Genomic DNA, 55306 nt, shown 5'->3' on the forward strand with positions numbered 1-55306 from the left:
CTGACGACCATAGCAAGGTGGTACCACTCCTTCCCATCCCGAACAGGACAGTGAAACGCCTTTGCGCCGATGATAGTGGACGGACGTCTGTGAAAGTAGGTCATCGTCAGGCTTTTATTGCTCAAAACCCCGCAGGTATCCCCTGCGGGGTTTTGTCTTTGTGGCGTCGGGATAAGAAGTGCCCAGCTGCATCGGCGGCGCGTGGCGAGCGGTGCCTTTGCCTGACAACAGAAGCAGGTTGGGCGCGGAGCGCTAATACGTCGGCGCGGGGCGCGGCTATGCGCTGCTGGCCTCAAAACCTCCTTGGTATATCGCTTTAATTAAGAAACCCCTCGCGGCTGGCGCCGCGAGGGGTTTTTGTTTGGGTTCGATGTTTTCGAGGTTAGGGGAGCTGGCGGCGCAGGGCTTCGAAGAACAGCTCGGACTGCAGGCGTTCGCTTTGAATCTGTGCGGCGACCTTCGCTGCGATTTCCGCGTTGACGGGTTCGAGCGGACGCCCGGTGGATTGCGCAAGGACTTGCGCGGTACAGGCGCGTTCGAGGAAGAAGAGGTCGTCGTACGCGTAATCGAGTCGTTCCCCGCAGACGACGACGCCATGATTGCCCAAAAAGACGATGTCGGCGCCCTGCATGGCGTGGGCGATGCGTTCGCCTTCGGTCACGTCCAACGCGAGTTCGTTGTATTCCGCGTCGATGGCAAGCCGGCCATGGAAGCGCATGGCGTTTTGGGACAGGGTGGTGTCCAGGCCGCGATCGGAAGTAAGGGTGAGCGCGGTGGCGTAGGGCATGTGGGTGTGCAGCACACAGGCCTTGCCCGCGATGCGATGGATCGCAGCGTGGATGAACATGGCTGTCGGTTCAACCTCGTGCCGGCCGGCGAGTTTGTTGCCATACGCGTCGACGAGGACGATGTCTTCCGCCTGGACCTCGTTCCACATCAGGCCTCGAGGGTTGAGAAGGAAATGATCGGGGTCGCCGGGCAACGCGACGCTGAAGTGGTTGCAGACGCCTTCGCCCAAGCCGTGAGCTGCCGCTGCACGTAGTGCCAGCGCCAGGTCCGTGCGCAACGCGGTTACGGGATCGACATGGAAGAGAGCGTCGGCGAAACCGGGTTCCTGGTTCATGGCAACCTTCAATAAGAGATGGGATGGGGATCAGAGCCAGCCGGCGTCGCGGAACAGGTCAGGCACACGATCCAGAGTTGCTACGGTAGCTTCAGGGCGGTAGTCAGGCAAGGGCTTGCGGCCGGTGCCGCGGTCGATCCAGATGCATCGGAAGCCGATGTCCCGGGCCGCGACGAGGTCCAGGTGCGGGCTGGCGCAGATGTGCACGACGTCTGCTGGGGTGACGCCCAGCGCTTGATGGGCGTGAGCGAAGATGGCGCGTGATGGCTTGTAGGCGTGGGCCTGCTCGGCGGTGATGATGCGGTCGATATAGCCGCCCAGTTGGGCGACGTTGCCGGCGATGATGTCGTCGTCCGTGTTGGAAATGATGCAAAGGCGGAAACCGGCTTGCTTGAGCTTGGCGAGCGTATCGACGACTTCGGGAAACGGTGGCATGCGGGAGATGCTGCTCGTGAGCATCGTTGCGTCTTCGGGCCGGTACGGAAGGCCAAAATGCTCCATGGTGAGCCGCAACGATTCGCGGGTTACGTCAGCGAAGTTGCGGTAGGGCGGGGTGCGCTCGAGGCGGTGCTCGTGATCGTCGTATTTATGCAGGAACTGCGCAGCGGAGGGCCGTGGCGGGGACCCGGGGTGGGCCTCGAGAATTTTTTCCACTGCGGCCTGCAGGCCTTCGTCCCATTGAATGAGCGTGCCGTAGCAGTCAAAGGTGAGCCATTGGGGTCGAGTGTGATCGAGGGGCATGTCGGTTCCTTCAGCGATGGTGGAATCTACAGCGTAAGATTCTGGTGGCGCAGTTGTAAAATTAATAAAAATTGCGCACTCAGTTGATTGCTAAATAAGCCTATCCTGTGTGAAGGTCATGGCGGGCGCTGTCCAATACGAGTTGAACCAGATGCTGGATCTTGAACTATTGAAGACGCTGGTCTGCGTCGTGGACGAAGGCAGTTTCACCCGTGCCGCCAGCCGGGTGCATCGCACGCAATCGACCGTCAGTCAGCAGGTGCGCAAGCTTGAGCAGAGCGTGGGCAAGACGTTGCTGCTTCGGGACCGTGCCGGCGGCAATGTGTCGGCAACCGAGGACGGCGAGCTGATGTTGACCTATGCGCGACGCTTGCTGGCGATCGCAGGGGAGGCGGAGCACGTGTTGTCGGCGCCGCGGGCCGCGCGGGTGATACGGCTGGGTGTGCCGGAGGACTTCGATGTGTCGCGGTTGACAGTGCTGCTGGCGGAATTTGCCGCGCGCCACGCGCAGGTGCGGTTGGAAACGCTTAGCGGCATGAGCACGGATCTTCGCGCCGGGCTGGCGTCGGGCGAGCTGGAGCTGGCGCTGGTCAAGCGGGAGCCTGGCGATGGTCCTTGCATTGCGGCATGGCCGGAACGCCTGGTGTGGGTGGGCGGTCGACAGCGCAATGAGAAGGCAGCGGTGGTGCCGTTGGTCCTATTTCCGCAGGGATGTGTGTATCGCAAGCGGATGATCTATGCGCTGGAAAGCGCGGGGCAGCCGTGGCATATCGCGTACCACAGCCATAGTCTGGCCGGCGTGCAGGCAGCGGTCGCGGCGGGGTTGGGGATCAGTCTGTTGCCGACCTCGGCGCGGCTGGAGACGCACGTTGAACTGGCCGCTGCAGACGGATTTGCCGATGTGCCGCCGACCGAGCTGGCGATCGTGGGCGACGCGCGCGGGCTTGGCGCCGTCGGGATCGATCTGCTGGATGCGCTGAAGCGGGCCATTGACGGGGACTTGGCACCGTTCGCGCCTTAAGGCTGGCAATTAGCGGCGTGGGATCAGCGCACGTCGCCGTCAAGGTAGAACCATTGTCCGTTCTCGCGCACGAAGCGGCTGGTCTCGTGCATGCGGCTGGCGCGGCCGTCCAGGCGGCTTCTGGCTACGAATTCGACGGTGGCGTGTTCGGCGTCCTGGTCGGCTGCGGCCTTGATCTGCAGGCCAAGCCATTTCAAACCGGGCGGATTGGACTCGAGTGACGCGGGGCGCGTGGTGGGATGCCAAGTGGCCAGCAGGTAGGGCAGCTTGTCCAGCACGAAGGCGCTGTATCGCGAGCGCATGAGGGCTTCGGCAGTGGGGGCTTGAAGCGATTGCGGGCCGTCGTGCCAGCGGCCGCAGCAGTCGGCGTAGGAACGAGGACTGCCGCAGGGGCAAGGCGCTTTGGTGTGACTTGTTTGCTTCGGCACGGCGGGGGAGTTGAAGTGAGTTGTCTTGCGAGAGAGGATTACGCCAACAGGTCAGTGTATTCGGGATGTCGGCGGATGTAGGCGTCGGCGTAGGAGCAGTAGGGGCGGACCTTCCAGCCGTTTTCGCGCGCGGTGAGCAGGGCCTGGCGGGTCAGTTCGGCGGCGATGCCGCGGCCGCCGACCGCACTGGGCACGCCCGTGTGCGTGATGGCCATGGCGCCGTTTTCGAGCTGATAGTCCAGGACGCAGAGTACGCCGTCGACGGTGGCGGTGAAGCGGGAACGGTCGGTGTCGTGAATTACGGAAATCATTCGAGAAAACTCCTTCGGTGGTGACGAAGACGGTCGGATAGAGAATGCACTTCTTGCCGAGAGCAGATTCCCGTCTCACGACCAGGCACCCGTCTCACGATCAGGCACTTATAAGCGGAGCAAGTTTCGGACCTGCGCAAAGCGTCGCTGGTGGAGAGGCGTCGCCGGAGAAATAGCGTCGCCGGTGGAGAAGCATGCCGGTGGAAAAGCGTGCCGGTGGAAAAGCATGCCGCGGAAAAGCATGCCGGCGCAAAAGCGCGCCAGCCCCTTGCGCATGAAGTTTGAGCAAGATTTTCCAATATCGGCTTCGTACATAAATCGCGGCGCACCCTCGGTCGCCCCGCCGTGCGGCGCTTGGATTGGCTTTGGCTGCCGACGTTCGATGTCGAACTCCCCGATGATAGCGCCGCCGAACTGAACTCCCCGGCGTCCCTTTCCGAGGGTCTCACCGGTGCAACACTTTGATCAGTGCAGTGAGTTGCGCGTCGCGGGCTTCGACGAGGTCTGCGATGCTTTGGTGGCCGGCCTCGGCGTTAACGCCTTCTATCAGGCGTTGTTGCAGTGCTGGCGTGACCTCGGGGGTGCCCAGGTCATCCCACCAGGTCTGCACGGGTCCTAGCAAGTGGTGCATGAAGTGGGCGAGGCCGCCTTCGCCGCCGCCCAGGTTGAACGTCATGTGGGGGCCGAACAGGGCCCAGCGCAGGCCGGGGCCTTGGGAGACGGCGGCGTCGATGTCCGCGACGCTGGCGACGTTTTCGGCGGCCAGGTGGATGGCCTCTCGCCATAGGGCGGCTTGCAGGCGGTTGGCGATGTGGCCCGGGACTTCCTTGTTCAGCCGGATGGGGTGTTTGCCCATGCTGCGGTAGAAGTCGATAGCGCGGTCCATCGTGTCGGCGGAGGTCTGGTCGCCGCCGACGACTTCGACCAGCGGAATGAGGTGGGGCGGATTGAAGGGGTGGCCGATCACGAAACGCTGGGGATGGCGGCAGCGCGATTGCAGACGGCTCATGATGAGGCCGGACGAACTGGAAGCGACGATGACGTGCGGGGGCAGGATGGCGTCGATGCGGGCGAAGAGGTCGGTTTTGAAATCTTCGCGCTCGGGCGCGTTTTCCTGGACGAAGTCGACGCCAGCCAGGGCGGTTTGCAGGTCGGGGTCGAAGCGCAACGCGTCGGCGGTGGCGCCGGGGCGCACGTGGCCGAGCTCGGCCAGGACCGGCCATGCCACCTGCACGCGGGCAAGGGTCTGGGCCTGTGCATGCGGGCCGGGGTCGCTGACGACGACTTCCAGTCCGTGCGCGAGGAACAACGCGGCCCAACTGGCGCCGATGGTGCCGGCGCCGACGATGGCGACGCGGCGGATGGGGCCGGGGCTGGACGAAATAGAATTGGATGGAACGGAACTGGACGAAACAGGACCGGGCGAGACAGAGCTGGACGAAGCAAGACCGGACGAAGCAGGACCGGACGAAGCAGAACCGGACGAAGCAGAACTAGACGGCGCAATGCTGGACATGCAGGTCTCCTTTGTTGGGTTTGCTGCATTGTGAAGCAAAGCAAGGGCCGTTGCCACGCGGGCAGTGCGGCGGCAACATAAGGGCTTTCCGACCTCTCGGGAGCCTTGCATGAGTCCGACGCCCGCGCGCGAAACCGTTCCGTATTTCTGCCAATGGGAGTCCGCGCATCGGGCGGGCGAAATCATTCGCAAGGAGCTGGATCTGGCGCACGACCCCGCATGGCGCGATTCCGGCGCACGAGATTTGGACGAGTATGTGCGCTGGGCCGGCCATGTCTGCGGAATGGCGTGTCTGAAGATGGTGTTGGCGGCACGGACGGGGCGCGTCCATCCGACTTTGGCGCTCGCCCGCGGCAGCTTGCCGTATGGCGCCTACATCGAGGAAGCGGACGGAAACATCAAGGGCCTGATCTATGCGCCGTTCGTGCGATATGTCGCCGACGTTTTCGGTTTGCATGCGCAGGTGTGCGTCGATCTGCCCGCGTCGGACCTGCCGGGTCTGATGGCGCAGTCGGATTTCTTCATGGCGTCGGTCCACCCCTGGATTCGATGGCCCGACAGGGAACCACCGAAAAAAGGCGGACATCTGGTGCTGGTGACGCGCGCCACGCCCACGTCTGTGAGGTTTCACAACCCGTCGGGCGAGCCGGGATCGCAAGCGCATGTGGAGCTGCCGCTGGCTGATTTCGACAGGTTCTACGCTGGGCGCGGCGTCGCGATTCTGGCGGGCGGCTAAAGCAACATACCGCCGCGCGCTCAGGCGTTGCGGGCGCGGCGCAGGAAGCGCACGGTCAGCACGACGGTGATGACGTAGCTGACCGTGATCACGCTGTAGGCCGCGGGCAGGCTGGCATGCCAGTCCGGCAAAAGATGCAGGATGGTGCCCATGACTGCAACGCCGACCAACGCGCCGGATTGGCGATTGGCGTTCAAGGCTGCCGCCGCGCTGTTGGCGTGCTGGCTGCCGGAGACCTGCATGACGATGCTGGTCATCGCAGGCACGGCGATGCCGACGCCCAGGTTGGCCAGGGCGACGACAACGGCGAAGGGCCAGTAGGCGACGCCGGGTGTAAAGGTGGCGATGCCGATGGCGCTCATCACCGCCGCGAGCGAGACGCCGCCCAGCAGCGAGGCCGACACGCTCCACCGCGACGACACGCGGCCCGAGATGAGATTGCCGATGGAGAACACCGCCAGCATCGGCACGAGTTCGATGCCCGTCTGCAACGCATCGGCGCCGCGCGCGTGTTGCAGGAACAGGCTCAGCAGGAACAACTGGCCATATGAGGCGAGGTTGATGAGAAAGCCCACGCCGTTGGCGGCGGCGAATTGACGGGTGGCGAAGAGCGCACGCGGGATGATGGGCTGGGCGTGCCGGCGTTCGCGGTGCACGAGCAGCGCCGTGGCGGAGAGGCTCAGCAGCGCCGTGGCAGCGATCGACGGGGAAGCCCAGCCATACGCGTTGCCCTGGATCAGGACGAAGCACAAGGAAGACAGCGCGACGACGCCGAGCAGGTGGCTCAAGGGGTTGAGCGCGCGGGGACGCCGCGGCGCGGTTGCGATGCGGCGGCGGGCGAGCCATAGGCCGGCCAGACCCAGCGGGATGTTGATGAGGAAGATGCTGCGCCAGCCGAACTGGTGGATCAGCGCGCCGCCAAGCAACGGTCCGGATGCGCCAGCGACGGCCACAATGGCTGACCATGCGGCCAGCATGCGGTTGCGCACGTTTTCGTCGGCATAGGCGTGCGTGAGCAGGCTGAGCGAGCTGGGCATGAAGAGCGCCGCGCCAACGCCCTGCAGCATCCGCGCCGCGATCAGCATGTCGGCGTTCGGCGCCAGCCCGCAAAGCAGGGACGCGGCGGTGAACACGCCCAGCCCGGTCAGGTAGAGCGTCTTGGCGCCATAGCGGTCGGCCAGCGCGCCGGCAACCAGAAGCAACGCGGCGAAGGTCAGGGTGTAGCCGTCGACGATCCAGACGAGGTCCGTGAGCGGCACGGTGAACTGGAGCGCGATGCTGGGGATTGCGACATTGACCACCGTCACGTCGAGCATGGCCATGACGAAGCCGACGGCCAGGGTGACCAAAGGCACCCATCCCGTGGAGGAAGCGGGCGGCACGTCCATTGAAATGACGGGGCGGCAGGCGGAGGACATGGCAAGTTTCTTTCTGATGGCGCAACGCGCGGAGAGTGCAAAGCTTAGGCGGTTCCTTTGATGCAAAAAAGCCGAATTACTGCTTTATAGTCATGCAGAATTGCATCAAAGGCTTGAAATGGATTGGGATAACGCACGGATATTTCTGGCGATCCACCGCGTGGGGACGCTGCGCGGCGCTGCGGCGGTTCTGCAGATCGACCAGGCCACTGCCGGCCGGCGTTTGGCCGCATTGGAAGCGTCGTTGGACGCGCGACTTTTCCTGCGCACGCCCGGCGGGTACGTGCCGACGGCGGCGGGCGAGCTGGCCTTTGCCGCCGCCGAGCGCATGGAGCAGGCGGCTGACCAGCTTCAACGCCAGATGCAGGGGCTGGATCACCGACTGTCCGGCGTCGTCCGGGTTGCGACTTCGGAAACAGTGGCCCGCTACTTCATCATGGAAGCCATCAAGCGGGTCCATGCCGAGCACCCGGATATCCGCGTGGTGCTGTCCACTGGCATTCAGATCAGCAACCTGACGCGCCGCGAGGCGGATCTGGCCATCCGCAACATCAAGCCCGACAACCCCGATCTGATCCATCGCCATCTGGCGCGCAAGGAGGTGGGGCTGTACGCGTCGCGGGCGTACCTGGCCGCGCATGGTGAACCCAGGCCCGGCACCGCGTTCGCGGGGCACACCTTGATCGCGTATCAGCAGGCCGTGCTGCCCGGCTGGTCGGACTCGCTATGCGGCGAGCCCACCCGCAACGGCCGCATCGGCGTCGAGGTGAATTCCGGGCTGATGATCATCGACGCGGTGGTGGCGGGACTGGGCATCGGCGAGTTGCCGACCCACATGGCGCCGGACCATCCCGAACTGGTGCGGATCTGGCCAGCCCGCAGCGAGGCCTATGACCTGTGGCTGGTGATGCATGGCGACCTGAACCGCACCGCGCGCGTGAGGGCGGTGGCGGACGCGATTGTCGACGTCTTCGAAGAGAGCAATTAGCGGCAAGCCGAGGGTTGTGGAGCGGCGAGACTGGCGCTAAGGTTTGCTGGCCCGCAGAAAAATCCACATTTTCAGGAGTCGCGCGTGTCCGATCTTTGGCGTTTGTCCGCAGTTGAGCTTGCCACCCTTGTCCGCAAGCGTGAGGTGTCCGCCGTGCAGGCTGCGCAAAGCGCGCTGCAACGGCTCGATGCCGTCAATCCCGCGATCAACGCGGTGGTGGATCACCGGCCTGAGGACGTGCTGGCGCAGGCCGCAGAGGTGGACGCGGCGGTCGCGCGCGGGGAAGATCCCGGCCTGCTGGCGGGTGTGCCCGTCACCGTGAAGGTCAACGTGGATCAGGCGGGCTTTGCCACGACCAACGGCGTGCGCCTGCAGAAGGACCTGATCGCCGAACGGAACAGTCCCGTCGTCGACAACTTGCGGCGCGCCGGTGCGGTGATCGTGGGCAGGACCAATACGCCGGCGTTTTCGCTGCGCTGGTTTACCGGCAACGCGCTGCATGGCGATACGCGCAATCCCCGTAATCCGGCGTTGACGCCCGGCGGCTCGTCCGGCGGCGCCGCGTCTGCGGTGGCGGCCGGCATCGGGCATCTGGCGCATGGCACGGACATCGCCGGTTCGATCCGTTATCCGGCGTATGCGTGCGGCGTGCATGGCCTGCGTCCGTCGCTGGGCCGGGTGGCGGCGTATAACGCCGCGCTGCCGGAGCGGTCGATTGGCGGGCAGATCACGGCGGTGTCGGGTCCGTTGGGGCGCACCATTGCCGATATCCGGTTGGGGCTGGCCGCGCTGGCCGCGCCGGATCCGCGTGATCCGTGGTGGGTGCCGGCGCCGCTGACCGGCCCGGAAGTGCCGAAGCGCGCCGCGCTGTGTTTGAACCCCGACGGCATGGACACCGATCCGGCCATCGTGAAGGCATTGCAGGAAGCGGCGCGACGGCTGAGCGAAGCAGGCTGGACGGTCGATACGCTGGAAGCGATACCCCCGATGCAGGAGGCCGCCGACCTGCAGATCCGCATGTGGATGGCCGACGGCTATGACGCCATGGTGGCGGCAGCGGAAAAAGAGGGCGACCGAGGCGCGTTGGTGGCGCTGGCCGGGCAGCGCGACAAGGCGGCAAGCGCCGATCTGACAAGCTTTTCGGCGGTGTTGACGCGCCGTGCGACGCTCACGCGCCTGTGGGAGGTGTTTTTTGCCGAGTATCCGGTGCTATTGCTGCCGGTGTCGGCCGAATTGCCGTTCCCCGACAACCTCGACCTGCAGGGCGACGCGGCCTACGCGCGGGTCTGGCGCGCGCAGATGATCCAGATCGGGCTGCCGTTCATGGGCCTGCCCGGACTGTCCGTGGCCATGGGCAGCGCGATGAGCAGCGCGGGGCCCAGTCCGGTGGGTGTGCAGGTGGTGGCGGGGCGCTTCCGAGAGGACCTGTGCCTGGCAGCCGGTGAAATCATCGAGGCGGGCGGCGAGGCGGTCGGCATCGCGGAGCCGGCGCTTCGATAACAGCGTCAACGGCGACGGGCCGGGGGGCGGTGGTCGGTGACCGTGGCTTTGCTTTTGGCCGGTAGCTGTGACCCGCGACCGTCGCAGTGAATCGTGGGTTGCGCCAGGGCTGGCCCCGCCTCATCCACCGGCGTGCGTGTTCAACCGCCGAAGCGCACCTCCAGCACGCCTAGGTCACCGTACGTCAGTTCGACATCCTTATTCGCAGGGACGTCCAGGAATCCCGCGTACGAACCGGTGATGACATGCTGGCCGGCCGTCAGACCCAAACCTTGCTCTCGCAGGAAATTGGCCAGCCAATACAGTCCGGCTTTGGGACGATCGTTGGGGTGGATGCCGGCATGCTGCTCGACTTCGACGCCGTCGACCTTGAGCGTGATGGTCATGCAGCCCGGCGCCGCATCGGGCGACGAAATGCGGGGGCCAAGCACCAGTCCCTGATTGAACATGTGGTCCGCCAGCAGTTCGGGCAGGCTGGCGTGTTCCGGGGACGCGTAGCGACAGCCCAGGACTTCCAGCGCCAGGCGGGCGCCGCCCACCGCGGCGTCGATCTCGGCTTCGGTGTACGGCGTGTCGCGCGGCGGCAGGTCGCGGGCAAGCTCAAATGCGATCTCGGGCTCAATGCGCACGATGTCGCTGCCGGCGGCGATGGGGCCGGCCGCGGCGTCCGCCGTGCCTGATGCGTAGATGGGCGCCACGACGGTCTTTTCCGGAGACGGCAGCGCGCTTTTCCAGGCAGCGATGCTGTCCTGGCGAGTCGCGCGCAGCAGTTCGGCCGTGCGCTGCTGCACCGCAAATGCCTGGCCCAAGGACTGCGGGCGGCATTCGGCGGGCAGGCGCGGGCCGGCGATGCCCGACTGGCGCGCGGCAATCAGGAAGCGCGCCGCATCGACGCTGCCGGGATAGTCTTCAAACTTGATCTGCATGCGTTCAGACTCCTAGGAACAGCATGATCCACAACACGATCATGGCAATCAGACCCAGCCAGCACGAGCCCCAGAAACCGACGATCGGCCATTTCAGGGCGAGCGGGATCTTCTTGGGTTCGACGTGGGACAGCAGGTCGTTGGCGTTGCCGATCAGCCAGAAGCGCGTGCCCGGAAACATCAGGCGGAAGAAGTAATCCAGCATGATCGCGGCCTGGATCGCCAGCGGAAACTGCTTGAACGGCCGGTGCTGCAGGTACGGGTGCTTGAGCGCCGCGTTGACCTGCTTGGTCTTGACGAAGAACAGCACGATGCCGCTGATCGTGCAGGTGATGAAACAGAGCACGAAAAGGCTGAAGGCCATGGCCATGACGGGTGAATGCATGGGGATCTCAACGATGCGCGGCCGGGCCGCGTGGGATGGACAAATTCAGGCAAAAAAGCTGGCCCTATTGTAGAGGGCTTGGCGCGGCCCCGTGTTCAGGGCCGCGTCAGTACGAGCGCGGGCGCGCCCGGGCTGTCAGCCGCGGGTCTGGCCTTCGCCGTTCAGCACCCACTTGAGCGTGGTCAGGCCTTCCAGGCCCACGGGGCCGCGCGCATGCAGCCGGTTCGTGGAGATGCCGATCTCGGCGCCCAGGCCGTACTCGAAGCCGTCCGCAAAGCAGGTCGGAAGGTTGACGTAGACCGAGCTGGAGTCGACCTCGCGCTGAAAGCGCTGCGCCGCCGACAGGTCTTGCGTGACGATCGCGTCGGTGTGGCCCGAGCCGTAGCGCGCGATGTGTTCGAGGGCGTCGTCCAGCGTGTCGACGATGCGCACGGCCAGGATGGGCGCCAGGTATTCGGTGGCCCAGTCTTCTTCGGTGGCGGGCGTGGCGTGGGGCAGCAGCGCCAGTGTGCGCGGGCAGCCCCGCAGTTCCACGCCGTGTTCGGTGAAGGCGGCGGCCAGGCTGGGCAGGATGGACACGGCGGCCACGGCGTCGATCAGCAGCGTCTCCATGGCGCCGCAGATGCCGTAGCGGTAGGTCTTGGCGTTCAGGGCGATGGCGTGGGCCTTGTCCGGATCCGCCGCGGCGTCGATGTAGATATGGCAGTTGCCGTCCAGGTGCTTGATGAGCGGCACGCGCGCCTCTTGGGACAGGCGGGCGATGAGGCCTTTGCCGCCGCGCGGCACGATCACGTCGATGTGTTCGGTCATGGTGATGAGCGCGCCCACGGCCGCGCGGTCGGCGGTGGCGACGACCTGCACCGCATCCTGCGGCAGGCCGGCGGCGGCCAGGCCCGTTTGCACGATGCGGCCGAGCGCCACGTTGGAGTGCAGGGCCTCGCTGCCGCCACGCAGGATGGCGGCATTGCCGGACTTCAGGCACAGGGCAGCGGCGTCGATAGTGACGTTGGGGCGCGATTCGTAAATGATGCCGATCACGCCTAATGGCACGCGCATCTGGGCGACGCGCATGCCATTTGGCCGGACGGTGGTGGCGGTGATGCTGCCGATCGGATCGGGCAGCGCGGCGATCTGGCGCAGGCCTTCTGCCATGTGCGCCAGCGTCTTGTCCGACAGCGTCAGGCGGTCCAGCAGCGCGGGTTCCAGCCCATTGGCGCGGGCAGCGGACACGTCTTTCTCGTTGGCGGCTTTCAGTTCGTCGTGGCTGGCGGTCAGGGCGTCGGCCATGGCGATCAGCGCCTGGTTTTTGGCGGCGCTGTCTGCGCGCATCATGGCGCGCGAGGCGCGGCGGGCGTTTTCGCCCAGGGTGAGCATGGCTTGTTCGATGGAGGACGAGGACATGGCGGCGTCGATCATGTGATGGGGCGGCGCGGGCGCCGCCTGGAGACTCAGTGTATATCCGGCTGTCGGGCCGGGCGAGATCCGGTCTGGGGGCCGGGTGTGGGAGCGCAAGGGGGACGAGGCGAAGGCGGCGGCGAGGCCGCCTTCACGGTCGTCCGCCGGCGGCGGCCACGCGCAGGGCCAGCCGGGTCATTTCTTCCCAGGGATCCGCGAGGCGGCCGGGCACCGAGAGGCCCTTGATGAGGCGGTCGACTTCGTGGGCGTGCTGCACGGCGGCAGGCCAGACGCCGGGCTGGACCCGGTTCAGGGCCTGCAGCGCCAAGCGTTCGTGGGCGCCGAAGATGCGCAGGCGGCGCATGAGGCCGTTGGCGTCCTGTCCCAACGCGCGCGCCTCGGCAATACGGGCAAGCAGGCGGATTTCTTCGCCGACCGCCCACAGCACCAGCGGCAGGGCTTCGCCTTCGGCGCGCAAGCCGTCGATCATGCGGATGGTGCGTCCGATGTCGCCGGCCAGCATGGCGTCGCGCAGGCCGAAGACGTCGTAGCGGGCGACGTTCAGCACGGCGCGCTCCACGTCTTCGGGGGCGAGCTGGCCCTCGGGGTAGAGCAGACCGAGCTTCTGGATTTCCTGGTGGGCGGCCAGCAGATTGCCTTCGACCTTGTCCGCCATCCATTGCAGGGTGGCGCTGTCGGCGCGCTGGTTCTGGCGCGCCAAGCGCATGCCGACCCAGGCGGGCAGGCGGCCGCGTTCGATGTTGGCGATGTCGACGGCCATGCCGGCGCGCACCAGCGCTTGCATCCAGCGGCTTTCGCGGGTGGCCTTGTCCAGGCGCGGCAAGGCGATCAAGACGAGCGTATCGGCCTCGGGCTGCTTTTCGGCCTGTTCGGCCAGCTTGGTCAGCGTGTCGGCGCCGGATTTGCCCGGCTTGCCGGTGGGGATCTTGATTTCAAGGATGCGGCGGTCGCCGAACAGCGACACGCTCTGGGTGGCGGCAAGGACCGCGCTCCAGTCGCTGCGCGCGTCCATCACCATGGACAGGCGCTCGGTGTAGCCGGCGTTGCGCGCGGCAGCGCGCAACGCGTCGACGGCTTCTGTCACCAGCAGCGGTTCGTCGCCGGAGACCGTGTACAGCGGCGCCAGCCGATTGCCGGGCCGCTGCAGGTGTTCGGCCAGCCGATCCGCGTCCAGAGGCTGTGCCATGGGCTAGCGGACGTTGGTCGGGTCGGTGACGGACGGCGTCTGCCAGGGGGTGGGCACGCGCGGCCGCTGCGGTTCGTTCGGGTTGAACAGCGGCGTGTTTTCGTCGTCGCCTTCCTGCGCGGCTTCGAATGCCTTGTGCACGTCAGGCGCGGTGATGCGGCGCAGCACGCGCGAGACCAGATCGCGTTGCATGGCCTTGAACAGGGTGTCGATCTGGCCCTGCTTGGCCTGCACGACCTGATCGTCGTACGGCATTTCCCGGTAGATGGACAGCGTCGTGTCCGGGACCAGCGCGCGGCCCTGGGCGTCGATCAGGCGGAACGTGTAGTTGATGCCAAGTTCGTAGGATTCCACACGGCCTTGAGCGTTGAGCGAGACCTCGCGCAGTGTGCGCGAGTCATTGACCTGCTGGAGGATCGCCTGCGCTTCCTTGGGCGTGTCGACCAGCTTGGTGTCGGGCGAGGCCGCGCGCAGTGCGCGGCGCACGTCCGCGCCGAACTGGGTGGTATCGGGGATGCCCACGTACAGGCGTTCGAACGGCATTGGGGTCACGCCGCGCAGCGCGAAACCGCAGGCGGTGAGCAGCATGAACAGCGCCAGGCAGGCGCCGCGCAGCAGCCAGGATTGGCGGGAGAGTTGCGATTGTTGCCCGGCGAAGTACATGCTTGACCTCATCAGCCTACGACGTTGACCAGTTTGCCCGGAACCACGATGACACGCTTGGGCGGACGGCCTTCCAGGAATCGGGCGACCTCTTCCTGGCTGGCGGCCAGTTTTTCGATGTCTTCCTTGGGGGCCTTGGCGGCCACGCGGATGGAACCGCGCAGCTTGCCGTTGACCTGCAGCATCAGTTCGATCTCGTCGGCGACGAGGGCGGCTTCGTCCACGTGCGGCCACGGCGCATCGAGCAGGTCGCCGAGTTCCTTGGCGTAGCCCAGATCCTGCCACAGGTGCCAGGTGACATGCGGCACGACCGGGTACAGCACGCGCAGCAGGACGCCGACGGTTTCGGCATAGGCTGCGTCGGCATCGGCGCCTTCCGGCAGCTTGGCGTCGTCGATGGCGTTCAGCATCTTCATGCAGGCGGACACGACGGTGTTGTACTGGATGCGCTGGTAGTCGTAGTCGGCCTGCTTGAGCAGTCCGTAGACCTCGCGGCGCAGATCCTTGACGGCGGCGGGCGCCTGCGTCCAGTCCGTACCTTGGGCCAGGCCGCGGGCGATGGCTTCGCGATGGCCGTAGCTGATGGACCAGAGGCGGCGCAGGAAGCGGTTGGAACCTTCGACGCCGGAGTCGGACCATTCGAGGGTCTGCTCGGGCGGGCTGGCGAACATGACGAACAGGCGGGCCGTGTCGGCGCCCAGCGTGTCGATCAGGGATTGCGGATCGACGCCGTTGTTCTTGGACTTGGACATCGTGCCCACGCCGCCGTAGTTGATGGCCGAGCCGTCCGACTTCAGCTTGGCGCCGACGATGGCGCCGCGATCGTCATAGACGTTGTCGACGTCCTCAGGCCAGAAATACTCGATGCCGCCCTGGGGCGTCTTGCGCGAGTAGATATGGTTCAGCACCATGCCCTGGCACAGCAGCTTGGTGAAGGGCTCGTCGAAGTTGAGCAGACCCATGTCGCGCATGACCTTGGTCCAGAAGCGCGCATACAGCAGGTGCAGCACGGCGTGCTCGATGCCGCCGATGTACTGGTCCATCGGCATCCAGTAGTCATTGCGCTGGTCGACCATGGCGTTGTCGTTGCCGGGCGAGGTGTAGCGCATGAAGTACCAGGACGAGTCCACGAACGTGTCCATCGTGTCCGTTTCGCGGCGCGCGGGCTTGCCGCACTTGGGGCACGCGCAGGACAGGAAGGCCTCGTTCTTGGCCAGCGGATTGCCGCTGCCATCGGGGATGAGGTCGTCGGGCAGGACCACGGGCAGGTCCTTTTCCGGGACCGGCACCGGGCCGCAGTCTTCGCAGTGGATGATCGGGATCGGGGTGCCCCAGTAGCGCTGGCGCGAAATGCCCCAGTCGCGCAGGCGCCACGTGGTCTGCTTTTCGCCCAGGCCCTTTTCGCCGAGGTCGGCCGCGATGGCGTCCACGGCTTCCTTGTAGGACAGGCCGTCGTACTTGCCGGAATTGATGGTGCGGCCCGATTGCTTGTCGCCGTACCATTCCTGCCAGGCGTCGGTGGAATAGTCCTTGCCGGCCACGTCCACGACCTGCACGATGGGCAGGTTGTATTTCTTGGCGAAGGCAAAGTCGCGCTCGTCGTGCGACGGCACGCCCATGACGGCGCCGTCGCCGTAGGTCATGAGCACGTAGTTGCCGACCCAGACTTCGACCTGCGCGCCCGTGATGGGGTGCGTGACGAACAGGCCCGTGGGCATGCCTTCTTTTTCACGCGTGGCCATTTCGGCCTCGGTGGTGCCGCCAAGCTTGCATTGTTCGATGAACGCGGCCAGCGGCGCATTGTTGGCCGCCGCGTGCGAGGCCAGCGGGTGTTCGGGCGCCACGGCGCAGAACGTCACGCCCATGATCGTGTCGGCCCGGGTGGTGAAGACGTACAGCTTGCCGTCCTGGATCAGCTGGCCGTCCTGGCCGGCGATCTGGTGCGGGAAGGCAAAGCGCAGGCCTTCGGACTTGCCGATCCAGTTTTCCTGCATCAGGCGCACGCGCTCGGGCCAGCCGGGCAGGTCGTTCTGAACGGCGCCGAGCAGTTCGTCGGCGTAATCGGTGATGCGCAGGTAGTAGCCGGGGATCTCGCGCTTTTCAACGAGGGCGCCCGAACGCCAGCCGCGGCCGTCGATGACCTGTTCGTTGGCCAGCACGGTCTGGTCGACCGGATCCCAGTTGACGACCTGGGTCTTGCGGTAGGCCACGCCCTTTTCGAGCATCTTAAGGAACAGCCACTGGTTCCACTTGTAGTACTGCGGATCGCAGGCGCACATTTCGCGCGTCCAATCGATTGCCAGACCCATCGCCTTCATCTGCTTCTTCATGTAGGCGATGTTGTCGTAGGTCCACTTGGCGGGCGGCACCTTGGACTTGATGGCGGCGTTTTCCGCCGGCATGCCGAAGGCGTCCCAGCCCATGGGCATGAGCACGTTGTAGCCGCGCATGCGCAGCTGGCGGGCCATCATGTCGTTGATGGTGTAGTTGCGCACGTGGCCCATGTGCAGCTTGCCGCTGGGATAGGGCAGCATGGAGCAGGCGTAGAACTTGGGCTTTTCGGAGCCGTCGGGGTTCTTGGCGTGTTCGTGGACCAGATAGACGTCGCGGGCCTGCCAGTCTTGTTGGGCGGCCGCTTCGACGGTAGTGGGGAGGTAGCGTTCCTGCATGGGCTCGTGCGCGGTGGCGATAAAGGGGTGAGCCGCCCCATCGCGCCGGGGCGCGGTGGCGGTCAAAACCCCTGATTATAGGAGGTGCTAGGCGCTGGCAGGGGGCGAGGGCATTTCGGGGATGCGCGCACTGGGCGCAAGCGCGCCATAAGCCAGCGTGAGGGCCGCCAGGACGGCGCCCGCGATCACCACCGCGGACCAGCCGAAATGGGCGTACAGCCAGGACGAAACCAGCGAACCCGACGCGCCGCCGATGAAGTAGCAGGTGACGTAACCGGCGGTCAGGCGGCTGCGCGCCTCGGGCCGCAGGCGGTAGATGGAGCTGGTGTTGGTGACGTGTACGCCCTGGATCGCCAGATCCTGCACCAGGATGCCGGCCAGCAGAGCAAGCACCGACACCTGCCCGAAGGCCATCAGTCCCCAGGAACCCAGCAGAAGCAGCAGACCCACTCGGGTGGCGAGATTGCCCAGACCGCGGTCGGCGAGGCGTCCGAAGCGGTTGGCAGCGTAGGCCCCGGCAGCGCCCGCCAGGCCAAACAGGCCGATGGTGGTGTTGCTGTATTCATAGGGCGGGCCAGCCAGAAGGAAGGTCAGCGGCGTCCACAGCATGCTGAAGGCGGCGAACAGCAGCCCGCCGATGAGGGACCGGGCGCGGAACAGGGGTTCCTCGACGAACATGCGCAGGATGGAGCCCAGCAGCTGCGGATAGCTCATTGCCGTGGGACTCTGGTAGCGAGGCAATACGCGCCACAGGACGGCGGACATGCACAGCATCAGGATGGCGGCGACCCAATACACCGTGCGCCAGCTGCCCACGTCGGCCAGCGCGCCCGCCGCGGTGCGGGCCAGCAGGATGCCCAGCAGCAGCCCGCTCATGACCGTGCCCACGGCCTTGCCGCGCTCGTGGGGCGCCGCCAGCGTGGCCGCGAACGGCACGAGGATCTGGGCGACGACGGACAGCATGCCGGTCAGCGCGGTGCCGATGATGAGCATCGAGATGCTGGTGGAGAAGGCGGAAATCAGCAGGCCGCCCGCCGACAGCAGGTTCATCAGCACGATCAGCGAACGGCGCTCGAACATGTCGCCCAGCGGCACCAGCAGCATCAGCCCCACGGCGTAGCTGAGCTGCGCGGTGGTGACGATCGTGCCGGCCGTGGCGTTCGAAATCGAGAACTGCTGGCCGATGGTGTGCAAGAGGGGCTGCGCGTAATAGTTGCTGGCGACGGCCAGGCCGGTCGCCACCGACATCAGGAGGATGATGGGGGCGGTGAGGGCCGGGGTGGTTTGTTCGGGGGAAGTCACTGATCTGAAGCGCAAGTGGTATTGAAGATGAAGCGGTCGCTACGGGTTACGCACCGACGCTGCCGGGCGTGTCCTGGTCCTGCTTGAGCAGCAGTTTCTTCAGCAGACCGGCCAATTGGCGGCGCTCGGCCGCCGACAGCGGTTCGAGAAATTCATTTAGATCGGCCAGATAGTCCTTGAGCACGACCTTGATGACGCGCAGTCCTTCGGCGGTGAGCGACACGATGACGCCGCGCCGGTCCTCGGGATTGGGGCTGCGCACGAGCAGCCCGGCCTGTTCCAGCCTGTCCAGGCGATTGGTCATGGCGCCGGACGTGAGCAACAGGGCTTCCACAAGCTTTTGCGGATTCATGGCGTGGGGGGCGCCAGTGCGGTAGAGCGTGGCGAGCACGTCGAATTCGCCTTGGTGCAGGTTGTATTGGCGAAAGGTGCGGTTGACGTTGCGGGCCGCGAAGGCATTCAGGCGGAAGAGACGCGCAACGACCGACATGGCGGAGAAGTCTTGCGACGGGCACTCTTTGGCCCACTGCGAAATCACGAGATCGACGAGGTCATTCATGGCGAGTGGCTGTTGTTTTAATGTGAAGTATCTTCACGTAAAGACAAAATTCTAGCAGCGGCTCGGGATCAACGCAAAGCGTGGGCGGCACAACGCAAAGCGCGCGCGACAAAAAGAAAGGCCCGCCTCTTGCGAGGCGGGCCTTTCCGGCTTGACCGGAGACTGCGCGTAATGAAATTACTGCGCGGCGTCCTTCAGCTTCTTGAGCGGGCGAACCTTCACCTTGACCGAAGCCGGCTTGGCGGGGAACCAGCGCTCTTCGCCCGTGAACGGATCCTTGCCGAAGCGCTTGGCCTTGGCGGGAACCTTTTGCACGGCAACCTTGAACAGGCCGGGCAGCGTGAATTCGCCAGCGCCCTTCTTGTCCACGGAACCCAGCACCGAAGTTTCCAGGCTGGCCAGGACGGCCTTGACCGACTTGGCTTCGACGCCCGATTGCTCAACGATGTAGGCGATGAGCTGGGTCTTGTTCATCGCGGCCTTGATGGCCTTGGGGGCGGCAGCGACCTTCTTGGCGGCGACGGCCTTCTTGGCAGCCGGCTTCACGGCGGGCTTGGCGGCAGTTGCCTTCTTTGCGGGCGCCTTGACGGCGGTCTTGGTGACTTTCTTGGCAGGAGCTTTAGCTTTCGTGGCCATGGTCAAAATCCGTATGTTGAGGACATGGAGCAGCGCGTGCCGGATATCGGCATTTGACGCTACGCGCCCGATGATAGCGGAAGAGTGGCGGTAAAAGCGGCTTTCCAACGGGTTTTAAGCCACTGTTTGTTGTTTTCGACGCAGAAAAGTGCTTTCTGCAAGGGGTTTCGCAAGATGTCGTGACATTCGCCGGCGTTTTCGCGGGCCATAGCCGCAGGCCGCGCGCGCGATGGAAAGCGCTGCGAAGGCGCGCGGTCAGACGCCGTCGCGAGGCATGCGGATGAACCTATCTGGCGGCGCATGTTCCAATTGCGGGCGGCGCGCGCGGCAGGCAGGCGCGGAAAGTGCCTGAAATCAGGCCTTTCCCTTGCAATCGCGCGCACCCGAAGAAAACCAGAACATGGAAGTGAAGCAGCTATATGTTGATGAAGAAGTTGGCGGCGAGCCTGCTCGTTGCGACCGCTTGTATATCCAGCGCAATGGCGCAATCGATGCCCGCGCCTGCGCTGTCGGCCAAGGCCTGGCTGCTGCTGGATGAAACCAGCGGCCAGGTCATTGCGTCGCACGCGGCCACGACGCGCATCGAGCCGGCGTCCCTGACCAAGATCATGACGGCTTATGTGGTGTTCGAGGCGTTGACCAAGAAAGAGCTCACCGCGAACCAGCTCGTCACGATCTCGACGCGGGCCTGGAAGGTGCCGGCGGGAAGCTCGAAGATGTTCCTGGAGCCCAACTCCAAGGTATCGGTGGACGACCTGCTTCGCGGGTTGATGATCCAATCGGGCAATGACGCGGCCGTCGCGCTGGCCGAGGCCGTGTCGGGCAGCGTCGAAGCCTTTGTCGAACGCATGAACGACACCGCCGCGCGTCTGGGCTTGCACGCTACGCGTTTCGCCAGTCCGCACGGGCTGCCGGATCCGAATACGTATTCCACCGCGAGCGACCTGTCGATCCTGGCCACCCGCTTCATCCGCGATTTTCCTCAGCTCTACAAGACCTACGATTCGGCCAAACAGTTCACCTTCAACAAGATCACGCAGCCCAACCGTAACCGGCTGCTGTGGCTGGATCCCAGCGTTGATGGGTTGAAGACCGGACATACGGCATCGGCCGGCTATTGCATCATTGCCTCGGCGCGCCGGCCCAATGGCAGCGATCAGCGGCGGCTGATCACGGTGGTGGTCGGCACTGCGTCCGACAAGCTGCGCACGCAGGAAAGCCGCGAGTTGCTGGAATGGGGCTTCCAGGGGTTCAATACCATCAAGCTCTACGCGAGCGGCCAAACCGTCGCGACGCCGGAGGTCTGGAAGGGCGAGGCGGACAGCATGAAGGTCGGCTTCTCGCGGGACGCGTACGTCACCGTGCCCGCCGGCGCGAAGGTCGAGTCGGTCTGGGCGCCGCAGGCGCCGCTGGTTGCGCCGATCGCCGCGCAATCGACGGTGGGCGAACTGCGGGTGACGGTCGACGGCAAGCCCGCCATGCGCTTCCCGGTTGTCGCGCTGGAGCCGGTGGCCGAGGCGGGCATTGCCGGCCGCGCGTGGGATTCCATCCGTTTGTGGTGGCGCGGCACGCAGGGATAACGCAACACGATTTCGGAGGTAGGCGATGGCAGTGAGCTTTCCAGGCGGACCGGCCGCGGCGCCGGGCCCTGACGATCCGCTGGCGCTGCTGTCGGCGTGCCACGGACGCATCGCGCGCCAATGCGCCACGCTGGCGCGGCTGGCGGCGCACCTGCCCGCGCATGGCAGCGACGCTGCGGCGCAAACTGCCGCCACCAGTGTGCGCCGGTATTTCGACACGGCCGCCGCCCATCACCACGAAGACGAAGAAGAGGACCTGTTTCCCGCCCTGATCGATTCCATGGCGGGGTCCGACGCGGTGTGCCTGCACGCGCTGGTTGACGGTCTGATGGCTGATCATCGGCATTTGGCCGGACTGTGGGAACCCCTGCGCGAGACGCTGTCCGACATCGCGGCGGGTCGGCCGGCGCAATTGCCGGCGCAGCAGGTCCAGGCCTTCACCGACGCCTACAACGCGCACATCCGGCGCGAAGAGGACGAGCTGCTGCCGATGGCGGCGCGGCTGATTTCTGACGATGCGCTGGCCGCGATCGGCCAGGCCATGAAGGCGCGCCGCGGCGGTGAAGCGGGCTGATCCGCTGATTGCCGCGTTGCGTGGTCAAGGTCGAGCGTTTACCCTAGCCGGACCGGCGTGAACGCCGATGCCCAGGGAACAAGACAGGATGATGCAGGGGGGAATGAACGTCGCGCGCCGGCTTTTCGGCTCGTGGGTGGACGACGTCAACCGGTTGACGCTGCGCGCCGATCTGGCGGCGGGCCTGTTGGGGGCGTTGCTGGTGCTGCCGCAGGGCGTTGCGTTTGCCACGCTGGCGGGCCTGCCGCCGGAATACGGCCTGTATTCGGCCATCGTGCCCTGTATCGTGGCGGCGTTGTTCGGCTCCAGCCGCCATGTGATGTCGGGCCCGACCAACGCGAATTCGCTGGCGCTCTTTGCCGTGCTGGCGCCGCTGGCGGCTGCGGGCAGCCCCGCCTACATCCAGCTTGCGCTTGCCGTGACCGTGCTGGTCGGCGTCATGCAGTGGCTGGTGGGTGTCTTGCGGCTGGGATCTCTGGCGCACTTCATATCACCGTCGGCGTTGTTCGGCTTTACCAGCGGCGCGGCCGTGCTGATCGCGGTGCATGCGTTGAAGGACGCGCTGGGCCTGCCGTCGCCAGAAGCGCACGGCGCGGGGGCGGTGCTGGAAAGCGTCGCCACGCATCTCGGGCAGGTGCATCCCGGCGCCTTGCTGGTGACGCTGGTCACCCTGGTCACGGCATTGCTGGCACGCAGGTTCGACAAGCGCAAACCTTACATGCTCCTCGGCCTGGCTGCGGGGACGTTCGCGGCATGGGTTTTCAATACGTGGATCCTGGCCCCCGGGGACGCGCCGGTTCCCGTGCTGGGCGCGATCGCGCAACCGTGGCCGCCGTTTCATGTGCCCAGCGTCGACTGGCGCGCGCTTCCCGATCTGCTGAGCCTGGCGTTCGCGCTGACCATCGTGGCGCTGGCGCAGTCCATTTCCATCGCCAAGGCGGTGGCGACGCGTTCCGGGCAGCGCATCGACGCGAACCGCGAGTTTGTGGGGCAGGGTCTGTCCAACGTCGTCGGCGGGTTCTTTTCCTGTTATCTGTCGTGCGGATCGCTCAATCGGTCCATTCCCAACTTCGAGGCCGGCGCGAAGACGCCGCTGGCGTCAGTGTTTTCCGCGTTGTTGCTGATGCTGCTGGTGGCGGTGTCCGCCCCGTTGCTGGCGTTGATTCCGCATGCCGCGATCGCGGGGTTGCTGTTGCTGGTGGCCTGGACGCTGCTGGACGTGCCGCGCTGGCGGCACCTGCTGCGTACACAACGTGGCGAATGCGCCATCGCCGGCGCGACGCTGGCCGCCACGATCGCCATCCGCATGGAGGTCGCGATCCTGCTGGGCACGGTGCTGTCGCTGATGGTGTATCTGCACCGCACGTCGCGGCCGGCGATGCGCACAATGGGATTTGATTCGCGCGGGCTGGATCGCCGCTTCGTCGTGCTGGAGCATCAACCCGACGCGTTGCCGGAATGTCCCCAACTGAAGCTGCTGCGCATGGAAGGGTCGGTCTATTTCGGCGCGGCGGCGCACGTGGCGCAGCGGCTGCACGACCTGCGCTCGGCGCCCGGCGCGCCGCGCCATCTGCTGGTCATGGCCAAGAGCATGAACTTCATCGACCTGGCCGGTGCTCAGGTCTGGGACGACGAACTGGCGGCCCGGCGTGCGATGGGCGGCGACCTTTATTTCCACCGGCCTCGGCCAGAGGTCATGGACATGTGGCGCCGCACAGGATTTCTGGAGCGGCTGGGCGCCGATCACATCTTTCCGGACAAGGCGACGGCATTGCATGCGATCTACGCAAAGCTGGACCGGAACATTTGCGCGGGATGCACGGCCCGGATTTTCTGGGAATGCCAGCCGGACAGCCCGCAGCGGGATGGGTGATGCGATGGTTGCGGCGGGCTGGTTGACGCAGGCGCCGTCGCGGTCCTGACGGTCCGCGGCCCGCGTTGACGTCAGGCGCCTTGCGGCGCCTCGGTGCCCAGATAAGCGGCCTTGACCCGCTCGTCAGCCGCGATGGCGGCGGGAGCGCCTTCGGCCAGCAGGCCGCCGCGCACCAGCACCGCGATGCGATCTGCGTGCTTGAACACGACGTCCAGGCTGTGTTCCGTGAACAGGACGGCGATGTGTTGCGTGTCCGCCAGCTGGCGGGTAAGGCGCATCAGCGCGTGGCGTTCGTTGGTGGCCATGCCGGCCGTGGGCTCGTCCATCAGCAACAGACGCGGCTGGTGCGCCAACGCCATCGCAAGCTCCACCCGTTTGACGTCGCCATAGGCCAGCGTGCCGCAGGCCTCGTCAGCCTTGTCCGCCATCTGCACTTGCGACAGCAGGGTCCTGGCTTCATCAACGGCATGGCGGGCGGCGCGCCGCCATGGATTGAAGAGCAGCCGGTCGCGAGACAGCAGGGCTGTCTGCACGTTTTCAAGCACGGTCATGGACCGGAACGTGGCCGCGGTCTGGAAGCTGCGGCCCACGCCCAGCCGGCAGATCTTGCCGGCCGACAGGCCAACAAGCTCCTGCCCGTCCAGCCGAACCGAACCCGAATCCGGGCGCAACTGCCCGCCCAGCACGTTGAAGCATGTCGACTTGCCCGCGCCGTTCGGGCCGATCAAGGCCAGCATGTGTCCGGCGTGCAGGTCGAACGACACGTCGGCCAGCGCGTCGATGCCGCCGAAGGATTTGCGCAGGTTGCGCACCTGCAGCAGGGGAGCTGCCGTCGTCATGCGGACCTCCTGCGCAGGCGGGCCGCCGCGCCGGCCAGCCCTTCGGGGAAGGCCATGACCAGCGCCAGGATGGCCAGGCCCAGCACTGCGTGCCAGTATTCGGTGCTGCGCGCCGCAGCATCCTGCAGCCAGGTGTACGACGCCGCGCCAACGAGCGGACCGGCCAGCGTCTGGATGCCGCCCAGCAGCACCATGACCAGCCCGTCCACCGAGCGGCTTACCGCCAGCACGTCGGGCGCGATGCTGCCCTTGGAAAATGCGTAGAGCGATCCGGCCAGGCCCGCCGCGAACGAGGCGGCCACAAATCCGGCCCACTGGATGCGGCGCGTGTCCATGCCAAGCGCTTCGGCGCGCAAGGCCGAATCGCGCACGCCGCGCAGCGCAAAGCCCAGCGGGGAAAACGCCAGCCGCCGCAGCCACCAGACCCCGGCCGCGCACAGCACCAGCGACAGGTAATAGAACCACGGTCCTTGCGAGAGCCATGCCGAGGGCCACAAGCCGGTCAGCCCGTTGCTGCCGCCGGTCACGTCATCCCATTGATAGGTGAGTGCCCACAGGATCTGCGCGACGGCCAGCGTCAGCATGGCCAGGTACACGCCGGACAGGCGCACACAGAACCAGCCGAACACCAGCGCGCCAAGGGCTGCGGCGAACGGGCCGAGCAGCAGCGCCGCTTCCATGGGGATGGCGGCCAGTTTCAGCAGCAACGCGGCGCCGTAGGCGCCCAGCCCGAACCACGCGGCGTGGCCGAACGAGGTCATGCCCGCCAGTCCGGTCAGAAAGTGCAGGCTGGCGGCAAACAGCGCGGCGATCAGGATCTCGGTCATCAGGATGCTGAGATAGGGCCAGTACAGCGTGGCGACGGGCACCAGCGCCAACAGAACCAGCAGCACGGCGTAGGCCAGACGCAGCCGAGGCCCAGCGGGGGCGATGGGGCGTTCGGGCGGACCGGCGTGCGAGGCCGGCGCGGGCGGCTTGCCCATCAGGCCCCAAGGCCGCACGACCAGCACCACGGCCATCACCGCGAATTCAGCCAGCAGCGTGAGCTTGGACAGGTTGAATACCCAGGGGCCGATGGCGACCTGGCCCAGGAACACGAACAGCGCCTTGACCGAGCAGATCAGGACGGCCGCCAGGAACGCGCCCGGTATCGATCCGAGCCCGCCCACGACCACCACCACGAAGGCGCTGGCGATGATCTCCAGGTCCAGGCCCAGCGTGGCGGGCACGCGCGGCGCGGCCAGCGCGCCGCCCAGGCCGGCAAGGAAGGCGCCCAGCGTGAAGGCCGACGTGAACAGCCAGGCCTGGTTCACGCCAAGGGCCGCGAGCATCGTGCGGTTTTCAGCGGCGGCGCGCAGCAACCGGCCCCAGCGCGTGCGCATGAGCAGCAGCCACAGCAGGCCCAGCACGATGGGACCGGCGGCGATCAGCAGCAGGTCGTATTCGGGGTAGCGCCGGCCCAGGATTTGCACGGCGCCCGACAGGCCCGGTGCGCGGGCGGAGAAGAGGTCTTCGGGGCCCCAGACCGCCAGGGCCACGTCGCCGATGATGAGCACCAGCGCGAAGGTGGCCAGCAACTGGAAGAGTTCGGGGGCGCGATACAGGCGCTTGAGCACCAGCAACTCGGCCGCGGCGCCGATCAGGCCGGTGGCCAGCGCCGCCAGCAGCAGCCCGAACCAGTAGCCCGCGCCGCCGCCGAAGTGGCTGGTGAAGGTCCAGGCCAGATACACGCCCAGCATGTAGAACGAGCCGTGCGCGAAGTTGACCACGCGCGTCACGCCAAAGATCAGCGACAGGCCGGCGGCGACCAGAAACAGCGCGCTGGCGTCGGCCAGGCCATTGAGTAGCTGCAGCAGCAGCCCGGATACATTCATCAGCGGGCCGGCGCCGGCCGCATCTTGCGCACCTGCTCGTCAGGCGGTTGCAGGCGGGCGCCGTCGATGTAGGCGAAATCCTTCATGATGCCCTTGCCGTCTTCGACCGCCGTCACGCCCACATAGACGCCCATCGTCGATTGATGGTCGATCTTGCGGTACTGGATGGGGCCATAGGGCGTGTCCACCTTCAGGCCGGCAAAAGCGTCGACGAGCTTTTCCGTGTCGACGGAACCGGCGGCCTTCAGGCCCTGCGCAATGGACATCAGCGACGCATAGCCGACGACGGAACCGACCTTGGGCGTCTCATTGAAGCGCTTTTTATAGGCTTCGACGAAGGTCTTGTTGGCCGGGGTGTCGATGGCGTACCAGGGGTAGCCGGTGACGATCCAGCCGGTGGGCGTGTCGGCGCCCAGCGGTTCCAGGTACTCGGGTTCGCCGGACAAGAGCGACACGACGGGCATGTTTTCAAACAGGCCGCGCGTGTTGCCTTCGCGCACGAAGCGGGTCAGGTCGGCGGCGAACAGCACGTTGAAGATGGCGTCGGGCTTGGCGTCGGCCAATGCCTGCACGACCGCGCCGGCATCCACCTTGCCCAGCGGCACGGCCTGTTCGGCGACGAATTCGACGTCGGACTGGAACGACTGCATCATGGCCTTGAACGTGGCTACGGCGGATTGGCCGTATTCGTAATTGGGATAGACGATGGCCCAGCGCTTCTTGCGCAGCGCGAGCGCCTTGGGGGCCAGCGCCGCCACGTGCATCCAGGTGGAGGGACGCAGGCGGTAGGTATAGCGGTTGCCTTCCTGCCAGGTGATCTTGTCGGTCAACGGCTCGGCGGCCAGGAAGAACACCTCTTGCTGCTTGGCGAAGTCGGTCAGTGCGAGACCCGTGTTGGAAAGAAAGCCGCCGAACAGCAGCTCGACTTTTTCGCGCGCCAGCAGTTCCTGCGCGGCGCGGACCGAGTCGCCGGGGTTGCCGTTATCGTCGCGCGAGATGACCTCGAGCTTTCTGCCCAGCACGCCGCCCGCGGCGTTGACTTCTTCAAGCGCCAACTGCCAGCCCTTCTTGTACGGGCCCAGAAAGGCGGGAATGGCCTTGTAGCTGTTGATCTCGCCGATGCGGATCGGCGGTTCCTTGTCTTTCGCGGCGGCGGGGGCGGCCGGCGCCAGCGCCAGGGCGATGAGAGCGGGCGCAACGGCGCGGCGCAGCAGGGTGAGGCAGGGACGGATCATGGCGGGTTATCGCAGCGTTGAATGAATCGGGCCCCTGCGCGCGCCTGGGGCGCCGCGGGTGCGGCCTAATTGAAACATGGCCTTCAGCGCGGCGGCAAATGGCGGTGGAAAACGAATGGCAAGAAAATAACGGCAATAAAAAAGGCCCTGCATGACAGGGCCTTTTTTGCGGGATACCGGCTGAATTACTTCAGCTTGGTTTCCTTGTAGTCGACGTGCTTGCGAGCGACCGGATCAAATTTCTTGATCAGCATCTTCTCGGGCATGTTGCGCTTGTTCTTGGTGGTCGTGTAGAAATGACCCGTGCCGGCGGTCGACTCGAGTTTGATCTTTTCGCGGATACCTTTGGCCATGTCGTGCTCCTAGTATGTAGATTGGCGGGGCGGCCGATTAGGCCAGTTCGCCGCGGGCACGCATGTCGGCCAGCACGGCTTCGATGCCGTTCTTGTCGATCGTGCGGATGGCCTTGGCCGAAACACGCAGGCGAACCCAGCGGTTTTCGCTTTCAACCCAGAACCGGCGCGATTGCAGGTTGGGCAGGAAGCGGCGCTTGGTCTTGTTGTTCGCGTGCGAAACATTGTTGCCCACCATCGGGCCTTTGCCGGTCACTTGGCATACGCGTGCCATGGATGCACCTCTTTAGTGTCGTTCTTGCCGCGCATCGCTTCGGGGGGTAGACGGGGGTTTAGCCGCCGGGCTGTGTGGGCTGCGCTGTGCGCTGCCTTGGCCGGCCACCCAGTCTTAGTGGATGAGGGGGAAAGTGATTTCACCCCAGTGCTTATACCCGCTGCCTGCCACCCGCTTGAATTCACGCTTGAATTCACGCTTTTATTCACAACACGCGGTTGGGGGTCAGAGTGCTGAACTACAAAGCATAGTAGTCCCGCACGGGAAACTTCATGTGAAGACCGCGATTCTAATACGGAATTCTTAAATAAATCAAGCCAAAGGGGCTAGGACGTGTGCGAACGCGCCACACGGCCGGCCGTCCAGGACAGGCAGGCGCAGGCCGCCAGGGTGGTCGTCAGGGGCAGGGCGGTGTCGGCCTGCCAGGCGCTGACGGCAAAACCCGCCAGGGCGCCGCACGACAATTGAAGCGTCCCCAATAGCGCCGACGCCGCGCCCAGGCGCTTTCCCTGGTCCGACAGCGCGAGTGCCGCCGAGTTGGGGTTCACGAAGCCCTGGCTGCCCATGTAGGCGATCAGGCACAGCATCAGCAACGGCAGCGTCATCAGGCCGGCCAGTGTCAGGGCGACGGCGGCGAGGCTGGCGCAGGCCAGCGTGACCAGCGCGCGGCGCTGCAGTTGTCGCGGCGTGTGGGTGCGCAGCAGGCGGGCGCTGATCTGCGAGCAGATGATGAGCGACAGCGCATTGGTGCCGAACAGCAGGCCGTAGTACTGCGGCGGCACGCCGTAGAGTTCGATGAAAACGCGCGGCGAACCGATGATGTAGGCGAACATGCCCGCCTGCCCGAACCCGCCCGCCAGGCTGTGCGCCATGAAGCCGCGGTGCGCGAAGAGGCCGCGGTAGTTCTGCAGGATGGTGCTCCAGCGCAGCGGCACCACGCGGTCCGGCGTGAGCGATTCGTTCATGATCATGATGACCGCGGCCATCAGCATCGCACCGCCCGCCAGCATCACCCAGAACAGGCTGCGCCACGAGGTGATGGCCAGCAGCTGGCCGCCGATCAGCGGCGCGAGGATGGGCGCGAGGCCCATGATGAGCATCAGCAGCGACATCGCGCGTGCGGCTTCATGGGTTTCGTAATGGTCGCGGATGACCGCGCGCGGGATCACGATGCCGGCCGCGCCGCCCATGGCCTGCACGACGCGCCAGCCGGTCAGGGCTTCGACCGAACCCGACAGCGCGCATCCCAGCGAGGCGATCATGAACAGCGTCAGGCCCACCAGCAGCGGCGGCTTGCGGCCGTAGCGGTCCGCCATCGGGCCGTAGAACACCTGCGCCAGCGCCAGGCCGATCAGGTACGCCGCCAGCGTGCGCTCGACATCGCCGCGGGCCACGCCAAGGTTCGCCGCGATCGTGGGGAACGCGGGCAGATACATGTCGATGGCGAACGGGCCGATGGCCGTCAGCGCGCCCATGAGAATGAGCCAACCGGGCAGGCTGCTGCGGGATGTTTGCATTGGGGGCATGTAGATCGCGGTAAAACGCAGGGACAGGGCGCGTGGCAGTGCAGAGGCTGTATTGGCCGCGCCAAGCCGGGGACTTTATCATGGGCGGGCTTACAGGAAGATGGCGGGCATTTTCCGTTAGCGTCCCTGGTGTCCCTATGCTTCCGGAGGATAAGCCGTGAATCCTTTGCTATCTGTCGTGGAGCGCAAACTTCAGGCCTTGCCTGTTCCCGTCCAGCTTGTGCTGTCCGATGGCGCCGTGCTCGGCCCACCCGACCCGCGCGTGCGGTTCGTGACGCATGACAAGACCGCGTTGGCGCATCTGGCCGAAGGGGCCGTTGGCGTGCTAGGCCAGGACTATGTCGAAGGCCGCATCGATATCGAGGGCAGCATGCGCGATGTGATGGCGGCGGCCGCTGCCCTGCTGCCCGGCTCTCCGATGGACGCGGCGCGCGGCGGCTGGCTGACCGACCTGGTGCGCAAGGTGATGTCGGTGTGGCGCCATTCCATCGAGCGCGACGCCCGGCAGATCGAATTTCACTACGACCTGTCCGACGACTTCTACGCGCTGTGGCTGGATCCGCGCCGCGTGTATTCCTGCGCGTACTTCCGCGAACCGGGCATGACGCTCGCGCAGGCGCAGGAAGCCAAACTGGATCTCATCTGCCGCAAGCTGCGCCTGGCGGCGGGCGAGCGCTTCCTGGATGTGGGCGCGGGGTGGGGCGGGCTGCTGCTGTGGGCGGCCGAACGCTACGGCGTGGACGCCACGGGCATCACGCTGTCGCGCAACCAGCACGCGCACGTCAGCCGGCTGATCCAGGAAAAAGGCCTGTCCGATCGCGTGCGCATCGAACTGCTGGATTACCGCAAGCTGGACGCATCGCAGCCCTACGACAAGATTGCGTCGGTGGGCATGTTCGAGCACGTGGGCCGCGCGCAACTGCAAAGCTACTTCGCCACGCTGCGCCGCCTGCTCAAGCCGGGCGGGCTCATCATGAACCACGGCATCACCGCCGCCGGCGTGGATAACGCAGAACTCGGCAACGGCATGGGCGAGTTCATCGAGAAGTACATCTTCCCGGGCGGCGAGCTGACGCACGTCAGCGTCGTGATGCAGACATTGGCCAACGGCGGCCTGGAAGACCTGGACGTGGAGAACCTGCGTCCGCACTATGCGCGCACGCTGTGGGCGTGGAGCGATCGGCTGGAAGCGCGGTTGCCGGACGCGGCGCGCATTCTGGGCGCGGACCAGGGCGAGCGCTCGCTGCGCGCCTACCGGCTGTATCTGGCCGGTTGCGCGATGGCCTTCGAGCATGGGTGGATCGCGCTGCATCAGATTCTTGCGCAGCATCCCGCGACGGGGCGCGCGGATGAACTGGATCTTTCCGCCGATCTGTCGTATCCGTGGCGGCGGGACTATATGTACGGAGACCCGCCCGGGCAGTGATGGCCGGACAAAGCGCATCACCCCGGTGATTTGCAAATCGCCGATCCGTCGTTCGTGACGGCGGACTGGCGGCATACCATCGAACCTTCCTATTGCAAGCAATCACAGCAGGGGGTTTCATGGCCGGCAAACACGCGGCGCCGCAAGGCAGCGCCAATTCGGGCTACGAGGCGGATGTGCTGGTCATCGGCGGCGGCCCCGCCGGGACGTGGGCCGCGGTCTGCGCCGCCCAGGCCGGCGCAAGCGTCATCCTGGCGGACAAAGGCTATTGCGGTTCGTCCGGCGCCACGGCGGCGGCCGGCACCGCGGTCTGGTATGTCGATCGGGATCCGCAGAAGCGCGCCGCCGCGATGGCCAGCCGCTACGACATGGGCGGCCGCCTCGCGGACCATGGCTGGATGGGCCGTGTGCTGGACCGGACGTGGGACGGCATCAATACCCTGGCGGACTGGGGCTATCCCTTTCCGGTGGATGCCGACGGTGTGTCGCGGCGCAATTCGCTGCAAGGCCCGGAATACATGCGGCTGATGCGCAAGCAGGTCAAGCAGGCCGGCGGCAAAATTCTCGATCATCACCCGGTGTTGGAGCTGCTGCGCGATGAGCACGGCGCGGTCGCCGGCGCGGCGGGCGTGGACCGGCAGCGGGGCGGCGCGTGGACGGTGCGAGCGGGAGCGGTCGTCATCGCCACGGGCGGTTGCGCCTTCCTGAGCCGGGCGCTGGGCTGCAACGTGCTGACCGGCGACGGCCTGCTGATGGCGGCCGAACTGGGCGCGGAGCTGTCTGGCATGGAGTTCTCCAACGCCTACGGCATCGCGCCGGAATTCGGCTCGGTGACCAAGACGCTGTTCTACAACTGGGCGACCTTCACCGACGTTGATGGCGTGCCGATACCCGGCGCGGCGTCCAAGGGCGGGCGCTCGGTCATCGCGCGCGAACTGCTGCGTCAGAAGGTCTACGCACGCCTGGATCAGGCGGACGAGGCCACGCAGCAGGCGATGCGCGCAGCGCAACCCAATTTCTTCCTGCCGTTCGACCGCAGCGGCATCGATCCGTTTACGCAGCGTTTTCCCGTGACGCTTCGGCTGGAGGGCACCGTGCGCGGCACGGGCGGCCTGCGGTTGGCGGGGCCGGATTGCTCGACCACTGTCCCGGGGCTGTACGCCGCCGGCGACGCGGCGACGCGCGAGCTTATCTGCGGCGGCTTCACCGGGGGCGGCAGCCATAACGCCGCCTGGGCCATCTCGTCCGGATCCTGGGCGGGCGCCGGCGCCGCCATCCACGCGATGGCCGCGCGCGGCCGCGGACGCACCGCCATCGCCGCCGGCGCCGCGGGCCTGCGCGGAAACGGCGCGCGCGCCGTGGATGCGACCGCGCTGGTCAAGGCAGTGCAGGACGAGGTCATGCCGTTTGAGCGGAACTACTTCAGGACGGCGGACGTGCTGGAGCCTTCGGTCGCCCGGCTGGACACGCAGTGGCACGCGTTGCGTTCGGCGGCGCCTGTGGCTGCGGCAGATCTGCTGACCACGCGGGAAGCGGCGGCCATGCTGGCCACCTCGCGCTGGATGTACCGCAGCGCGCTGGCCCGCCGCGAGACACGCGGCATGCACAAGCGCTACGACTTCCTGGAGCAGGACGCCGCGCAATACCATCACTTGAGCGTCGGCGGGCTGGACGAGGTGTGGGTGCAGCCGCGTGCGTTGGACGGGGCCGGGGCCCAATCCGCGACGCAGTTTGTGCCGCAATCCGCACCGCAGACGAGGCTGGCGGCATGATCGAACTCATCAGCGACAGCCGTTGCACGGGCTGCAACATCTGCGTCCGCGTGTGCCCGGTCAATGTGTTCGACATCGTGGAAGGCGCGGCGCCGGTCATCGCGCGCCAGGATGCCTGTCAGACCTGCTTCATGTGCGAAGCCTGGTGCCCCGAGGACGCCATGTACGTGTCTCCCCAGGCCGATGCGCCTGCGCCGGTGGCCGAAGACGAACTGATTCGCGCGGGCTTGCTGGGCAGCTATCGGCGTCAGATCGGCTGGAACCGCGAATCGCGCGATCTGCGCGCGGCTGACCAGTCGTTCAAGCTGCTGGGGGGCGGGCCGGGACGATAGCGCGCTGGCCTGGAGGCTTGGGCCGGTAGTCCCGCAAGTCAGGCCGTTGTCATCAACGCGGTCCATCCCGCTGCAGGCGTTCCGCCAGACGCGCAGCCAGGGGCGCCGCCCGCGCGCGCAGGGCCGGCACCGAGGTCACTTCCCAGAACACGCCCCGCGTAGGCAGTCCCAGCGCGAACAGGGCTGGGGTCTGTCGTCCCTTTGTGGCCGGGACTTCTCCTTCTGCTGTCACGTGCAGCCCCAATCCCAGATCGTTGATCCGAGCGTGGCCGTAGAGCAGCAGGTTCGCGATCAATGGGTCGTCGCGCAGCGCGATGCGTTCGTCGGGACCGGTCGCGTTGATGACCCAGTCCGCCGAAATGGTTGCTGATGGCTGGCCTGCGCGTTGCAGCGTGACGTGCAGCCGCTCGTCCCGCGCGGCGGCCGACGCGATGCGCGCCGCCGTCCGGCGCAGCTGGCCGCTGTCTTGCGCGGCCTGCAGATGCGCAAGGGCCGCCGGATCTGCGCGATGCCGGAACACCATCCAGTACGGGCGCACATGCCGCAGAAAGCGCGCACGGTCGGCAAGTGTCAGGCCGTCCCACAGCGCGTCCGCCTGGCGCAGCACGGCATCCATGGTGGGCTGCCACGGGCGGGAAGCTGCCAGATCGGTCCCGATGGCGCCGCGCACCGTGCGGTAGAGGTCGCGAAGGGCTGGTGGATCGCGGGACGGATCGAACAGGAAGGGGCGCGGCGCGGCCGGGTGAGTGGGCAAGGTCTCGGGCTGCGGAAGCAAGGCGCGACGCGAAACCAGATGGATGCGCCCGCAATGGCCCGTGTGCAGCAGTTCCAGCACGACGTCCACACCGCTGGCGCCCGATCCGGCCACCAGGACCGCATCGTGCTTGCCGATGCGGGACAGCGACCGTGCAAGCCACGGATTGCCGATGCTGCGCGGATGGTTCGCCAAGCCCGGCAGCGCACGCGGCAGCGCGTTGCCCTGGCACAGCACCACGGCGTGGGCGTCGCGCCGCTGGCCGTTGTCCAGCAGCAGCTCCCAGCGCGCGACGCCGCCCGGCTTGACCCGAAGCCCTCGTACTTGGGCGGTCACAAGCTGGACATAGCCGGCGCGCACTGCGTCGAACAGGTGCGACGACAGCCATTCGCCGTATACGGCGCGCTCGACATACCGGTGGCCATGCGACTGCGCCGTGCCGCCATCACGGTCGGCCAGCCATTGCAGAAAGCCGTCGGCGTCGTCCGCATGCCAGCCGCCCATCTTGTGCGCCGGCACGTTCAGGCGGTGCCAGGGCGACGTGGCGCTATAGGCCGCGCCGCGGCCGAAAGCGCCCGCGCCGTCGTAGAGCGTCACGCGGATGCCGTGCAAACGGGTCAGGTGCAGGGCGAGCAGCGTGCCTGCAGCGCCGCCGCCGACGATCGCCACCGGCGAAGTCGAGGCAGGCGAAGTCAAAGAGGATCGAATCGAAGCCGACGAAATTGAAGCCATCGCGATCAAAGCCGGCAACCCCGATGCCGGCATCACGATGAAACCGCGTCCGGCCCGCCGTGCACGATGTGCCCGCCCACGATAGTCATCGTGCAGCGAACTTCCCGCCACGCCGCGGCCGGCAACTCCATCGGGTCCTGATCCAGCACCGCCACGTCCGCGGCAAATCCCGGCGCGAGCGGGCCCTTCCAGTCTTCGTCGAAACTCAGCCGGGCGCCGGCCACGGTGAACGCGCGCAGCGCCGCGCGGGCCGTCAGCGTCTGCCCGTCGCCAATGACGCGCCCCGTCATCCGCTCCTGCCGAACGCCGGCGACCCACAGCGTGTGAAACGGATCATAGGGAATATTGTCGGTCGCCAGCGACACGTCCAGCCCCAGCGCCAGCATCTCGGCATGCGGCACCACGCTTTCACCGCCATCGGGTTCGTCCAGGTACGCCGCGCCGCCTTTCCACAGGAAATACGTGGGAATGGTCGTGACCAGCACGTCCAGCGCCTTGAGCGCCTTCAGGTCGTCGATGCGCGAGCGGGCGATGTGCTGGACGACCCAGCGGCGGCCGGCCAGCCGGAACCGGGCATTGACCTCGCGCAGCACTGGAACGACCTCGTGCAGCTTGTCGGCGACGATGACGTTGACGCGCAGGTCATGTTCGGCAGCCAGCAGGCACAGCGCCCGGAAATCCGATGGCGTGACCGCCTGTTCGACGAAGCCGGACCAGCCGGTGTCGGGCAGGTTGGCACGTGCGCAGCAGGCCACGACGGGATCGCCGCCATACGCAATATGGATGCCGCTGACCCGAAACCACGGGTCGCCCAGTCCGCGCCCGCGCGCGGTGGCCAGCCAGTCGCGCATGGCGCGCGCCGCCTCGGCCAGGTCGCTCCACGCCGGACTCACGACCAGTGTGGATCGCATGGTCAGCTCGCCGTCTTCCCACAGCTTGCGATAGACCGAGATGGTCTCGGGCGCGCAGCCGTGGCCTTCATAGATGCTGGTGGTTCCCTTGGCGTGATAAAGCCGCTGCGAGATGCGCAGGCCCTTCAGTCGATCTGCAAAGCCAAAGCGCGGCACGTCGGGCAGCAGGTCGAATTCGACGGCGGGGCGGGCGTTGCGCTCGACGATGCTGCCATCCAGTTCTCCGGCGGCATCGCGGCCCAGTTCGATGCCGCTGCAGCGCGGCTGCGATGCCGGCGTCAGGCCATTGCGCGCCAGCGCAAGGCTGTTGAGCGCGCCGCTGCCGGGCGGCTTGCCCCAGTTGCCGAAGGGCGCGGGGATGTAGACGGGGTGGTCGGGCGCCGCGGCGTCCAGTTCCTGCCGGCTGGGCAGCCGGCCTTCCGCCAACTGCGCCGCGCCGCCGAAGAAATAGGGGGGCGTGCCCACCGGCATGGTGACGATGTATTCGCCGGGCGGCGTCAGCCGCGCCTGCTCGCGCACCACCTGCAACACGTCTGCCACGCTGCGCGCGTGCGTCAGCGAGGGGCGCAGTGTTTTCAGCCCCTCGCGCTCCATGTGGGCATGGCTGTCGTTGATGCCAGGGATCACGGTCGCGCCCTGCAGGTCCAGCACCTGCGAATCGCCGTCGGCCAGCGCCAGGGCTTCCTCGTCGTAGGCCGCGACCCGGCCGTTGGCCAGCGCGATGGCGTGGGCCGAAGGCCGGGCGTCATGAAACGTATGGATGCGCGCGTTGCGCAGCACTACCGTGCGGGGTTCTGCCCGCTTGTGCGGAAGGCTCATGTCAGGAGGCGCTTTGATACCAAGGGAAGAGCCGGCGCGCTGCCCACACGAACAGCCGGTCCGCCAGAAAGCCGAACGTGCCCAGCAGCACCAGGCCGATGAACATGATCTCCACCTGGAAAAGCTGATGGCCCAGCGACATCATGTAGGCGATGCCACGGGTCGAACCCGATAGCTCGGCCGCTACCAGCACGATCAGCGACACGGCAATGGCCTGCCGCACGCCAGCCAGGATGAAGGGCAGGGCGGCGGGCAGGATGACGAGAAAGAGCGTACGCAGCCTGCCCGCGCCCAACGCCGCCGCGGACCGCAGGTAGACGATGTTGGTGTCGCGCACGCCGATGAAGGTGGTGATCCAGATGGGAAAGAACGCACCCCAGGCGATCAGCGCGATCTTCGGCAGCTCGCCGATGCCGAACCACAGCACCGCCAGCGGAACGACCGCCAGCGACGGCACTGAGCGAAAGCCATGCAGCACGGGTTCGCTCAGATGGTGTAGAAACGCGATCCGCGCCGTCAGGATGCCGGCGGTGATGCCGAGGATCAGCGCGATGCTGAATCCTGCCGCGGCCCGCGTGAGGCTGGCTGTGATGTGGCCCGCCAGTTCGCCCGATTCGATCAGCGGCAGCGCGGCCTGCAACACGCGTGACGGCGGCGGAAAGAGCGCCGGGTTCATCCACGAGAACACGTGAGGAATGGCTTCCCATCCCAGCAGGAACAGCGCGATGCCGGCCAGGTTGAGCAGCAGCCGCCGGCGGCGCCGGACGCGTTCCGCATGTGCGTGCGCCAGTTGGAAGCGGTCGGCCAGTCCCGCACGCGCGGGCGGCGCATCGCCGCTGGCCGCGTGATCGGCTCGGACGGGAATATCGGGGGTCGTTTCGGCCACGGACTCGCGGCGCAGGGTCAATGAGTTCATGCCGCCTGCCTTTGGGCGCCGGCCGCCAGCGCGGCCTCGATCCGGTTGTAGTGTTGGGCGAATTCAAGGGATCCGCGCTGCCGCGGGTAGTCCAGGCCAATGCGGATGTCGTCGCTGATGGTCCCGGGGTGCGGGGCCATCACGACGACGCGCTGCGCCAGGAAGATCGCCTCGTCGATGTTGTGGGTGACGAACACGACCGATACGCCGGTCTCCTGCCACAGCCGCAGCAGGTCCTTTTGCAGCGCGGCGCGGGTCATGGCATCCACGGCCGCAAACGGCTCGTCCATCAGCAGAACCTTCGGTTCGACGACCAGGGACCGCGCCACGGCGATGCGCTGGCGCATGCCGCCGGACAACTCGTGCGGATAGCGGTCTGCGGACGCAGCCAAACCCACGCGCTCCAGCGCCGCCAGCGCGCGATGACGGCGTTGCGGTGCGGCGACCGATTGCGCGCGCAGGCCGAATTCCACGTTCTGCCTGGCCGTCATCCACGGGAAGAGCGCATATTCCTGGAACACCACGCCGCGTTCGGGACCGGGGCGCTCCACCTGATTGCCATGAAATCGGACCGCGCCGTCGGTAGGCTGCAGAAAGCCTGCCAGCAGGTGCAGCAATGTCGTCTTGCCGCAACCCGACGGGCCGATCAGACACGTGAATTCGCCGGCAGCCAGGTCCAGCGACACCTCGTGCAGCGCCTGCGCGGGCGCGTTGCCGCGCGTGGCAAAGAACTGCGACACGCGCTGGAATTCGATCAGGGCGCCCATGCCGTCAGGCCAGTTTGACGCGGTCGGGCGCGGCGGCCGACAGCGGCGCGTCCTTGATCGCGGCGCGGAACAGCGCGCGCAGGTCGCCGGCGGGCGCGGGCGCCAGCTTGGCGTCGATAGCCCACTTGGCCTGATTCACCAGGTCGTCCACGAAGCTGTCGTCGAATCCCACCTTGAATTCGAATACCGAGGTGGCCTGCTTGACCTCCGCGGGCGTGCTGCGGATGCGCGTGGCGATCAAATCGGGCCACGCCGGGTCCTGCGCAATGCGCTTTTCGGCGTCGAGCAACGCCCCGATGGCGTCCTTGACCAGCGCCTGGCGCGTATCCAGCGTGTTCTGGTTGACCAGCAGCAACTGGTGGCTGCGAAAGAATTTTTCGTAGCCGTCCTGCGTCAGGAAGAAGGCCTTGCCGCCGCTTTGGCGCAGCGCCGCGTTGCCGGCCTGCGCGGTCCAGGAAAACGCGTCGATGTCGCCGCGCACCAGCGCGCCGATGAGATCGGTGGGCGCCAGGTTCACCTGCGTGATGTCGCTGGCGGACAGCTTTGCGAATTCCAGGTACTTGGCCAACGCATACTGCCCAGACGTGCCGGCCGGCGTGCCGATCTTCTTGCCCTTCAGGCTGGCGGGCTTGTCTGCGGCGATGCCGCTGCCTTCGCGCGCCACGATCTTCATGTCGTACGAGTAGCGGCTGAAATTGGCCAGGATGCCGGGCTTCAGGCCCTGCAACACGGCAAAGACCAGCGGCGTATCCGTGGTGGTGGAGAAGTTGGCCGAGCCGGCCAGCAGGGCCTGCATCGAGTCCCGTCCGGTCGGAAAATCCAGCACCTTCAGATCCACGTTGCGCGCCTTCCAGTAGCCCGCGCTTTCGGCGACGAACGGCAAGGCCCACGTGTAGCCCGCGCTACCGGAGGCCAGCGTGGCCTGCTCGCGGGATTGGGCGAATGTCACCCCGGGCAGCGCGCCCGCAGCGCCTGCGGCCGCCACCGAGCCGATATGGAACAACAGACGCCGGCGCGCGGCGTCGATGGAAGGCAGCTTCTTGTACGAACTCATGATTCCAAACCCCGATATGCATGTGAAATAGCTTGGGGTCATGCTACGGAGCGAAGGCTGCGCCGACAAAGAATATCTGGACATATGCTTGTTTCCTTCGGCTGCGCTGGGGCTTGCGGCTAGGGCATTGCGGCTGCGCCAAGCGGCCTGCCAGCGGCGCTATTTGGATAGCAGAAATAGTTCGTTCCGCCGCCGCGCGCGCGTTGCTAGGATCGCCGGTCAACCTACGTCGCCACCCGACGTTGCCACCCTAGGCAGCGTATGACGCGGCGTGGCGAACCCACCGGCCCAAGGAGCCCGCGATCTCATGTCCATCAATCCCTTTCCCCTGCGGCGCTTTGCGGCGACCTCCGCGCTGGCTTTTGCAACGCTCGCCGCGGCCGCCGCACCGGTGCATGCCGAAGGCACGCTGCGCGTGGCGCAGCAGTTTGGCATCGCCTATCTGATCCTTGATGTGGTCAAGGACCAGAAGCTGATCGAAAAGCACGGCAAGCAGGCCGGCGTGGACATCAAGGTGGAATGGGCACAGATATCTGGCGCATCGGCCATGAACGAGGCGCTGCTCGCCGGTGCGCTGGACATGGTGTCGGCCGGCGTGCCGCCCGCGCTGGTGCTGTGGGACCGCACGCGCGGCAAGCAGAACGTGAAGCTGGTGGCGGCGCTGGGATCGTTGCCCAACTATCTGCTGAGCAACAATCCGGCGGTGAAGACGCTGGACGACTTCGGCGCCAAGGACCGCATTGCGGTGCCGGCCGCGGGCGTCGGATTCCAGTCGCGCACCTTGCAGATCGAAGCGGCCAAGCGCTACGGCAAGGACAACTTCAAGCGTTTTGACGACATCTCCATCAGCCTGCCGCATCCGGACGCCACGACCGCCCTGATTTCTGGCGGCCTGGAGGTGAATGCACATTTTTCCAGCGCGCCGTTCTACTACCAGGCGCTGGAGCGCAATCCGGCGGTGCACAAGGTGATCAGTTCGTACGACATCCTGGGCGGACCTGCGACGTTCAACGTGCTGTACACCACCCAGAAATTCCACGACGCCAATCCCAAGACCTATCAGGCGTTCTACGCTGCGCTGGCGGAGGCTGCGGCGTGGATTCCCGGCCATAAGGACGAGGCCGCCGCGATCTTCATCCGCCAGCAGAATTCCAAGCTCCCGGTCGATTTTGTGAAGAAGATCCTGGACGATCCCGAAAACCAGTTCACGATCACGCCGCAGCAGACCAAGGTGTATGCCGACAAGCTGCGCGAGATCGGCGTGCTGCAAGGGCAGGCCGACAGCTGGAAGGATTACTTCTTCGCGCCGGCCCACGCCACCGCGGGTAGCTGAGGGTCTAGTCGAGCAAGCCGTGCGCCTGCGCGCGCTCAAGCGCGGCGGGCGGCAGCCAGCGGCCCAGCGCAGCCAGCGCCGACGTGCTGCGCAATGGCGCCGCGACCGGCGCGATCGGCGGCGCCTTGCTGCGGCTCAAGCGCGGCGCGGGCGCAGGTTGGGCAATGCCGTCAACCTCGATAAACGTGCCGCGCGCGCGCAAGTGCGGGTGATTCGGGGCTTCGTCAAAATTCAGCACCGGCGCAAAGCACGCATCGGTTCCTTCCAGCCGCGCGGTCCATTCGTCGCGCGAGCGGGCGGCAAAGGCTTGCGCCAGCTGCCCGCGCAGCGCCGGCCAGCGGGCGCGGTCGGATTGCCAACCGGCCAGCTCCGGCGGCAGTTCCAACAGCGTCAGTAGTTGCTTGAAGAACTTGGCCTCCAACGGGCCAATGGAAACATAGCGGCCATCACGGCAGGCGTACACGTCGTAGAAGGGCGCGCCCGAGTCGATCAGGTTGGTGCCGCGTTCGGCCCGCCACATGCCCGCCGCAGCCAGCCCGTGAAAAGCGGTGGACAGGGACGCCACGCCGTCGACCATGGCCGCGTCCACGACTTGTCCCAGACCGCTGCGCGCGCGTTCGATCAGCGCGGCCAGGATGCCCAGCGCCAGATACAACCCGCCGCCCGCGAAGTCGCCAAGGAGCGCCAGCGGCGGCGTGGGCGGCTGGCCCTGCCGGCCGATCGCGTCAAGGGCGCCGGTGATAGCCAGGTAGTTGATGTCGTGTCCCGCCGACTGGGCGAGCGGCCCGGACTGTCCCCAGCCCGTGACCCGGCCATAGACCAGGCGTGGATTGCGCGCGAGGCACGCGTCCGGCCCCAAGCCCAGCCGTTCCATCACGCCGGGACGGAAGCCTTCGATGAGGGCGTCGGCGCTTTCCACGAGGTCCAGCACCAGCGCCGCGGATTCCGGCCGCTTGAGGTCCAGTTCAATCGACGTGCGGTTTCGCAGCAGCAGGTTGAAGCGCGGTTCGCGCTGGATGCCTTGCTCGACGGGATCCCGACGCTGGATGCGCAGGACCGTCGCGCCCATGTCGGCCAGCAGCATCGCCGCCATCGGCGCCGGACCGATGCCTTCCAATTCAATGACGGTCACGCCCGCCAGTGCGCCCGCGCCGGGCGCCTGCTGCGCGCTCATGCGGTGGCTGCGGTGCGTTCAGCGACCGCGGCCGCCAGAAAGCGCTGCACCGCCGCCCACGAGTCCGCGTTGGCGCGCGCGTTGGCGGCCGCGTCGCCGCCGCCGGTCAACACGATGCCGGACACCGCATGCGCGCGCGAAATCTCGGTGGTGGGCACGCCGGGCGCCTGCAGGGCGTGCCCGGCGTCTGGATAGTCCAGGTGCGCCACGGCGTGCGGATGGCCGGCCGCTTGCAGGGTTTGTGCCACGTCGGCGGCGTACCGGGTCGATGGCCAATAGCCGTCGTCGCCCGCGGACAGCACCAGGACCGGACCCGCTATCCGTTCCACCGGAATGCGGGCGCGCGCGACGGCGGCCGCATCCTGCTGGGCGTTCACGAACGCCTGCGCCTGGCGGCGGGGCTCGGGCAGGCTGTCGACGAGGCCCCAATCCTGCGCGGCGTTGTTCTCCCAGACGTGCGCCAGCGGCTGGCCCGCCTGCGTCCAGGCGGGACCGAAGCGGCCCGTGCCCGGCTTGCCCGCGTTCAACACGCCATGTACGACCGAGCTGGGTACGTAGGCGATCACCGCCGATACGGCCTGCGGATACAGGCTGCCCAGCAGCAGCGCCAGTTCGCCGCCGCGCGAATGGCCACTGACGGCGATGAAGTTTTCAACAGGCCTGACCGTCGCGCGCAGCCATTGCAGCGCGCGCTCGAAGTATTCCAGCGGAATTTCGGAAAGGTAGTCAGGCAAGCCGGGCGCGCCGAAGTAGCCCAGCGCCAGCGCGGCATAACCGCGCGACGCAAAGAGCGCGGCCCGTGCTTCGTTGATGCCGCCGCCCGATCCGTTCAACACCACGATGGCCGGATGCGGGCCGGGACCGGCGGGGGTATACAGCACGCCCACCAGTCCGTCCTCGTTCAAGGGCTGCCGCGTGACGCCGCTGTCGACGTGGCGCTGTTCGAAACGGGCGGACGCGTGATTGCCGTGCGTGTCGCTGGCCGAGGCGCGTACAGGGATGACGCCGTCCGCGCCCTCGGGAGCGGGGAGGTCCTCGGTGTCGCCAGCATCGCCGGCATGCGCCGGGGACTGCGACCAGATCGGACCCTGGCCGTCGGCGATGCGGTAGCCGCCGGATACGGGCGCTTGGCCGGACACGTCGACGGTCCCCGCCGCATCGGCAAGGTAAGTGTTGCGGCTGCGCCAGACCGCGCCGTCAAGCTGGCGCGAAATCAGCGTCAGGGTCACGGCGGAGTGCGGCTGAAAGCCATCCAGCGTGAAGACGCGGGGCACGTCGATCAACGCGGCGGCGGGGGTGACGGCAAGACGGGCTGGCATGCTTCGAGTATCCAATTGGGGCGTGAAAGCCCCTGAACATAGGTGCGCAACGTTCCGCTGGCTACGAAGATTTCCGCATGCCGATAGCCGGTTTTCACCTAAAGACTGGACGCCATTTGCAGATGGGAAATCGTTCGTTCCCATGCATGTGCATGACGCATAAGCTGCGAGGCATGATGTCGTTTCGCCCCAAGCCCGGCGTGCAAGGCATCGTCATCAACCGTGCCTTTCATGACCGATCTGTCCGCCATCCATCACGTCCATCGCATATCTCCCGAGCGCCAGCCCGCGTCCGCCGCCATCTCGCTGCGTAAGGTGTCCAAGCGCTTTGCGCGCCGCAACGACACGCCGCTGCAGGTGCTCGAGGGCATCGACCTGGACATACCGCATGGCCAGGTGGTCGCCATACTGGGTGCGTCAGGCTGCGGCAAGAGCACGCTGCTCAATCTGATCGCGGGTCTGGCTCATCCTGACGAGGGCAACATCCTGGTGGAAGGCGCCAGCACGGCGGCGTACGCCGACTGGCGCGCGGTGGGCTATCTGTTCCAGGACGACCGGCTGCTGCCGTGGCGCACCGCGCGGGACAACGTCTGCTTCGGCCTGGAGGCCACGCGCTTGCCACGCGCCGAACGCCAGGCGCGGGCGCTGGCCGCGCTGGAATCAGTGGGGCTGGCCGGTTTTGCGTCGGCCTACCCGCATGAGTTGTCCGGCGGCATGCGCAGCCGCGTGGCCCTGGCGCGCAGTCTGGTGAACGAGCCGCGCATTCTGCTGCTGGATGAACCGTTCTCCAAGCTGGACCCCGGCACCCGCGCGCAGATGCACGCCGAGCTGCTGGAAATCCAGGCAAGCCGCGGCATGACCGTGGTGTTTGTGACGCATGACGTCGAGGAAGCGGTGGTGCTGGCCGATCAGGTGGTAATTCTGCGGCCGCGGCCCGGCCGCATCCGCGAGATCGCGCCCGTGACGCTGACCAGGCCGCGTGCGCCGTCGCAACCCGAGGTCGCCGAGCTGATCCGTCAGTTGCGCGTGCGGGTGTAGCGTCATGACCCAGACTTCGATTTCGGCCGAACGCGCGTCGGCATGGCGTGTCCTGGGCGGCAATGCGGGGCGGCGCCTGCTGCTGGTGGCGCTGCTGCTGGCGGCGTGGGCGTTCGCGGCGCGCGGCGTGCCCGCGTACATCCTGCCGGGTCCGGCACGCGTGGCCGACGCGCTGGGACGGCTGGTTTCCAGCGATACGTTCTGGCGCGACCTGGGCGTGACGTTCTGGCGGGTCATCGCGGGCTTCTCGTTGGCCGCCGTGGCGGGCACGGCGCTGGGGCTGCTGTTCGGCAGCCGCCGCAAGCTGGGCGAGTTCTTTGAACCCGTGCTGGCCGTCACCAACACAATTTCTTCGGCCATCTGGGCCATCTTCGCCATCATCTGGTTCGGCATCTCCAACGCCACGACCATCTTCGTGGTGTTCATGACCGCGCTGCCGCTGATCCTGACCAACGTCTGGCAGGGCGCCCGCTCGGTGCGCGCCGATCTGGTCGAGCTGGCGCGCAGCTTCCGCATGCCGCCGCTGCGCATCCTGCGCACGATCTATCTGCCCTCCATCCTGCCCGACTTCTTTTCCGGCGCGCGCCTGGCGTTCGGCTTCGGCTGGCGGGTGTCGCTGGTGGCCGAAACCATCGGCGCGTCCAACGGCGTGGGCTATCGGCTGCGGCAGGCGGCCGATCTCGTGCAGACCGATCAGGTGTTTGCATGGACGATCACGCTGGTCGGCCTGATGGTGCTGATCGAGTTCTGCGTGCTCAAGCCGCTTGAGACGCACCTGTTCCGCTGGCGCCGCGCCGCGGCGGACTGATCTTCTTCCCGCTTTTTTTCCCCTCACGGATCCAATCACATGTCCCAAACCATGAAGGCGCTCGTGCTCAACGCGCACGGCGGCCTGGACCAACTGTCGGTCGTCCATGACAAGCCTGTGCCCCAGGCGACTCCCGGCCACGTCGTGGTGCGCGTGCGCGCCTCGTCCTTCAACTACCACGATGTCTTCACGGTGCAGGGCATGCCCGGCATCAAGGTGCCGCTGCCGGTGATCATCGGCCTGGATCTGGCCGGCGACATCGCCGAGGTCGGCGCGGACGTCGAAGGCTGGAAGGCGGGCGACCGCGTGCTGGTCAATCCGCTGAATCGCGAGAAGGGCCTGATGGGCGAAATGCTGGACGGCGGCATGGCGCAGTACTGCCTGGTGTCGGCGGCGCAGCTTCTGCCGTTGCCGGCCAACGTCACGTATGAACAGGCGGCCGCCTTGCCGGTGGCCTATGGCACCGCCCACCGGATGCTCGTCACGCACCGCACCGTGCAGGCCGGCGACAAGGTGTTGATCCTGGGCGCCAGCGGCGGCGTCGGCACGGCCAGCGTCATCCTGGCCAAGCGCCTGGGCGCCGAGGTGATTGCCTGCGCCAGCGGCGCGGACAAGCTGACGCGGCTGCGCGAGATCGGCGCGGACCACGTTGTCGACTACCGCGAGACCGACTTCTCCAAATGGGCGATCCAGCAGTATGGCAAGCCGCAGCGCCGCGGCACGGAAGGCGGGGTGGACGTGGTGGTGAACTTCACGGGCGGCGACACCTGGGTGCCGTCGCTGCGCTGCATTCGTCGAGGCGGAATCCTGCTGACGTGCGGGGCCACCGCGGGCTACGACCCCAAGGAAGACCTGCGCTACATCTGGAGCTTTGAACTGACCGTCAAGGGTTCCAACAGCTTCTACGACGAGAACCTGCTCGCGCTGCTGGACCAGGTCGACCGCGGTGAGATCGCGCCGCTGATCGACCGCGTGGTGCCGCTTGAAGAAGCGGCCGAAGGCCTGGCCGCCATCCGCGACCGCAAGGTCATCGGCAAGATCATCGTCGCTCCCTGAATCCCAATCGGAACCTTTGAACATGTCTGAACAGAACCTGCCCGCCGCGGCCGATATCCAGGCGCGTCTCCTGCGCAGTCCCTATCACCAGTGGCTTGGCCTCAAAGTGCTGTCGGTCGGCGACGGCGAGATCGTGCTGCAGGCCACGTGGCGCGAGGAATGGTCGGTCAACCCCGACAACCCCTACACGCACGGCGGCATTCTGGCCGCGCTGATCGACCTGACCGCGGACTGGGCGCTCGTCTCCCACACGGGCCGTGGCGTACCGACGGTGGACCTGCGGGTGGACTATCACCGGCCGGCGATCCAGGGCGACCTCACCATCCGCGGCAAGGTCGTCAAGGCCGGCAAGCAGTTGTCGGTGGCTGAAGCGCGCATCGAGGACGCCCAAGGCGCGCTGCTGGCCAGCGGGCGCGGCGTGTATCTGACCGCGCCCCCCAAGAGCTGAGGGGAGAGGGGCATGAACAGCGCTCTGCCGCTCGATCACCTGGTGATCAATACGCGCTTTGGCACCGATGCGGCCGCGCGCCTGTTCGCGGCGCTGGGGTTCACGCTGACACCGCAAGGCCGCCACGCGTTCGGGTCGGTGAATCATCTGATGGTGTTCCAGGACGATTACCTGGAGCTGATCGGCCTGCCGACCGACGGCGGCACCTTGCGCCAGGAGATCCTGGACAACCCCGCGGGCATCGACGGGCCGGTCTACAAGCCGGCCTCGGCCGACGCCGTGCATGCCGCGCTGACACGCGCCGGCGCGGCGGTGGCGCCGCTGCACGCCTTCACCCGTCCGCTTGAACTGGACGGCGTGCAGCACGAAGCCAGCTTTCGCACCGTGCGTTACCAGCCCGGCGCCTTCGAGGCCGGCCGCGTCTATTACTGCCAGCACCTGACGCCGGAACTGGTGTGGCGTCCCGAATGGCAGTCGCACGCCAATAGCGTGCGTGGCCTGGCGGGCCTGACGCTGGTGTCCGCACACCCGCAGGCCGATGCGCAGGCCTACGCGCAGGCGGCGTTCGGCCAGGTCCATCTGGACGGGCGCGGCTTTTCGATCCCCAGCCCCGGCTTCTCGGTCGATCTGCTGGATGCCGACGCCTATGCCCAGCGCTACGGCGATCTTGCGTGCGATGCACTGGGCCGCGACAGCTTCTTCGGCGCCATCGCCTTGCGCGCCGGTAATCCCGATGCGCTGGAACGACACGTCGCCGCGCTGGGCGACGACCTGCGCGCGCGGCCCTGGCAACGCGACGGATTGAGCGGCCTGGCCGTGGCTTTGCCGGGCTTGAACACCTTACTGGACTTCGTCTATGAGCACTGATCCCGGCTTTCATGCCTACAACCTGGGCGGGCTCACCCCGCCGGGCGCCAATCCCGACGATGTGGCGGTGATCGCGCTGGACGATGAGCAGAACGAGACGCGCCTGACGGTCGGGCAGCTTGACGACCTGTGCAACGCCGTCGCGCGCGGACTGCTGCGCCGCGGGCTGCAGCGCGGCGATCGGGTCGCGGTGCTGGCCGCCAACAGCGCGCAGTTCCTGGCGGTGCTGCTGGGCGCGCAGCGGGCGGGCCTTGTGGTCGTGCCCGTGAATTACAAGTTTCCGCGCGCCTTGTCGGACTTCGTCATCCAGGACAGCGGCGCGCGGCTGGTCTTCTGCGATGCCGCGCGGCGCGCGCAGACGCCGTCGGATCTGCCCGTTGTGGAGTTCGGCGCGCCCGGCGAGACCGGGCTGGATGCCTTGCTCGATCCGGGACCCTTCCAGGCCGTGACGCCGGCGCCGGACGAAGCCGCGTTCTTCCTGTATACGTCCGGATCCACCGGCAAGCCCAAGGGCGTGGTGCTGTCGCATCGCAGCCATCTGTGGGTGGTGCGCACGCGGCTCGCCGGCCAAAGCCTCGCCGGGCAGCGCTATCTGATCGCCGCGCCGATGTATCACATGAATGCGCTGGCGCTGTGCCAGCTTGCGCTGGCCGGGCAGGCGACCATCGTGCTGCTGCCGCAGTTCAAGCCGCGGCCCTACATCGAGGCCATCGCGCGCTATCGCCCCACCTGGCTCACGTCCGTGCCGCCGATGATGGCGATGGTGCTGTGCGAAGAGGATCTGCTTGCCCGCGCCGACCTGAGCAGCGTGGAGGTCGTGCGCATGGGCTCGGCGCCCGTCAGCGAAGCCTTGCAGGCCGCCATCCGCCGTGCGCTGCCCCAGGCCCGCGTGATCTCGTATGGCACCACCGAGGCCGGCCCCGTCACGTTCGGCCCCCATCCGGCAGGGCTGCCGCAGCCTGACATGTCGATCGGCCATGCGCATCCGCAGGTGCAGGTGAGGCTGGTGGACGCCGCGGGCAACGAGAGCGACCAGGGCGTGCTGCACGTCAAGAGCCCCGGCATCATGCTGGGCTATCACAACCGCCCTGACATCCGCGCGGCCATCACCGCCGATGGCTATTACGTCACGGGCGACGTGCTGCGCCGCGACGCGCAGGGCTTCTATTACTTCGTGGGCCGCGACGACGACATGTTCGTGTCCGGCGGCGAAAACATCTTTCCCGGCGAGGTCGAGAAAGTGCTGGAGACGCTGCCCGGCGTGCAGCAGGCCTGCGTCGTGCCGGTGCCGGACGACATCAAGGGCCACAAGCCGGTGGCGTTCGTTGTGCCCGCCGCGCCCGGCGTGCTGACCGAAGACACCGTCAAGCAGCACGTGCTGACGCACGCGCCGGCTTACCAGCATCCGCGCCGCGTCTGGTTTCTGGACGCCTTGCCGCTGGCTTCCACCAACAAGGTCGACCGCAACCTGCTCAAGCAGCGGGCGCGGGAGGCGTTGACCGAATCCGAGGCCTCGGCGGCCTGATGCGCAGTGGTGCGCCTTGGCGCGCACCGTACCGATCTGCATGAACACGCACCAGCACGACCTGAATACGAACACACACCAACGGAACACTGCAATGACCAAACCCGCACACACCCTGGCGCGCGTCGCCGCGGCCGCCATCGCGCTGGCCGCCTTTCCGGCCGCGCAGGCCGCCGACACCGTCACCGTGGCCCTGGGCATTCCGCTCACCGTCGCCAGCGGCGGCGTATACGGGCTGGGCAAGGACCTGGGCTACTTCGACCAGGAGAACATCGAGGTCAAGACGATCGTGTTCCAGGGCGCAGGCGCCTTGCTGCCCCAGGTGGCGTCCAAGAAGGTCACCATCGGGCTGCCGCTGCCCGAGCCCGTTCTGGCCAGCTACGAGACCGGCAAGACGCCGCTGCCGGTGCGCTACTTCTACAACACCATCCCGTCGAACGAGCTGGAGCTGGCGGTGCTGGCCGATGGTCCGATCAAGACGATCAAGGACCTGAAGGGCAAGAAGATCGGGGTCGGCGCGCTGACCTGGGGCACCATTCCGTCGACGCGTGCGCTGCTGCGGCAGGAATCGCTGGTGCCCGGCAAGGATGTCGACATCGTGGCGGTGGGCGTGCTGGGGTCGGGCTTTCTGGCGCTGAAGGAAGGCAGGGTGGACGCCCTGAACTACAACAGCTCGTGGACCGCGATGCTGGAGCTGACCGGCACCAAGGTCCGCCGCCTGCCGTACCCGCCGATCTTCCAGAAGATCAACAGCAACGGCTTCATCGCGCATGAAGACACGCTGCGCGACCAGCCCGAGCTGCTGGCCCGCTTCGGGCGCGCCTACACCAAGGCAGTGCTGGCGTGCGACGCCAATCCGCGGTTGTGCGCCGAGACGTTCTGGAAGTACCAGCCCGAGGCCAAGCCCAAGGATGGCGACTATCAGAAGAACCTGGACGAAGCCATCGTGCTGGTCAAGAAGCGCATGGACAGCACGTTGCGCCGTCCCGATGGCACTGAACGCGTGGCGGGCGAATTCGATCTGGGGGTGATCCGGTCGTTCGTGGGCGCGATGCACAAGGCCGGCGAGTTCAACACCGCCGACATTCCCGTCGACAAGATCTTCAGCAACCAGCTCGTGCCGAAGTTCTCGGCGTTCGATGCCGCCGCCGTGCGCGCGCAGGCGAAGGCGGTCCAATGACAGCAGCGCCCTTGCTGCAGGCGCGCGCGGTGTCGGTGTCCTACCAGACGCGGCGCGGCAGCATCGATGCGCTGCGCGAAGTGGATCTGGCGGTGGGCGAGGGCGAGTTCGTCACGATTCTCGGGCCGTCGGGCTGCGGCAAGTCCACGCTGCTCAAGCTTGCCGCGGGGCTGCTCACCCCTACGCTCGGCCAGGTCGAAGTCGGCGGCGTGCCGGTTGAGGGGCCCAGCCGCGACATCGGCGTTGCCTTCCAGAAGCCAACGCTGCTGCCGTGGCGCACGGTGCTGGACAACGTCTTGCTGCCGAGCGAAACCGCGGGCGAGCGCGGCGCCGATGCCGAGCGCCGCGGGCGGGAACTGCTGGACCTCGTGGGGCTGCGCGACTTTGCCGGCAACTATCCCAACGAACTGTCCGGCGGCATGCAGCAGCGGGTCGGGCTGGCGCGGATGCTGCAGCGCGACCCGCGGCTGCTGCTGATGGACGAACCATTCGCCGCGCTGGACGCGATGACGCGCGAGGCGCTGACGCTGGAGTTGCAGCGGATCTGGATGCGCGACCGCAAATCCGTGCTGTTCATCACGCACAGCATTCCCGAAGCCGTGATGCTGTCGGACCGCGTGCTGGTCATGTCGGCCCGGCCGGGCAGGGTGGTCGAGGACTTCAAGGTCGATATCCCGCGCCCGCGAACGATGGCGACGCTGGCCGAGCCCGCGTTCACCGCCGCTGGCGATCATCTTCGGCGCCACTTCATCGGATGAGTCCATGCAACGACTGACCGCTGTCCTGTACCCGCTGGCCACGCTGGCCGTGGTGCTGCTGGCCTGGCATTTTTCCGTGACGTACTTCAAGGTGCCCGACTACATCCTGACCACGCCCGGCGCCGTCTTCCGCACCCTGGTGTCGGTATTCCAGGACGGCACGATCTGGCGCCACATCGGCTATACCGTGGCCGCGACGCTCATCGGCTACGCCATCGGCAGCGCGCTGGCGCTGGTGCTGGGGGCGTTGCTGGCGGAATCGCGCACGTTCGAGAAATTTGTGTATCCGCTGCTGGTCGCCATCCAGGCCACGCCCAAGGTGGCACTGGCGCCGCTGATCCTGGTGTGGTTCGGCTTCGGGCTGGCGTCCAAGGTGGTGCTGGTGGTGCTGATCTGCTTTTTCCCGCTGTTCATCAACACCATCGTCGGCATCCGGCGTGTGGACCCGGACCTGATCGACGCGTGCCGCGCGTTCTCGGCGTCGCGCTGGTACATCTTCCGGCACGTGAAGCTGCCGGCGGCGTCCGGCGACATTTTTGCCGGCTTGCAGATCGGCGTGTCGCTCGCGCTGATCGGCACCGTGGTGGGCGAGCTGGTGTCGTCGGAGGCCGGGCTGGGTTACCTGATCGGATCGGCCGCGGTCAATCTGAACGTCAGCACCATGTTCGCCGGCGTGATCCTGCTGGCCGCATTCGGCGTAGCCGGCGCGCAGACGGTGCGCTGGCTGCATCGCAAGATCGTCTTCTGGGAGGCCGCCGGTGGCGCAGACACCCAAGCCCGATCCTGACACGTTGGCGGCCGCGCGCGCGCAGATGCGCATCGACCTTGCCGCCTGCCATCGGCTGGCGGCGCGCGCACCGATTCCACTTACCGACACCTGCCGCCGGCGCGTTGACCGGGCAGGACTCACACCTGGAGCACTTATGAAAGCCTTGCAATTGATCAAACGCGCCGCGCTCTTTGCGGTACTGGCCGGCGGCCTGGCCGCGGCGCCCGCGCATGCCGAAAAGATCCGCGTCGGCTACTGGCCCAGCGGGCTGACGCTGGGTTACGGTGCGGTGCTGGAAGCGGGCACCTTCTTCAAGGACCAAGGCCTGGAGGTGGAGTACGTGCACTTCTCGGACGTCAATGGCCCGACCCGCGCCATCGCCGCAAACGCCATCGACCTGGCCTTCGGATCTCCTGCCGCGGGCGCGTTTGCGCTGGCGACCGATGGCGTCCCGGTGAAGATCGTGCTGGCGACGCAGCCGTCGAACGTTTCCTTCGTGGTGCTGGAAGATTCGCCGATCAAGACGCTGGCGGACCTGAAGGGCAAGAAGATCGGCATGTCGCCCGCAGGCAGCTCCACCGCGACCATCGCCAGCGCCGTGCTCGCCGGCAACCACGGTATCAAGGAGAAGGATTTCACGCTGGTGCCGGGCAATGAGCCGCGCCTGGTGCAGTTCCTGGCGCAAAAGGAAGTGGACGCCGCCGCGCTGCGCAACGTCACGACCGCGCAATTGAAGGATCTGAAGGTGCGCACGTTGTCCACGTTTGGCGATCAGTGGAAGACGCTGACCAAAAGCGACAGCGTGCCCTACAACGCCGTGGGCCTGGTCCGCGCGGAGTACCAGCAGAAGAATCCGGACGCCGTTGTGCGGGCGATCGTGGCGCTGCGCAAGGCGCTGGAATACGGCCAGGCCAATCCCGCGCAGGTGGTGAGCGCGGTGCAGAAAGCGGGCAATCTGCCGCAGGCGGATGCGCAGGTGTTCGCGGACCTGTGGGATGAAAATTACCGGGTGTCGCTGAACGCGGCGGATCTGGATACGCTCGAGCGCGAGTTCCAGATCTTCAAGGACAACGGGACGCTGAAGGGGGATTTGCCGGCGGGGGCGTTGGACGCCGGGCCGTACCAGCAGTCGCTGGCCCGCAAGTAAGGATGCCGAACTGGCCGCGCAAACCGGCCATTTCGGGCTTCCCAAGCCCGTTTTGGAACGCCCTGTATGTGTTTATCCGAACATATTGTTAACTAAATGTATCGAGCATCGCCGGACGAATTTCCCCTGGGGAAAACGGCCATCTACCCAAGTGCATACCGGGTTTTCCCTGACGTTTTTCGTGGCGAATGTATCTGTTTCATTCACCCTCGGGGTTGGTCGGCATCTCAATTTCGTTTAAGATGCCGCCTTCTTCGTTCAGTTTGTTCTCTTTCTCTGAGTTTTCAAAAACCCGTTTTTGAAGCTCCCTGTCTTGCAAGACGCCGCGTCCCTCGCGGGCCGTCTTGTTGCTAGTGTCGGTTTGTATTGGCGGTTCTGCCCGTCTTCCGCACAACCCCCTTAGCTCCACGGTGCCTCCCGGGCTTGTTCCCGGCGTGCGTGCCTGAACCTATGGAGGCAAAAGCCAATGCGTTTTACCCCTGTCAAGACCCTGGCCGCCGCGGCCGTTCTGTTTGCGTTTGCCGGTTCGGCCCAAGCCGCCGACGCGCCGCAATGCGAAATCAAGCGGCCGGTCACCTTCGGCGCCATGAACTGGGAATCCAATCTGGTCCTGGTTGACGTCGAACGTTTCATCATGGAAAAGGGCTACGGTTGCAAGACCGAAACCCTGCCGACTGAAACGCTGCCCGCCCTGGCTGCCCTCGAGCGCGGCGATCTGGACATCAATACCGAAATCTGGCTGAACAGCGTGGCCGACCCCTGGGCCCGCGCCGAGAAGACCGGCAAGGTCAAGCGCATCGGTGACCTGTACATGGGCGCCGAAGGCTGGTACATCCCCAAGTACACGGCTGAGCGCTTGCCGGAACTGAAGTCCGCCGCCGACCTGCCCAAGTTCAAGGACCAGTTCAAGGACCCGGAAGAGCCCGGCAAGGGCCGTTTCTACGGCTGCCCGGCAGGCTGGGGTTGCGAAGTCACCAGCAACAACCTGTTCCATGCCCTGAAGCTTGACGACTCCTACACGCTGTATTCGCCCGGCACGGGCGCGGCGCAGAAGGCGGCCCTGATGTCGGCCTACAAGCGCAAGCAGAACGTTGTCTTCTACTACTGGTCCCCCACGCCGCTGGTCGGCGCCATGGATCTGGTCAAGCTGGACCTGCCGCCCTACGACGCCGAAAAGCACAAGTGCCTGACGTCGCCCAAGTGCGCCAAGCCTGAGCCCAGCGCCTATCCCGACAATCCCGTCTTCACCGCGGTGAACACCAAGTTCTCCGAAGATGCGCCCAAGCTGACCGAATTCCTGTCCAAGGTCTCGGTGCCGCTGCCGGTCATCAACGAAACCCTGGCCCACATGGAAGAGTCCGGCGATGAATCCACCGCCGTGGCCAAGTGGTTCCTGAAGAACAAACCCGACGTCTGGACCAAATGGGTCCCCGCCGACGTCGCCGGGCGCGTCCAAAGCGCGCTGTAAAGCACTGTGATCCTGGCTGCGCGCCGCGGTGGCGCGTACCGGCCCCTTGAGGGACCGGACCTCTTTGCCGGGATGGCCGCCGGCCGGGCGCAAGCGTCCGGCCCGGCAAGCGTGCTTGTGCCGCCACCCGCGGTGGCAGTGATACCGGTGCAGGGCACCGATGCGGATGTGATCTGCGCGATCCATCATCCGTCCAGGTGCCAGGCACCCGTCTCAGTCTCGTTGTTTTCCGCTGCGCCGGCGCGCCCGGTGGCGACACGGGCGGCGAGCGCGCCAGAATGGAGTCAAAACGATGTTTCCTGAAATTATTCCCGCCCGTCAGGTACGGGGGGCGATCGACGGCTTTGTCGATCATCTGGTCACCAACTATGCCGACACGCTGGAGACGTTGTCCCAGCCCGTGCTGCATGCGTTGGTGTGGTTGGAGCAACTCTTGCGCAGCTCGCCCTGGTGGGCGGTTGTCGCGGTCACCATCGCGATCGCCTATGGCGTGAGCCGCCGCGTCGGGCTGAGCCTGGCGATGGGCGCGCTGCTGTGCGTGATCGGCGTGCTGGGTCTGTGGGACGCCGGCATGCAGACGCTGGCGCTGATGATCATGGCCGCCGGCCTGTCGGTGCTGATCGGCATCCCGCTGGGCGTGCTGATGGCGCGTGTGAACTGGCTGCGTTCGGGCATGCTGCCCGTGCTGGACGTGATGCAGACGATGCCCAGCTTCGTGTACCTGATTCCCGTCGTCATGCTGTTTGGCCTGGGCAAGATTCCCGCCATCATCGCGACCGTCATCTATGCCGTGCCGCCGCTCATCCGCCTGACCGACCTGGGCATCCGCCTGGTCGACCGCGAAGTGCTGGAAGCGTCGCGCGCCTTTGGCGCCAATCCGCGCCAGCAGCTGTTCGGCGTGCAATTGCCCCTGGCGCTGCCCAACATCATGGCCGGCATCAACCAGACCACGATGATGGCGCTGTCGATGGTCGTGATCGCGTCGATGATCGGCGCGCGCGGCCTGGGTTATGAAGTGCTGCTGGGCATCAACCGCCTGGAAGTGGGCCGGGGCCTGTTGGCCGGCCTGGGTATCGTGGTGCTGGCCGTGCTGTTCGACCGGATCACGCAATCGTATGGACAGCGCATGCGCATGGGAGGCCAGCGATGAGCAAGATCGAAGTCAAGAACATCTACAAGATCTTCGGAGCGCATCCGAAGAAGTGGCTGGAAGCCGCGCAGGGCGGCATGAGCAAGGAAGAGCTGCTGGCCAAAAGCGGCCACACGCTGGGTCTGCGCGAC

At 66.5% G+C, this 55306-nt stretch carries 52 protein-coding genes and 1 rRNA gene (1 of these 53 cut by a window edge); 25 read left to right on the forward strand and 28 right to left on the reverse strand.

The window, feature by feature from the left end; all coding sequences use genetic code 11:
* Positions 1 to 112: ribosomal RNA gene (gene rrf, locus MHZ91_RS13675) — 5S ribosomal RNA — on the forward strand.
* 270 nt (positions 113 to 382) lie between these two features.
* Here rrf and MHZ91_RS13680 read toward each other — a convergent pair.
* Positions 383 to 1123: an aldolase gene (locus tag MHZ91_RS13680; RefSeq protein WP_239214076.1), complete on the reverse strand. Its 741-nt coding sequence runs from the start codon at positions 1121 to 1123 to the stop codon at positions 383 to 385.
* Between the two features lie 30 nt (positions 1124 to 1153).
* The gene (locus MHZ91_RS13685; RefSeq protein ID WP_239214078.1) at positions 1154 to 1864 is read right to left on the reverse strand and encodes a haloacid dehalogenase type II; all 711 of its coding nucleotides are present in this window, start codon (positions 1862 to 1864) and stop codon (positions 1154 to 1156) included.
* Positions 1865 to 2015: 151 nt separating this feature from the next.
* Here MHZ91_RS13685 and MHZ91_RS13690 point away from each other — a divergent pair, with 151 nt between their 5' ends.
* The gene (locus MHZ91_RS13690) at positions 2016 to 2885 is read left to right on the forward strand and encodes a LysR substrate-binding domain-containing protein (RefSeq protein WP_239214080.1); all 870 of its coding nucleotides are present in this window, start codon (positions 2016 to 2018) and stop codon (positions 2883 to 2885) included.
* A gap of 23 nt (positions 2886 to 2908) precedes the next feature.
* Here the strand turns inward: MHZ91_RS13690 and MHZ91_RS13695 are convergent, their stop codons facing one another.
* The 3 genes from MHZ91_RS13695 to MHZ91_RS13705 all read right to left on the reverse strand — a co-directional run bounded on the left by MHZ91_RS13695 (position 2909) and on the right by MHZ91_RS13705 (position 5140).
* Positions 2909 to 3313, reverse strand: a complete 405-nt coding sequence (locus tag MHZ91_RS13695) for a YchJ family metal-binding protein (RefSeq protein WP_239214082.1) — start codon at positions 3311 to 3313, stop codon at positions 2909 to 2911.
* Between the two features lie 38 nt (positions 3314 to 3351).
* Positions 3352 to 3624, reverse strand: a complete 273-nt coding sequence (locus MHZ91_RS13700) for a GNAT family N-acetyltransferase (protein WP_175139369.1) — start codon at positions 3622 to 3624, stop codon at positions 3352 to 3354.
* Between the two features lie 445 nt (positions 3625 to 4069).
* Positions 4070 to 5140 (reverse strand): 3-hydroxyacyl-CoA dehydrogenase NAD-binding domain-containing protein, encoded by a 1071-nt coding sequence (locus tag MHZ91_RS13705; protein WP_239214084.1) that lies wholly within the window; start codon positions 5138 to 5140, stop codon positions 4070 to 4072.
* A 109-nt stretch (positions 5141 to 5249) separates the two neighbouring features.
* Here MHZ91_RS13705 and MHZ91_RS13710 point away from each other — a divergent pair, with 109 nt between their 5' ends.
* Positions 5250 to 5876: a hypothetical protein gene (locus MHZ91_RS13710; RefSeq protein ID WP_239214086.1), complete on the forward strand. Its 627-nt coding sequence runs from the start codon at positions 5250 to 5252 to the stop codon at positions 5874 to 5876.
* A gap of 20 nt (positions 5877 to 5896) precedes the next feature.
* Here the strand turns inward: MHZ91_RS13710 and MHZ91_RS13715 are convergent, their stop codons facing one another.
* Entirely contained in the window at positions 5897 to 7294 is a 1398-nt protein-coding gene (locus MHZ91_RS13715; RefSeq protein WP_239214088.1) for an MFS transporter, read from the reverse strand.
* 118 nt (positions 7295 to 7412) lie between these two features.
* On the opposite strand from MHZ91_RS13715, the gene MHZ91_RS13720 reads away from it, so the two are divergent.
* Positions 7413 to 8282 (forward strand): LysR family transcriptional regulator, encoded by an 870-nt coding sequence (locus MHZ91_RS13720; protein ID WP_218344329.1) that lies wholly within the window; start codon positions 7413 to 7415, stop codon positions 8280 to 8282.
* An 84-nt stretch (positions 8283 to 8366) separates the two neighbouring features.
* Complete coding sequence (locus MHZ91_RS13725) at positions 8367 to 9782, forward strand: amidase family protein (RefSeq protein ID WP_239214090.1); 1416 nt, start codon at positions 8367 to 8369, stop codon at positions 9780 to 9782.
* 140 nt (positions 9783 to 9922) lie between these two features.
* Here the strand turns inward: MHZ91_RS13725 and MHZ91_RS13730 are convergent, their stop codons facing one another.
* The 9 genes from MHZ91_RS13730 to MHZ91_RS13770 form a co-directional block, all read right to left on the reverse strand.
* Positions 9923 to 10708, reverse strand: coding sequence for a 2-keto-4-pentenoate hydratase (locus tag MHZ91_RS13730; protein ID WP_239214092.1), 786 nt, complete (start codon positions 10706 to 10708; stop codon positions 9923 to 9925).
* 4 nt (positions 10709 to 10712) lie between these two features.
* Positions 10713 to 11093: a hypothetical protein gene (locus MHZ91_RS13735; RefSeq protein WP_175185805.1), complete on the reverse strand. Its 381-nt coding sequence runs from the start codon at positions 11091 to 11093 to the stop codon at positions 10713 to 10715.
* 135 nt (positions 11094 to 11228) lie between these two features.
* On the reverse strand, positions 11229 to 12509 hold the full coding sequence (locus tag MHZ91_RS13740; RefSeq protein ID WP_370647811.1) for a glutamate-5-semialdehyde dehydrogenase: 1281 nt from the start codon (positions 12507 to 12509) through the stop codon (positions 11229 to 11231).
* A gap of 130 nt (positions 12510 to 12639) precedes the next feature.
* The gene (gene holA, locus MHZ91_RS13745) at positions 12640 to 13695 is read right to left on the reverse strand and encodes a DNA polymerase III subunit delta (RefSeq protein WP_239214095.1); all 1056 of its coding nucleotides are present in this window, start codon (positions 13693 to 13695) and stop codon (positions 12640 to 12642) included.
* 3 nt (positions 13696 to 13698) lie between these two features.
* The gene (lptE, locus tag MHZ91_RS13750; protein WP_175125200.1) at positions 13699 to 14358 is read right to left on the reverse strand and encodes an LPS assembly lipoprotein LptE; all 660 of its coding nucleotides are present in this window, start codon (positions 14356 to 14358) and stop codon (positions 13699 to 13701) included.
* Positions 14359 to 14369: 11 nt separating this feature from the next.
* The gene (gene leuS, locus MHZ91_RS13755; RefSeq protein WP_239214097.1) at positions 14370 to 17027 is read right to left on the reverse strand and encodes a leucine--tRNA ligase; all 2658 of its coding nucleotides are present in this window, start codon (positions 17025 to 17027) and stop codon (positions 14370 to 14372) included.
* Positions 17028 to 17114: 87 nt separating this feature from the next.
* Positions 17115 to 18275 carry an MFS transporter gene (locus MHZ91_RS13760; protein ID WP_239214236.1) on the reverse strand — a complete coding sequence of 387 codons (1161 nt, stop codon included), beginning with the start codon at positions 18273 to 18275 and terminating at the stop codon, positions 17115 to 17117.
* 100 nt (positions 18276 to 18375) lie between these two features.
* Entirely contained in the window at positions 18376 to 18888 is a 513-nt protein-coding gene (locus MHZ91_RS13765; protein WP_175125202.1) for a MarR family winged helix-turn-helix transcriptional regulator, read from the reverse strand.
* A gap of 177 nt (positions 18889 to 19065) precedes the next feature.
* Positions 19066 to 19524: an HU family DNA-binding protein gene (locus tag MHZ91_RS13770; protein ID WP_063954526.1), complete on the reverse strand. Its 459-nt coding sequence runs from the start codon at positions 19522 to 19524 to the stop codon at positions 19066 to 19068.
* 419 nt (positions 19525 to 19943) lie between these two features.
* On the opposite strand from MHZ91_RS13770, the gene MHZ91_RS13775 reads away from it, so the two are divergent.
* The 3 genes from MHZ91_RS13775 (at position 19944) to MHZ91_RS13785 (ending at position 23551) form a co-directional block, all read left to right on the forward strand.
* The gene (locus tag MHZ91_RS13775) at positions 19944 to 21104 is read left to right on the forward strand and encodes a D-alanyl-D-alanine carboxypeptidase family protein (RefSeq protein WP_239214100.1); all 1161 of its coding nucleotides are present in this window, start codon (positions 19944 to 19946) and stop codon (positions 21102 to 21104) included.
* A gap of 25 nt (positions 21105 to 21129) precedes the next feature.
* Positions 21130 to 21678: a hemerythrin domain-containing protein gene (locus tag MHZ91_RS13780; RefSeq protein ID WP_175125204.1), complete on the forward strand. Its 549-nt coding sequence runs from the start codon at positions 21130 to 21132 to the stop codon at positions 21676 to 21678.
* Between the two features lie 103 nt (positions 21679 to 21781).
* Complete coding sequence (locus MHZ91_RS13785) at positions 21782 to 23551, forward strand: SulP family inorganic anion transporter (protein WP_239214102.1); 1770 nt, start codon at positions 21782 to 21784, stop codon at positions 23549 to 23551.
* A 71-nt stretch (positions 23552 to 23622) separates the two neighbouring features.
* Here MHZ91_RS13785 and MHZ91_RS13790 read toward each other — a convergent pair whose 3' ends face one another.
* The 6 genes from MHZ91_RS13790 to MHZ91_RS13815 all read right to left on the reverse strand — a co-directional run bounded on the left by MHZ91_RS13790 (position 23623) and on the right by MHZ91_RS13815 (position 29652).
* Complete coding sequence (locus MHZ91_RS13790; protein ID WP_239214104.1) at positions 23623 to 24390, reverse strand: ABC transporter ATP-binding protein; 768 nt, start codon at positions 24388 to 24390, stop codon at positions 23623 to 23625.
* A complete protein-coding gene (locus MHZ91_RS13795) occupies positions 24387 to 26264 on the reverse strand; it encodes an ABC transporter permease (protein ID WP_175139357.1) in 1878 nt (625 codons plus the stop codon). The genes MHZ91_RS13790 and MHZ91_RS13795 overlap by 4 nt, the downstream gene beginning before the upstream one ends.
* A complete protein-coding gene (locus MHZ91_RS13800; RefSeq protein WP_175139356.1) occupies positions 26264 to 27499 on the reverse strand; it encodes an ABC transporter substrate-binding protein in 1236 nt (411 codons plus the stop codon). Before MHZ91_RS13800 ends, MHZ91_RS13795 begins: the two co-directional genes overlap by 1 nt.
* 185 nt (positions 27500 to 27684) lie before the next feature.
* A complete protein-coding gene (gene rpmG, locus MHZ91_RS13805) occupies positions 27685 to 27852 on the reverse strand; it encodes a 50S ribosomal protein L33 (protein WP_003810296.1) in 168 nt (55 codons plus the stop codon).
* A gap of 37 nt (positions 27853 to 27889) precedes the next feature.
* Positions 27890 to 28126: a 50S ribosomal protein L28 gene (gene rpmB, locus MHZ91_RS13810; RefSeq protein WP_076515521.1), complete on the reverse strand. Its 237-nt coding sequence runs from the start codon at positions 28124 to 28126 to the stop codon at positions 27890 to 27892.
* Between the two features lie 326 nt (positions 28127 to 28452).
* Positions 28453 to 29652 carry a Bcr/CflA family multidrug efflux MFS transporter gene (locus tag MHZ91_RS13815; protein WP_255809607.1) on the reverse strand — a complete coding sequence of 400 codons (1200 nt, stop codon included), beginning with the start codon at positions 29650 to 29652 and terminating at the stop codon, positions 28453 to 28455.
* A 157-nt stretch (positions 29653 to 29809) separates the two neighbouring features.
* On the opposite strand from MHZ91_RS13815, the gene MHZ91_RS13820 reads away from it, so the two are divergent.
* The 3 genes from MHZ91_RS13820 to MHZ91_RS13830 all read left to right on the forward strand — a co-directional run bounded on the left by MHZ91_RS13820 (position 29810) and on the right by MHZ91_RS13830 (position 33182).
* On the forward strand, positions 29810 to 31078 hold the full coding sequence (locus tag MHZ91_RS13820; RefSeq protein ID WP_239214106.1) for a class I SAM-dependent methyltransferase: 1269 nt from the start codon (positions 29810 to 29812) through the stop codon (positions 31076 to 31078).
* Between the two features lie 119 nt (positions 31079 to 31197).
* Positions 31198 to 32850 carry an FAD-dependent oxidoreductase gene (locus tag MHZ91_RS13825; RefSeq protein ID WP_239214108.1) on the forward strand — a complete coding sequence of 551 codons (1653 nt, stop codon included), beginning with the start codon at positions 31198 to 31200 and terminating at the stop codon, positions 32848 to 32850.
* Complete coding sequence (locus MHZ91_RS13830) at positions 32847 to 33182, forward strand: 4Fe-4S dicluster domain-containing protein (RefSeq protein ID WP_239214110.1); 336 nt, start codon at positions 32847 to 32849, stop codon at positions 33180 to 33182. Before MHZ91_RS13825 ends, MHZ91_RS13830 begins: the two co-directional genes overlap by 4 nt.
* A gap of 52 nt (positions 33183 to 33234) precedes the next feature.
* Here the strand turns inward: MHZ91_RS13830 and MHZ91_RS13835 are convergent, their stop codons facing one another.
* The 5 genes from MHZ91_RS13835 to MHZ91_RS13855 form a co-directional block, all read right to left on the reverse strand.
* Positions 33235 to 34632, reverse strand: coding sequence for an FAD/NAD(P)-binding protein (locus tag MHZ91_RS13835; RefSeq protein WP_239214112.1), 1398 nt, complete (start codon positions 34630 to 34632; stop codon positions 33235 to 33237).
* A 68-nt stretch (positions 34633 to 34700) separates the two neighbouring features.
* Positions 34701 to 36398, reverse strand: coding sequence for an amidohydrolase (locus MHZ91_RS13840; RefSeq protein ID WP_239214114.1), 1698 nt, complete (start codon positions 36396 to 36398; stop codon positions 34701 to 34703).
* Position 36399: 1 nt separating this feature from the next.
* A complete protein-coding gene (locus MHZ91_RS13845; RefSeq protein WP_175125215.1) occupies positions 36400 to 37314 on the reverse strand; it encodes an ABC transporter permease in 915 nt (304 codons plus the stop codon).
* Positions 37311 to 38081, reverse strand: coding sequence for an ABC transporter ATP-binding protein (locus tag MHZ91_RS13850; protein ID WP_175125216.1), 771 nt, complete (start codon positions 38079 to 38081; stop codon positions 37311 to 37313). Before MHZ91_RS13850 ends, MHZ91_RS13845 begins: the two co-directional genes overlap by 4 nt.
* A 4-nt stretch (positions 38082 to 38085) precedes the next feature.
* Entirely contained in the window at positions 38086 to 39135 is a 1050-nt protein-coding gene (locus tag MHZ91_RS13855) for an ABC transporter substrate-binding protein (RefSeq protein WP_239214117.1), read from the reverse strand.
* A 307-nt stretch (positions 39136 to 39442) separates the two neighbouring features.
* On the opposite strand from MHZ91_RS13855, the gene MHZ91_RS13860 reads away from it, so the two are divergent.
* Positions 39443 to 40468: an ABC transporter substrate-binding protein gene (locus MHZ91_RS13860; RefSeq protein ID WP_239214119.1), complete on the forward strand. Its 1026-nt coding sequence runs from the start codon at positions 39443 to 39445 to the stop codon at positions 40466 to 40468.
* A gap of 4 nt (positions 40469 to 40472) precedes the next feature.
* Here the strand turns inward: MHZ91_RS13860 and MHZ91_RS13865 are convergent, their stop codons facing one another.
* Positions 40473 to 41642 (reverse strand): CaiB/BaiF CoA-transferase family protein, encoded by a 1170-nt coding sequence (locus MHZ91_RS13865; protein WP_239214121.1) that lies wholly within the window; start codon positions 41640 to 41642, stop codon positions 40473 to 40475.
* Complete coding sequence (locus MHZ91_RS13870) at positions 41639 to 42961, reverse strand: acyl-CoA thioester hydrolase/BAAT C-terminal domain-containing protein (RefSeq protein WP_239214123.1); 1323 nt, start codon at positions 42959 to 42961, stop codon at positions 41639 to 41641. Before MHZ91_RS13870 ends, MHZ91_RS13865 begins: the two co-directional genes overlap by 4 nt.
* Positions 42962 to 43192: 231 nt before the next feature.
* Here MHZ91_RS13870 and MHZ91_RS13875 point away from each other — a divergent pair, with 231 nt between their 5' ends.
* The 13 genes from MHZ91_RS13875 to MHZ91_RS13935 form a co-directional block, all read left to right on the forward strand.
* The gene (locus MHZ91_RS13875; protein ID WP_239214125.1) at positions 43193 to 43999 is read left to right on the forward strand and encodes an ABC transporter ATP-binding protein; all 807 of its coding nucleotides are present in this window, start codon (positions 43193 to 43195) and stop codon (positions 43997 to 43999) included.
* Between the two features lie 4 nt (positions 44000 to 44003).
* On the forward strand, positions 44004 to 44807 hold the full coding sequence (locus MHZ91_RS13880) for an ABC transporter permease (protein ID WP_218344351.1): 804 nt from the start codon (positions 44004 to 44006) through the stop codon (positions 44805 to 44807).
* A gap of 51 nt (positions 44808 to 44858) precedes the next feature.
* Positions 44859 to 45863 carry a zinc-binding dehydrogenase gene (locus MHZ91_RS13885; RefSeq protein WP_218344769.1) on the forward strand — a complete coding sequence of 335 codons (1005 nt, stop codon included), beginning with the start codon at positions 44859 to 44861 and terminating at the stop codon, positions 45861 to 45863.
* Positions 45864 to 45885: 22 nt separating this feature from the next.
* Entirely contained in the window at positions 45886 to 46311 is a 426-nt protein-coding gene (locus MHZ91_RS13890; RefSeq protein ID WP_239214128.1) for a PaaI family thioesterase, read from the forward strand.
* Positions 46312 to 46323: 12 nt separating this feature from the next.
* Positions 46324 to 47178, forward strand: coding sequence for a VOC family protein (locus MHZ91_RS13895; RefSeq protein WP_239214130.1), 855 nt, complete (start codon positions 46324 to 46326; stop codon positions 47176 to 47178).
* A complete protein-coding gene (locus tag MHZ91_RS13900; RefSeq protein WP_239214133.1) occupies positions 47168 to 48703 on the forward strand; it encodes a class I adenylate-forming enzyme family protein in 1536 nt (511 codons plus the stop codon). The genes MHZ91_RS13895 and MHZ91_RS13900 overlap by 11 nt, the downstream gene beginning before the upstream one ends.
* A gap of 94 nt (positions 48704 to 48797) precedes the next feature.
* The gene (locus MHZ91_RS13905; protein WP_239214136.1) at positions 48798 to 49883 is read left to right on the forward strand and encodes an ABC transporter substrate-binding protein; all 1086 of its coding nucleotides are present in this window, start codon (positions 48798 to 48800) and stop codon (positions 49881 to 49883) included.
* The gene (locus tag MHZ91_RS13910; RefSeq protein WP_239214139.1) at positions 49880 to 50641 is read left to right on the forward strand and encodes an ABC transporter ATP-binding protein; all 762 of its coding nucleotides are present in this window, start codon (positions 49880 to 49882) and stop codon (positions 50639 to 50641) included. The genes MHZ91_RS13905 and MHZ91_RS13910 overlap by 4 nt, the downstream gene beginning before the upstream one ends.
* Positions 50642 to 50645: 4 nt before the next feature.
* Positions 50646 to 51428: an ABC transporter permease gene (locus tag MHZ91_RS13915; RefSeq protein ID WP_218344356.1), complete on the forward strand. Its 783-nt coding sequence runs from the start codon at positions 50646 to 50648 to the stop codon at positions 51426 to 51428.
* 136 nt (positions 51429 to 51564) lie between these two features.
* A complete protein-coding gene (locus MHZ91_RS13920) occupies positions 51565 to 52557 on the forward strand; it encodes an ABC transporter substrate-binding protein (RefSeq protein ID WP_239214142.1) in 993 nt (330 codons plus the stop codon).
* Between the two features lie 466 nt (positions 52558 to 53023).
* Positions 53024 to 54025 carry an ABC transporter substrate-binding protein gene (locus MHZ91_RS13925; protein ID WP_175125229.1) on the forward strand — a complete coding sequence of 334 codons (1002 nt, stop codon included), beginning with the start codon at positions 53024 to 53026 and terminating at the stop codon, positions 54023 to 54025.
* A gap of 292 nt (positions 54026 to 54317) precedes the next feature.
* Positions 54318 to 55175, forward strand: coding sequence for a proline/glycine betaine ABC transporter permease (locus MHZ91_RS13930; RefSeq protein WP_218344358.1), 858 nt, complete (start codon positions 54318 to 54320; stop codon positions 55173 to 55175).
* Positions 55172 to 55306, forward strand: partial view of a glycine betaine/L-proline ABC transporter ATP-binding protein gene (locus MHZ91_RS13935; RefSeq protein WP_239214144.1) — the start only. 1149 nt of this gene lie beyond the right edge of the window; 135 of the gene's 1284 nt are visible here — the first part of the coding sequence; the start codon lies at positions 55172 to 55174; its stop codon lies beyond the right edge, outside the window. Before MHZ91_RS13930 ends, MHZ91_RS13935 begins: the two co-directional genes overlap by 4 nt.

This window comes from Achromobacter sp. ACRQX (assembly GCF_022346505.1).
Lineage (GTDB): Bacteria > Pseudomonadota > Gammaproteobacteria > Burkholderiales > Burkholderiaceae_B > Achromobacter > Achromobacter animicus.

What these genes read in the sequence shown, in the direction of transcription:
- MHZ91_RS13680 (WP_239214076.1), bottom strand. Translation starts at nt 1,123, where the DNA reads ATGAACCAGGAACCCGGTTTCGCCGACGCTCTCTTCCATGTCGATCCC.
- MHZ91_RS13685 (WP_239214078.1), bottom strand. Translation starts at nt 1,864, where the DNA reads ATGCCCCTCGATCACACTCGACCCCAATGGCTCACCTTTGACTGCTAC.
- MHZ91_RS13690 (WP_239214080.1), top strand. Translation starts at nt 2,016, where the DNA reads ATGCTGGATCTTGAACTATTGAAGACGCTGGTCTGCGTCGTGGACGAA.
- MHZ91_RS13700 (WP_175139369.1), bottom strand. Translation starts at nt 3,624, where the DNA reads ATGATTTCCGTAATTCACGACACCGACCGTTCCCGCTTCACCGCCACC.
- MHZ91_RS13705 (WP_239214084.1), bottom strand. Translation starts at nt 5,140, where the DNA reads ATGTCCAGCATTGCGCCGTCTAGTTCTGCTTCGTCCGGTTCTGCTTCG.
- MHZ91_RS13710 (WP_239214086.1), top strand. Translation starts at nt 5,250, where the DNA reads ATGAGTCCGACGCCCGCGCGCGAAACCGTTCCGTATTTCTGCCAATGG.
- MHZ91_RS13715 (WP_239214088.1), bottom strand. Translation starts at nt 7,294, where the DNA reads ATGTCCTCCGCCTGCCGCCCCGTCATTTCAATGGACGTGCCGCCCGCT.
- MHZ91_RS13720 (WP_218344329.1), top strand. Translation starts at nt 7,413, where the DNA reads ATGGATTGGGATAACGCACGGATATTTCTGGCGATCCACCGCGTGGGG.
- MHZ91_RS13730 (WP_239214092.1), bottom strand. Translation starts at nt 10,708, where the DNA reads ATGCAGATCAAGTTTGAAGACTATCCCGGCAGCGTCGATGCGGCGCGC.
- MHZ91_RS13735 (WP_175185805.1), bottom strand. Translation starts at nt 11,093, where the DNA reads ATGCATTCACCCGTCATGGCCATGGCCTTCAGCCTTTTCGTGCTCTGT.
- MHZ91_RS13740 (WP_370647811.1), bottom strand. Translation starts at nt 12,509, where the DNA reads ATGATCGACGCCGCCATGTCCTCGTCCTCCATCGAACAAGCCATGCTC.
- holA (WP_239214095.1), bottom strand. Translation starts at nt 13,695, where the DNA reads ATGGCACAGCCTCTGGACGCGGATCGGCTGGCCGAACACCTGCAGCGG.
- lptE (WP_175125200.1), bottom strand. Translation starts at nt 14,358, where the DNA reads ATGTACTTCGCCGGGCAACAATCGCAACTCTCCCGCCAATCCTGGCTG.
- leuS (WP_239214097.1), bottom strand. Translation starts at nt 17,027, where the DNA reads ATGCAGGAACGCTACCTCCCCACTACCGTCGAAGCGGCCGCCCAACAA.
- MHZ91_RS13760 (WP_239214236.1), bottom strand. Translation starts at nt 18,275, where the DNA reads ATGTCGGTGGCGACCGGCCTGGCCGTCGCCAGCAACTATTACGCGCAG.
- MHZ91_RS13765 (WP_175125202.1), bottom strand. Translation starts at nt 18,888, where the DNA reads ATGAATGACCTCGTCGATCTCGTGATTTCGCAGTGGGCCAAAGAGTGC.
- MHZ91_RS13770 (WP_063954526.1), bottom strand. Translation starts at nt 19,524, where the DNA reads ATGGCCACGAAAGCTAAAGCTCCTGCCAAGAAAGTCACCAAGACCGCC.
- MHZ91_RS13775 (WP_239214100.1), top strand. Translation starts at nt 19,944, where the DNA reads ATGTTGATGAAGAAGTTGGCGGCGAGCCTGCTCGTTGCGACCGCTTGT.
- MHZ91_RS13780 (WP_175125204.1), top strand. Translation starts at nt 21,130, where the DNA reads ATGGCAGTGAGCTTTCCAGGCGGACCGGCCGCGGCGCCGGGCCCTGAC.
- MHZ91_RS13785 (WP_239214102.1), top strand. Translation starts at nt 21,782, where the DNA reads ATGAACGTCGCGCGCCGGCTTTTCGGCTCGTGGGTGGACGACGTCAAC.
- MHZ91_RS13790 (WP_239214104.1), bottom strand. Translation starts at nt 24,390, where the DNA reads ATGACGACGGCAGCTCCCCTGCTGCAGGTGCGCAACCTGCGCAAATCC.
- MHZ91_RS13795 (WP_175139357.1), bottom strand. Translation starts at nt 26,264, where the DNA reads ATGAATGTATCCGGGCTGCTGCTGCAGCTACTCAATGGCCTGGCCGAC.
- MHZ91_RS13800 (WP_175139356.1), bottom strand. Translation starts at nt 27,499, where the DNA reads ATGATCCGTCCCTGCCTCACCCTGCTGCGCCGCGCCGTTGCGCCCGCT.
- rpmG (WP_003810296.1), bottom strand. Translation starts at nt 27,852, where the DNA reads ATGGCCAAAGGTATCCGCGAAAAGATCAAACTCGAGTCGACCGCCGGC.
- rpmB (WP_076515521.1), bottom strand. Translation starts at nt 28,126, where the DNA reads ATGGCACGCGTATGCCAAGTGACCGGCAAAGGCCCGATGGTGGGCAAC.
- MHZ91_RS13815 (WP_255809607.1), bottom strand. Translation starts at nt 29,652, where the DNA reads ATGCCCCCAATGCAAACATCCCGCAGCAGCCTGCCCGGTTGGCTCATT.
- MHZ91_RS13825 (WP_239214108.1), top strand. Translation starts at nt 31,198, where the DNA reads ATGGCCGGCAAACACGCGGCGCCGCAAGGCAGCGCCAATTCGGGCTAC.
- MHZ91_RS13830 (WP_239214110.1), top strand. Translation starts at nt 32,847, where the DNA reads ATGATCGAACTCATCAGCGACAGCCGTTGCACGGGCTGCAACATCTGC.
- MHZ91_RS13840 (WP_239214114.1), bottom strand. Translation starts at nt 36,398, where the DNA reads ATGAGCCTTCCGCACAAGCGGGCAGAACCCCGCACGGTAGTGCTGCGC.
- MHZ91_RS13845 (WP_175125215.1), bottom strand. Translation starts at nt 37,314, where the DNA reads ATGAACTCATTGACCCTGCGCCGCGAGTCCGTGGCCGAAACGACCCCC.
- MHZ91_RS13850 (WP_175125216.1), bottom strand. Translation starts at nt 38,081, where the DNA reads ATGGGCGCCCTGATCGAATTCCAGCGCGTGTCGCAGTTCTTTGCCACG.
- MHZ91_RS13855 (WP_239214117.1), bottom strand. Translation starts at nt 39,135, where the DNA reads ATGAGTTCGTACAAGAAGCTGCCTTCCATCGACGCCGCGCGCCGGCGT.
- MHZ91_RS13860 (WP_239214119.1), top strand. Translation starts at nt 39,443, where the DNA reads ATGTCCATCAATCCCTTTCCCCTGCGGCGCTTTGCGGCGACCTCCGCG.
- MHZ91_RS13865 (WP_239214121.1), bottom strand. Translation starts at nt 41,642, where the DNA reads ATGAGCGCGCAGCAGGCGCCCGGCGCGGGCGCACTGGCGGGCGTGACC.
- MHZ91_RS13870 (WP_239214123.1), bottom strand. Translation starts at nt 42,961, where the DNA reads ATGCCAGCCCGTCTTGCCGTCACCCCCGCCGCCGCGTTGATCGACGTG.
- MHZ91_RS13875 (WP_239214125.1), top strand. Translation starts at nt 43,193, where the DNA reads ATGACCGATCTGTCCGCCATCCATCACGTCCATCGCATATCTCCCGAG.
- MHZ91_RS13880 (WP_218344351.1), top strand. Translation starts at nt 44,004, where the DNA reads ATGACCCAGACTTCGATTTCGGCCGAACGCGCGTCGGCATGGCGTGTC.
- MHZ91_RS13885 (WP_218344769.1), top strand. Translation starts at nt 44,859, where the DNA reads ATGAAGGCGCTCGTGCTCAACGCGCACGGCGGCCTGGACCAACTGTCG.
- MHZ91_RS13890 (WP_239214128.1), top strand. Translation starts at nt 45,886, where the DNA reads ATGTCTGAACAGAACCTGCCCGCCGCGGCCGATATCCAGGCGCGTCTC.
- MHZ91_RS13895 (WP_239214130.1), top strand. Translation starts at nt 46,324, where the DNA reads ATGAACAGCGCTCTGCCGCTCGATCACCTGGTGATCAATACGCGCTTT.
- MHZ91_RS13900 (WP_239214133.1), top strand. Translation starts at nt 47,168, where the DNA reads ATGAGCACTGATCCCGGCTTTCATGCCTACAACCTGGGCGGGCTCACC.
- MHZ91_RS13905 (WP_239214136.1), top strand. Translation starts at nt 48,798, where the DNA reads ATGACCAAACCCGCACACACCCTGGCGCGCGTCGCCGCGGCCGCCATC.
- MHZ91_RS13910 (WP_239214139.1), top strand. Translation starts at nt 49,880, where the DNA reads ATGACAGCAGCGCCCTTGCTGCAGGCGCGCGCGGTGTCGGTGTCCTAC.
- MHZ91_RS13915 (WP_218344356.1), top strand. Translation starts at nt 50,646, where the DNA reads ATGCAACGACTGACCGCTGTCCTGTACCCGCTGGCCACGCTGGCCGTG.
- MHZ91_RS13920 (WP_239214142.1), top strand. Translation starts at nt 51,565, where the DNA reads ATGAAAGCCTTGCAATTGATCAAACGCGCCGCGCTCTTTGCGGTACTG.
- MHZ91_RS13925 (WP_175125229.1), top strand. Translation starts at nt 53,024, where the DNA reads ATGCGTTTTACCCCTGTCAAGACCCTGGCCGCCGCGGCCGTTCTGTTT.
- MHZ91_RS13930 (WP_218344358.1), top strand. Translation starts at nt 54,318, where the DNA reads ATGTTTCCTGAAATTATTCCCGCCCGTCAGGTACGGGGGGCGATCGAC.